The organism is Micromonospora cabrerizensis, assembly GCF_022230955.1.
Taxonomy (GTDB): Bacteria; Actinomycetota; Actinomycetes; order Mycobacteriales; family Micromonosporaceae; genus Micromonospora; species Micromonospora cabrerizensis.
Map to the genome: position 1 here is coordinate 1 of NZ_JAKKFI010000093.1, position 56,510 is coordinate 56,510.

Here is a 56,510-nt window from a genome sequence, read left to right on the forward strand (position 1 = left end):
CCGGGCCGGCCCGGGATCGCTCTCGCCGACCCGGACCCAGGTCACCGCGGTGGTCACCGTGCTCACCCCGGAGGAGTGGATACCGGCCACCGGCTTGTCCAGGGTGCGGGAGCTGATCCGGGGCGCCCAGCCGTTCACCGACATCGGGTAGACCTCGGCGATCGGCGCGTCGGCCGGCAACCGGACCTCGATCTGGTTGGTCTTCGTGCCGGCCCGCTCCTCCGGCACGCTGAACTCCAGGCGTACGGCGTCGCCCTGCCGGGCCTCGGTCGGGGTGGTCGTCACGTCCACCGCGTGTGCCGTGCCGGGCCAGAGCAGCAGCCCGGCGGCGGTCAGCGCGGTCACCGCCGCGATCCGCCGTCGGCGCTCGCCGCCGTGCGTGCTCGCCATCTCGTGCCCCCATCCGTGTCCGCGCGGCCGGCACCGGTTCCGGCCACACCCAGTAGTTCGGCTCCGAGGTGCGAAAGGTTCAACGCGGCCGTGAGGAAGGTGCCGTTCCCGGTCGGGGACAGTGCGACCGATAGCATCGGCAGGAGCCGAGGATCGGCACCGTTTCGTACCACTTGGAGGAGTCACCGTGTCCGCACCCCGTACCCCCGCCGTGGCCGACCCTGTCGTCGTCGCCGCCGGGACCACGGCGGCCGACGCGGTGGCCGCGGCCGGACTGCCCGCGAACGGCCCCAAGGCGATCGTCGTGGTCCGCGACCCGCAGGGTCAGCTGCGCGACCTGGACTGGGCGCCGGCCGAGGAGACCGTCGTCGAGCCGGTCAGCCTGGACTCGCCCGACGGGCTGAACGTGCTGCGTCACTCCACCGCGCACGTGCTCGCCCAGGCCGTGCAGGACATCTTCCCCGAGGCCAAGCTGGGCATCGGCCCGCCCATCGAGAACGGCTTCTACTACGACTTCGACGTCGAGAAGCCGTTCCAGCCCGATGACCTCAGCAAGGTCGAGAAGCGCATGCAGGAGATCATCAAGTCCGGGCAGCGGTTCCGTCGTCGCCGCTTCGACAGCCTGGACGAGGCGCGCTCCGAGCTGGCCGACGAGCCGTTCAAGCTGGAGTTGATCGAGGTCAAGGGCGAGGGCCTGGACACCGACGAGGTCATGGAGGTGGGCGGCGGCGAGCTGACCATCTACGACAACCTCGACGCCAAGGAGGACAAGGTCTGCTGGTCGGACCTGTGCCGGGGCCCGCACCTGCCGACCACCCGCCTGATCGGCGCGTTCAAGCTGATGCGCTCGGCCGCCGCGTACTGGCGCGGGTCGGAGAAGAACCCCCAACTACAGCGGGTGTACGGCACCGCGTGGCCGACCCGCGACGAGCTCAAGGCGTACCTGAAGCTGTTGGAGGAGGCCGCCCGGCGCGACCACCGCAAGCTCGGCGCGGACCTCGACCTGTTCAGCTTCCCCGACGAGATCGGCTCCGGCCTGGCGGTCTTCCACCCCAAGGGCGGCATCATCCGCCGCGAGATGGAGCACTACTCCCGCCAGCGGCACGAGGCGGCGGGGTACGAGTTCGTCAACACCCCGCACATCACCAAGGCGCAGCTGTTCCAGACGTCCGGTCACCTGCCGTACTACGCGGACACCATGTTCCCGCCCATGCAGCTGGAGGGCGCGGACTACTACCTCAAGGCGATGAACTGCCCGATGCACAACCTGATCTTCAGGTCGCGCGGGCGGTCGTACCGGGAGCTGCCGCTGCGGATGTTCGAGTTCGGCACGGTCTACCGGTACGAGAAGTCCGGCGTCGTGCACGGCCTGACCCGGGTCCGTGGCCTGACCCAGGACGACTCGCACATCTACTGCACCCGTGAGCAGATGGCCGGTGAGCTGTCCGCGCTGCTCAGCTTCGTGCTGGACCTGTTGCGCGACTACGGCCTGGACGACTTCTACCTGGAGCTGTCGACCCGGGACGACTCGCCCAAGTTCATCGGGGCCGAGGAGGACTGGGCCGAGGCGACCGAGGCGCTGCGGACCGCCGCCGCGACCTCCGGCCTGGACCTGGTGCCCGACCCGGGCGGCGCGGCCTTCTACGGGCCGAAGATCTCGGTGCAGGCGCGGGACGCGATCGGCCGGACGTGGCAGATGTCCACCATCCAGGTCGACTTCAACCAGCCGGAGCGGTTCGGGTTGGAGTACCAGGCCGCCGACGGCACCCGCCAACGGCCCGTCATGATCCACCGAGCGCTGTTCGGGTCGATCGAGCGGTTCTTCGGGGTGCTCACCGAGCACTACGCGGGCGCTTTCCCGGCCTGGCTGGCGCCGGTGCAGGTGGTGGGCATCCCGATCCGGGAGGACCACACCGACTACCTGCACGGTTTCGTCGCGGCGCTGCGCGCCGAGGGGATCCGGGCGCAGGTGGACGCGGGCGACGACCGGATGCAGAAGAAGATCCGTACGGCGCAGCAGCAGAAGATCCCGTTCATGGTGATCGCCGGGGACGACGACGTGGCCGCCGGCACGGTCTCCTTCCGCTACCGCGACGGCTCCCAGCGCAACGGGGTGCCGGTCGCCGAGGCGGTGACCCACGTGCTGGACGTGGTCAGCTCCCGCACCAACGTCGGCCCCTCGGCCGCCGCGGAGTAACGCGGTCGCGCGGTGCCGCGTGGCGCGGCCCGCTCGCCGCATGATCGCGCTCGATCCAGGATGTAGTGGCCTCCCTACGCCAGGGAGGCCACTACTTCCATGTTCGAGCGCGATCTTCGCCCGGAGGCCGGCGCCCGCAGGTCGGACGCCGGCGCCCGGTGCCCGGGGTTGGGGGTCAGATGCCGCAGTTCGGTGCTGACCAGCCGCCGACCGCCGCCACGTGGGTGTGGTCGTTGTGGTCCGGGTAGCCGGGGCCGAGGATCTGCCCGAAGCCGTGGTAGCGGGCCTGCTGGGCCAGCCGGCAGAACGACGGGGACCCGACCAGGTCGACCCCGTCGCCGTAGAGGTGTCGGCTGTTCGACGCCCCGCCGACCGCGCTGTTGCAGGCGTAGCTGCGGAAGCTGCTGCTGATCGCGATGGAGACGTCGCCGAGGGCGTGCCGCATTGCCTGGAGTTTCCACATCGAGACGAGCGCGTTGAACCGCGCGGTGCTGGCCGAGACCGCGCCTCCGGCCCAGGTGCTGTTGCACTTGTTCAGCTCGGCGTAGCTGAAGTTGGCCGGTGTGCAGTCGTCGTCCTGGAGGGCGTAGAGCCGGTTGAACGTCTGCGGGCCGGCGATCCCGTCCGCGGGCAGTCCGTACGCCTGCTGGAAGCGGATCACCGCGGACCGGGTGGCCGGTCCGTACGCGCCGTCGAGGGTGAGCACGGCGGCGTAGCCGGGGTAGCCGGCGACCCGGATCTGGAGTTGTCGGACGTCCTCGCCGGATGCTCCCTGGGACAGGGTGCGTCCCCAGGTGTAGCAGCCGTCCGCCTGTGCGGCGCCGGCGGTGAGGGTGACGCCGGCCACTGTGGTGGCGGCGGTCAGGGCGAGTGCCGCGAGGAGCCGGCCGAGCCGTCGGATCATGAAGCCCTCCATCAATCCATGGAAGTTCTTGGATGCATGGAATCTTCAGGTTTCGACATTGATCCGTCAAGAACTTGCAGCAACGAGTTTTCCCGACAGCGGGTGTCGCGGCCCGCCCGGGTGGCTCCGTAGGATCGGCTCGTGACAGGGGCGGAACGGCACACGGACAGCGACGGCATGGCGGACGGCCTGGATCGGCTCTGGACGCCGCACCGGATGACCTACATCTCCGGCGAGGACCGCCCGGCCGAGGGCTACGAGAAGCCGACCGGCTGCCCGTTCTGCCTGGCCCCCAAACTGCCGCCGGAGGACAGCCTGGTGGTGGCCCGCGGCGAGCACGTCTTCGTGGTGCTCAACCTCTATCCGTACAACCCGGGGCACCTGCTGGTCTGCCCCTACCGGCACGTCGCCGACTACACCGACCTGGACGTGCCGGAGACCACCGAGCTGGCGTCGTACACCCAGACCGCGATGCGGGTGATCCGCAAGGTGAGCAACGCGCACGGCTTCAACCTGGGCATGAACCAGGGCGGGGTGGCCGGTGCCGGCATCGCCGCCCACCTGCACCAGCACGTGGTGCCGCGCTGGGGCGGCGACGCGAACTTCATGCCGGTGATCGGCCGCACCAAGGTCCTGCCGCAACTGCTCGGCGACACCCGCGACCTGCTGGCCCGCGCCTGGCCGTCCTGACCGCGGCCGGAGCGCGAGGGCCACGCCGGTCCGGCTAGCCGGCGCGCAGCAGCGGGGTCAGCTCCGGCCAGCTCTCCACCCGGTGTACGCGCGGCAGCAGCGCGGCGTGTGCGGCCACCTCCGCCGCGAGCGCGTCGAACGCCCCCTCGACGGCGGGAGTCCGCAGGTGGTGCGCGCCGAAGAAGGACGTGTCGGCGTCCCCGTCGGCCGGCTCGATGAGCACACCGCCGACGTCCACACCCAGCCGTCGCATGGCTCGATCACGCCGCACCACACCCGGGGGTGCGTGCCCGGCGGCGGGCGTCGACGGTGGCGCGGCCCGGCATCCGTCATTCCGCCTCGGGATCTGCTACGCCCCGACCCGGCGAAGGTGGCACGATCGGCCGATGGCAGTCACCACGCGGACGTTGGGACGCAGCGGCATCGAGGTCAGCGCCCTCGGCATGGGGTGCTGGGCGATCGGCGGCCCCTGGGCGGAGGGCGCCCAACCGCTGGGCTGGGGCGCGGTCGACGACGACGAGTCCGTGCGGGCCGTACGCCGGGCGCTGGAGGAGGGCATCACCCTCTTCGACACCGCCGACACGTACGGCGCCGGGCACAGCGAGCGGGTGCTCGGCCGAGCCCTCGCCGGCCGCCGGGACGAGGCCGTGATCGCCACCAAGTGGGGTTACACCTTCGACGAGGCGAGCCGACAGGCCACCGGGGAGGACGCGTCGCCCGCGTACCTGCGCCGGGCCGTCACGGCCTCGCTGCGCCGGCTGGGCACCGACCGGATCGACCTCTACCAGCTGCACCTGGCCGACCTGCCGGTGCCGCGGGCGCAGGCGCTCATCGGCAGCTGCGAGGACCTGGTCGCCGAGGGCCTGATCCGGGCGTACGGGTGGAGCACCGACCGCCCCGACCGGGCCACCGCCTTCGGGCACGCCGCCACCGGTGCCACCGCCGTGCAGCACACCCTGTCGGTGCTGCGGGACGCTCCCGAGCTGCTCGCCGTCTGCGACAAGTACGACCTGGCCAGCGTCAACCGGGGCCCGCTGGGAATGGGGCTGCTCACCGGCAAGTACTCGTCCGGGTCGACCCTGCCCCGCGACGACGTACGCGGGTTGGCTCCCGGCTGGCTGGAGTGGTTCCGTGGTGGTCGGCCCGCGCCGGAGTGGCTGCGCCGGGTCGGCGCGGTCCGCGAGGCGCTCACCGCCGACGGGCGCACCCTCGCCCAGGGTGCGCTGGGCTGGATCTGGGCCCGCAGCGGTCGCACCATCCCGATCCCCGGCTGCCGTACGGTCGCCCAGGTCGAGGAAAACGCCGCCGCCCTGCACCGGGGCCCGTTGCCGGCGGACCAGTTCGTCGAGGTGGAGCGCCAGCTGGCCGCTCTGCGGACCGCCGCCCTCCGCGACGCCGACCGCCCCCACTGGCCCCCGCCCACGCACCCCACCATCCACCCCTGAGCGGGGCATCCGTACCCGTTCGGTCCGTGCTGCCGTTCCGTCCCGGACTCGGGTGACCACCCCACTTGTGAGTGTGGCCTCCTGTAGAGCTGCCCCGTATCTGGGGCGCGGTGGCCTGTTGCAGTGTGGTGGCCTGTGAGGCTGCGGTGTGCCCGGGGCGGCGGCCGCGGCGCGCGGGTAGAGCTGCCCCGCATCTGGGGCGCGGTGGCCTGTTGCAGTGTGGTGGCCTGTGGGGCTGCGGTGTGCCCGGGGCGGCGGCCGCGGCGCGCAGGTAGAGCTGCCCCGTATCTGGGGCGCGGTGGCCTGTTGCAATGTGGTGGCCTGTGAAGCTGCGGTGTGCCCGGGGCGGCGGCCGCGGCGCGCGGGTAGAGCTGCCCCGCATCTGGGGCGCGCTGGCCTGTTGCAGTGTGGTGGCCTGTGAGGCTGCGGTGTGCCCGGGGCGGCGGTCCCGGCGCGCGGGTAGAGCTGCCCCGTATCTGGGGCAGCTCTACAGGGCGCGTGACATGCCATGCCAACCCGCCGCACCGCCCTGTCGATCACGAGTAGTGGTGCCTCGCAGATCGTGGGCTTCGGGCTTCGGGCTCCGGGCGGGGCGTGAGGTCAGGGGGTTTGTTCCTTGCGGATCTGGTCGGCCAGGTGGGTGGGCATGGGGTCGTGCCGGACGAAGTGGCGGCGGAAGGTGCCGGTGCCGGCGGTCATCGAGCGCAGCTCGACGGCGTAGCGCAGCAGCTCGGTGGCCGGCACCTCGGCGCGGACGAGGGTGCGGCCCTCGGTGTCCGGGTCCGGTTCGGTGCCGAGCACCCGGCCGCGCCGGCTGGACAGGTCGCCCAGCACGGGGCCCACCGACCCGTCGGGCACCCGGATGGTGACCTCGTCGATCGGCTCCAGCAGCGCCGGCTGGGCACGGTCGGCGGCGTCGCGCAGGGCCAGCGCGCCGGCGGTCTGGAAGGCCGCGTCGGAGGAGTCGACGCTGTGCGCCTTGCCGTCGACCAGGGTGACCCGCAGGTCCACCACCGGGTGGCCGGCGACCAGGCCTCGGTCGAGCTGGGCGCGGACGCCCTTCTCGACCGAGGGGACGTAGTTGTGCGGCACCGCGCCGCCGACGACCCGGTCGACGAACTCGAAGCCGCTGCCCGGGGGGAGGGGCTCGACCTCGATGTCGCAGACCGCGTACTGGCCGTGGCCGCCGGACTGCTTGACGTGCCGTCCGTGCCCCTTCGCGGTCACGGTCAGCGTCTCGCGCAGCGACACCTTGACCGGCTCGGTGTCCAGTTCGACGCCGCCGGCGCGCAGCCGGTCGAGCACCACGTCGGCGTGTGCCTCACCCATGCACCAGAGCACCAGCTGGTGGGTCTCCGGGTTGCGCTCCAGCCGCAGGGTGGGATCGCCGGCGACCAGGCGGGCGAGGTTGCGGGCCAGGGCGTCCTCGTCGGCGCGGCTGTGGGCGACGACCGCCACCGGCAGCAGCGGTTCCGGCATCTCCCAGGGTGCGATCAGCAGCGGTTCGTCCCGGGCGGAGATGGTGTCGCCGGTCTCGGCGCTGCCCGACTTGGTGATCGCGCAGATGTCGCCGGCCACGCAGAGCGGCACCTCCCGCAGGGTGGCGCCCAGCGGGGTGAAGATGTGCGCGACCCGCTCGTCGGCGTCGTGGTCGGGGTGCCCGCGTTCGGCCATGCCGTGACCGGAGACGTGCACGGTCTGGTCGGGGCGCAGCGTGCCGGAGAAGACCCGGACCAGCGAGACCCGGCCGACGTGGCGGTCGATGGTGGTCTTGACGACCTCCGCGACGAGCGGCCCGGCCGGGTCGCAGGTCAGCGGCGGACGCGGCGAGCCGTCCACGCCGGTCACCGCCGGCAACTCGTGCTCCAGCGGCGACGGGAACGCGGCGGTCAGCACCTCCAACAGCACGTCCAGCCCGACGCCGGTCTCGGCGCAGACCGGCACCACCGGGTAGAAGTGGCCCCGGGCGACGGCCTTCTCCAGGTCGTCGATGAGCACCTCGGTGCTGATCTCCTCGCCGTCGAGGTAGCGGTCCATGAGGGTCTCGTCCTCGCTCTCGGCGATGATCCCCTCGATCAGCTCGTCACGGGACTCGTCGATGGCCCGCTGGTGCTCCGGGTCGGGATCGCGGACGTCGGCGGGAAGCCCGGCGGAGTAGTCGAAGACCCGGCGGGTGATCAGGCCGAGCAGACCCTCGGTGGACACGCCGTCGTCGCCGAGCATCGGCAGGTAGAGCGGCATCACGTTGTCGCCGAAGAGGCGCTGGCAGAGCGCCACCGTCTCGTCGACGTCGGCGCGGGGCTGGTCCAGTCGGGCCACCGCGACCGCGCGGGGCATGTCGACGGCTGCGCACTCCTCCCACAGCGCGACGGTGGCCGCGTCCATGCCGCCCGCCGCGGAGACGACGAAGAGCGCGGCGTCGGCGGCCCGCAGGCCGGCGCGCAGCTCGCCGACGAAGTCCGCGTACCCGGGGGTGTCCAGCAGGTTGACCTTGATGCCGTTGTGCAGCAGCGGGGCGCAGGACAGGCTGACCGAGCGCTGCTGGCGGACGGCTGCGGGGTCGTGGTCGCCGACCGTGGTGCCGTCGACGACGCTGCCGGCCCGGCTGATCGTGCCGGTGGCCGCGAGCAGGGCCTCGACCAGTGTCGTCTTGCCTGCTCCGGAGTGCCCGACGAGCACCACGTTGCGGACGCGCTCGGGCTCGGTCAGCACCGGCGTACCGCCGGTGGAACCCTTCTCATGCTTCTGCGCCATGGGGCGCACCTCCCTCAGCCGGTGGTGGGTGGCGACCGCCGCGCGAGGTGGAAGCGGCCCGGGGCGAGAGCGCGGCGATATCCTCCGGTGGTCTGCTGCACAGTGGGAACGGGACGGGCGGACGGGTGAGCTGGCTCACCTCCCGGCTCGATCTCACACCCCTTGTCGGGTAGGCACAAGCCTCTCGCAGGCGGGTCGGCGGGACCGGCCGTATCGGCGGAGCTGGGCGGACCGTTATCGTGGGGACCGCCATGGCGAAGATCTTCCAAGTGTCGGCCCGCGCGGGGATGACCCGCGTCGTCGAGCCGATTGCCCGCGCCCTTCTGCGCGCCGGCGTCACCCCCAATGCCGTCACCGTCGCGGGCACCGTTGGTGTGCTCGTCGGCGCGCTCGGCCTCGGTGCCCGCGGCCATCTGGTCGCGGGCGCGTTGATCGTCACCCTGTTCGCGCTGACCGACCTGCTCGACGGGACGATGGCCCGGATGAGCGGTGGCTCCACCAGGTTCGGCGCGTTCCTCGACTCGAGCATGGACCGGGTCGCCGACAGCGCCGTCTTCGGCGCGGTCGCGTACTGGCTGGCCACGCAGGGCAACTACTCCGGGGTGGCTGCCGCGTTGGTCTGCCTGGCCGCCGGCAGCCTGGTCTCCTACGTGAAGGCTCGCGCCGAAGGGCTCGGCATGACCTGCAACGTGGGCATCGCCGAGCGCACCGAGCGGCTGCTGATCGTCGGGGTCGGCGGCATCCTCACCGGCCTGAACGTGAAGCCGGCGCTGGAGATCGCGCTCTGGCTGCTCGCCGCGGTCTCGATCTTCACGGTGGGGCAGCGGATGGCGCACGTCTACCGCCAGGCCCAGCAGCTCCAGCCGGACGGTCAGGCGTGAGCGGCGCGGTGGCGACCCGGCGACGGACGACCGCCGGCCGGGCCGCGTGAACCTCACCGAGCTCGGCTACGTCGCCGGCTGGCGGGTGGTCCGCGCGTTACCCCGGCCGCTGGTGGCGGCGGCGTTCCAGGCGGGCGCGGACCGCGCCCACCGCCGCCCGGGCGGGGGTACGGCCCGACTGCGCGCGAACCTGCGCCGGGTGGTCGGGCCGGAGCTGCCCGACGCCGAGCTGGACGACCTCGTCAAGCGGGGGCTCCGCTCGTACGCCCGGTACTGGATGGAGGCGTTCCGGCTGCCCGCGTTGAGTCGGACGCAGATCCTGTCCGGCTTCCGGCTCGACGGCGCCGAGCTGCTCGCCGCCGACGTGGCCGCCGGTCGGGGCGCCGTGGTGGCGCTGCCGCACGCCGGCAACTGGGACGCCGCGGGCGCCTGGGTGGCGGCCACCGGTTGGCCGATCACCACCGTCATGGAGCGACTCAAGCCAGAGGGTGTCTACGAGCGTTTCATCGCCTTCCGGAGCGGTCTGGGGATGGAGATCCTGCCGACCCACGGCGGGCCGCGTCCGGCGTTCGACGTGCTGCTGGACCGGGTACGTGCCGGTGCGGTGGTGCCCCTGCTGGCCGACCGGGACCTCTCCGCACGTGGGGTGGAGGTGGACTTCTTCGGCGGGAAGACCCGGATGCCGGCGGGGCCCGCCCTGCTGGCGCTGCACACCGGAGCGCCGCTGTACGTGGCCTCGATGTGGTACGAGCCGGACGCCGCGTGCGCGTCGCTCGCCGGCCCGCTGCCGGTGCCGGGGCCCGAGGTGGGGCCCCTGGACCAGCGGGTGCGGTCGCTGACCCAGCTGATCGCCGACCGTCTGGCGGCGGGCATCGCCCGGCATCCGGAAGACTGGCACATGTTGCAGCGGATGTGGCTGGACCAGCGGAGGGCGGGGGACGGCACGGAGCTGCCCTCGTCGACCTCCGGTCAGGCCTGAGGGGTGGTGGGCACGGTGGGATGGTGTCCCACGGTCACGGGCAGGGGGCGCTGACGTATGCGGATCGGCATCGTGTGCCCGTACTCCTTCGACGTCCCCGGCGGCGTGCAGAACCACGTCATGGACCTCGCCGAGGCCCTGATCTCGCTCGGCCACGAGGTCAGCGTGCTCGCCCCGGCCGACGAGGATTCGCCGCTGCCGGCGTACGTGGTGTCCGCCGGCCGGGCCGTGCCGCTGCCGTACAACGGCTCGGTGGCCCGGATCGCGTTCGGCCCGGTCTCGACCGCCCGGGTCCGGCGGTGGCTCACCAACGGGGACTTCGACGTGCTGCACGTGCACGAGCCGCTCACGTTGAGCCTGTCGCTGCTGGCGGTGCTCTCCGCCCGCGGCCCGGTGGTGGCCACGTTCCACACCGCGATGACCCGTTCGCGGGTGTTGGCGGCGGCGCAGGGTGTGCTCCAGATCGTGTTGGAGCGGATCACCGCCCGGATCGCGGTCAGCGCGCTGGCCCGCAAGGTGCAGGTCGAGCACATGGACGGCGGTGCGGTGGAGATTCCCAACGGGGTGGCGGTGGCGAAGTTCGCCGACGCCGAGCCGTTGCCGGGCTGGCCGGGTGAGTGCGTCCCGGGCACCGGCGGCACGCTGGGCTTCCTGGGCCGGTTCACCGAGGCACGCAAGGGCTTCCCGGTGCTGCGTGACGCGTTCGTGGCGCTCGCCGCCACCAGGCCGGGGCTACGGCTGCTCGTCGCCGGCCCGGGTGATCCCGACGACCTGTACGACCAGTTCCCGACCGACCTGCACGAGCGCGTCACGTTCCTCGGCCTGGTCACCGAACCGGACAAGGCGCGGATGTTGCGCAGTGTGCACCTGTACGTGGCACCGAACACCGGCGGCGAGTCGTTCGGCATGATCCTGACCGAGGCGTTGGCGGCCGGTACGACAGTTGTCGCCAGCGACCTGGACGCGTTCCGGCGGGTGCTCGACGGCGGGCGCGCGGGCCGGCTCTTTCCCACCGGTGACCCGGTGGGACTGCGCGACGCCCTGGCCGAGTTGCTGGACGACCCGGCGGGGCGGACCGCTCTGACCGCCTGCGGGGACCAGGTGGTGGCGAATTTCGACTGGCCCGTGGTTGCTCGCCGCGTTCTGGAGGTATACGCAGCGGCGATCGAAGCAACCGACGGGCGGGTCATCGACCAGGAATGGGTGGGGCTGGGCTGACCGGTGTGACGGATGATGCGGCGGCGACCGGTTGTCCGGCCTGACCGCACCCACTCGGAGCTGAAACGGAGCAGCACTACGATGCCGCACATGTGGTGGGTGGTGGCCGCGAGCGTGGTCGTGGGGCTGGTCGCGGCGTACCTCATCTGGACCGCCGGCCGGGTCGAGAGGTTGCAGGGCCGTGCGGAGCTGGCAGCCCGGGCTCTCGATGCCCACCTGCTGCGCCGGGCGGCCGCGGCGGCCGTGCTGGCCGAGCGGCGCTTCGGCGTGGAGCTGTACGCGGCGTCGCGGATCGCCCTGGACGCCAGCCCGGACGAGCGGGAGGCGGCGGAGAACGACCTGACCCGGCAGCTCCGTTCCGTCCGGTTGGATCCGGGCGATCCGGACTGTGGGGCGGTCATCGCCGCCAGTCGTCGGCTCGCGCTGTCCCGCCAGGTGCACACCGACCTGGTGCGGGACGCCCGTTCGGCGCGCAGCCGACCGTTGGTGCGGTTGTTGCGGATGGGGCGGGGCCGGGAGTGGCCGCGCTACTTCGACATCGACGACCCGACCCTGGCGGTGCCCGCGGACGTGCCCGCGAACTGACCGGAGGTGGTCGCCGGTGGGGCGGTGACCAGCGCCACAGGGCAGGCCACCGGGGGTCTGATTGGCTGTCGGTGCGGCGTTGACCCGCGCGTAGCATTTTCGCTGCCACCCCCAACAGCCCCTCCAAGGAGCGATGACCCGTGCCCGAAAACGCCGTCTCGAACACCGGTACCGCCCCCGTCGTCGGCACCGCCCGCGTCAAGCGCGGCATGGCCGAGATGCTCAAGGGCGGCGTGATCATGGACGTGGTCAACGCCGAACAGGCCAAGATCGCTGAGGACGCCGGCGCCGTCGCGGTGATGGCCCTGGAGCGGGTGCCCGCCGATATCCGCGCGCAGGGCGGGGTGTCCCGGATGAGCGACCCCGACATGATCGACGGGATCATCGAGGCGGTCTCCATCCCGGTGATGGCCAAGGCCCGCATCGGTCACTTCGTCGAGGCGCGGATCCTCCAGTCGCTCGGCGTCGACTACGTCGACGAGTCCGAGGTGCTGACCCCGGCCGACTACGCGAACCACATCGACAAGTGGGCGTTCACCGTGCCCTTCGTCTGCGGCGCGACCAACCTGGGCGAGGCGCTGCGCCGGATCACCGAGGGCGCGGCCATGATCCGCTCCAAGGGTGAGGCCGGCACCGGCGACGTCTCCAACGCCACCACCCACATGCGGAAGATCCGCCAGGAGATCGCCCGGCTGTCCTCGCTGCCGGCCGACGAGCTGTACGTCGCGGCCAAGGAGCTGCAGGCCCCGTACGAGCTGGTCAAGGAGGTCGCCGAGAGCGGCAAGCTGCCGGTGGTGCTGTTCACCGCGGGCGGGATCGCCACTCCGGCCGACGCGGCGATGATGATGCAGCTCGGCGCGGAGGGCGTCTTCGTCGGCTCCGGCATCTTCAAGGCCGGCAACCCGGCCCAGCGGGCCGCCGCGATCGTCAAGGCCACCACCTTCCACGACGACCCGGACGTGTTGGCGAAGGTCTCCCGCGGTCTCGGCGAGGCGATGGTCGGCATCAACGTCGACGAGATCCCGCAGCCGCACCGCCTGGCCGAGCGCGGCTGGTGAGCGCTCGTTCGGGCGGCGTGCCGCGGAGAGGGACGGTGCGAACGTGACGGCACCCGTGATCGGTGTGCTCGCGCTTCAGGGCGACGTCCGTGAGCACGTGGCGGCGCTGGCCGCGGCGGGCGCGGACGCCCGCCCGGTCCGCCGTCCGGCGGAGCTGGACGTGGTCGACGGCCTGGTCGTTCCCGGCGGGGAGTCCACCACGATGAGCAAGCTCGCCGACATCTTCGAGATGCGCGAGCCGATCGACAAGCGGATCGCCGACGGTATGCCGGCCTACGGCTCCTGCGCGGGCATGATCATGCTGGCGACCGAGGTGCTCGACGGCCGACCGGACCAGCGGGGCTTCGCCGGCATCGACATGACCGTCCGGCGCAACGCGTTCGGTCGGCAGGTCGACTCGTTCGAGGCGCCGGTGGAGATCACCGGGGTGTCGGGGGATCCGTTCCACGCGGTGTTCATCCGCGCGCCCTGGGTCGAGCGGGTCGGTGCCGGCGTCCAGGTGATCGGAACGGTGACCGGTGGCCCGGCCGCCGACCGGATCGTGGCCGTCCGGCAGGGCAACCTGCTGGCCACCTCGTTCCACCCGGAGCTGACCGGTGACCTGCGCGTGCACGCGTACTTCGTGGACCTGGTGCGGGCTGCCTGAGCGGTCCGGCCATGCTGCCCGGGCATGTTCTCCGCCCCCGCGTGGTTGTCCTTCGGGTGGCCTGGGCGCCCCGGCGGCACCCCGAGCCGGTGCCGGATGTGACACGCCCGGGTGTGACCTCGGTAAGATTGCCGCGGTTCGGCAGGGCCGTCGCCCGGCGCGGCATTTCCCGCGGAGCCGACCGGCCGCCGGACCGCCGGATGCGGCGCGTAATTCGGTGCGGCAGTCGATGCAGGCGTGGAATGACAGACGGAGGTAGAAGATGTCCGGCCACTCAAAGTGGGCGACGACCAAGCACAAGAAGGCCGTCATCGACGCCAAGCGCGGCAAGATGTTCGCCAAGCTGATCAAGAACGTCGAGGTGGCCGCGCGGATCGGTGGCGGCGACCCCACCGGCAACCCGACGCTCTTCGACGCGATCCAGAAGGCGAAGAAGAGCTCGGTGCCGAACGACAACATCGACCGCGCCGTCAAGCGCGGCTCCGGCCTGGAGGCCGGCGGCGCCGACTGGCAGACGATCATGTATGAGGGGTACGGCCCGAACGGCGTGGCCATGCTCATCGAGTGCCTCACCGACAACCGCAACCGGGCGGCCACCGAGGTTCGTACCGCGCTGACCCGCAACGGCGGCTCGCTCGCCGACGCCGGCTCGGTGTCGTACATGTTCTCCCGCAAGGGCGTGGTGATCGTGCCCAAGGAGGGCACCAGCGAGGACGACGTGATGATGGCCGTCCTCGACGCCGGCGCCGAGGAGGTCAACGATCTCGGTGAGGCGTACGAGGTGGTCTCCGAGCCGACCGACCTGGTCCCGGTGCGGACGGCGCTGCAGGACGCCGGCATCGAGTACGAGTCGGCGGAGTCCTCCCTGATCCCCAGCATGAACATCCCGCTGGACGAAGAGGGCGCCCGCAAGATCTTCAAGCTGATCGACGTGCTGGAAGACTGCGACGACGTGCAGAACGTCTACGCGAACTTCGACATCAGCGACGACGTGATGGCGGCGGTCGACGCCTGAGGGGCAGCGCCCGCTCGCCGGTGTGCCGCGCCCGACTCGGGCCTTTGTCGACCCGGAGTCACGGGGGTCGGGGTGTCCCTCGCGCTGGGGCACCCGACCCCCGCACGGTCGGGCTGACCAGGCGACGGCGTCGAACGTGGAGGTGGGAGAGTGGCGGCAGACCGGTTCGCGCCCGGTGACACGGTGGTGCGCCGAGAGGTGCTGCGGGGCGAGGTGTGGTTCGGCTGCCCGACGATCTGCGTCGAGGACTCGCCCGACCTGCTCGCCCTCTACCTCCCGCCGGGGGCCGAGTTCGGCTTCCCGGACACCGGTGTCTTTCCCTGTGGACGGCACCCGTGGGAGACCGCCGGGCACCGCTCCTGGTCGGGGCACGGCAAGCTGATGCTGCAACGCCCCGGCGAGGCGCACTCGGTCGACGTGTTCTGGACGGGGCCGGGGCGCGACTTCGCCGGCTGGTACTTCAACCTCCAGGACCCGGTGCGGCGTACGCCGATCGGGGTGGACACCCTCGACCACGAGCTGGACCTGTGGTGGGGCGCGGACGCCGACCGGTACGCCTGGAAGGACGTGGAGATGTTCGCCCAGCGCCTCGTCGAGGGGCGCTACCCCGGGATGGCCGACGCGATCCAGGCCGAGGGTGACCGGATCGCGGCGCTGCTCGACGCGGGCGAGCGTTGGTGGGACCCGGCGTGGGCACGATGGCAGCCTGACCCGGCCTGGTCGGCACCACCGCTACCCGCCGGCTGGGACCAGGTGCCGCCCGCCCGCTGAGCAGCCCGCCGAGCCGCCGGGTGTCAGCGTGCCGGCAGCGCGTCGATGAGGAACACCTGGTCCGGACCGTTCGTGCACGGCTCGACCAGCGCCTCGGCCGACACCTCGGTGTCGTCGTCCCGAAGCCCCACGCAGAGGTCCGTACGGGTGGGTCGGATGCGGTACGAGGTCGGCACGGACCCGGTCGGCTCGAAGCGGAACAGCTGGGACGGGTTGCTCTGGGCGCACTTCGACACGGGTTCGAGCATGTTCCGGCCCGGGTCCTCGCCCCGGACGGTGAGGCAGCCGGGCCCGTGCTCCGGGTGGTTCCACTTGATGAAGTACAGCCCGCCGGCAGCCGGCTCCACATAGGTGTCCGGCGGGGTGGCCTCGGCGCAGGAGATCTGGACCGCCACCTGACTCCCGTACTCGCCGGTGCGGTCTCGCCCCTCGGAGACGCAGAGTTGCGGGCTGCGGGCGGGGCGGATCTGGCTGAGGAGCGCGTCCGGCCCGATGGTCGGGCTGGCGCTGGCCTCCGGCGAGGCCGACGGATTTCCAGCTGCCGACGACTCTCGCTGCTCGTCGTCGGGTCGCTGCATCCAGACGCCCACGCCCAGCGCGGCCAGCAGGACGCCGACGAGCAGCACCAGCGGCACCGGCCGGGCGAACCAGCGCGCTCGGGCGGCGCTCGCGCCTCCCACCCTCGTGGCGTCGGATGGTCGGAGGTCGGGGACGGTGCTGTCGTCGGCGGGCCGGTCGTCGGGGGCGGTGTCGTCGACGGTCTGGTGGTCGCCTGTGGTGCTGTGGTCGGGTGTGGTGCCGTCGGCTGGCTGGCGGTCCGGCGCGGGCGACGTCGGCGCGTAGGTGCCCACCGCGAGCCGGTGCCGCGCCCGCAGCCACGTCTCCACCTGATCCTCCGCGCCGCAGGCCCGGACGAACGCGGCCACCACCTCGGGGCGCGGCAGGGTGGATCGGCGCAGAATGTCGGCGGCGGTGCTGCGGGCCAGCACGTCGCCGGTCGCCGCCGCGCGCTGCTCCAACTGTCGGTACGTGAGTCGCGACCGGTCCTTGAGCCGGCGCAGCAGGTCGACGAACTCGGCTGGGTCGGTCGCCTCGTCCGGTCGGAGCTCCCCCGTGGTCATCGCACGATTGTCCAGAAACCGACGGCGTGGCGGCAAGTTGGCCCAGGGTGACTGTCCGGGATGGCCGGACAAGATCCGGACAAGCCGCCCTGAGCTGCCCGGACATTGCACCGCGCTGACCAGGGCATTGTTCTCTCCGACGGGCTTATCTACCGTCGGTTCTCGATGGCCGCACCGTTGTTCGGTGTGCGGCCAGGGGGTTTCGGCGGGCGCCGAAGCGGGCCCGAGGACATCAACGACACGGGGAGATCTGATGGATGACGCTGCCTGGGATCAGCTGACGCAGGTGGCTACGGCGGGGGAGTACGTCGCGCTGCTCCGGGACGTGCGTCGGCGTTCCGGTCTGACCTACCGGGAGATCGCCAGACTGGCCTCGGCGGCGGGGCACTGGCTACCGCCGAGCACTCTCGCCACGATGCTGGGTCGGACCACCCTGCCCCGGGAACGCACCGTCGTGGCCCTGCTGGTGGCCTGCGGCACGACAGCGGCCGATGTGGAGCGGTGGGTCGAGGCGCGCCGGGACATCGAGGCCCGCCTCGGCGAGCGGGATCGATGGGAGAACCACGTGATCTCGCCCGCCTCGTCGCCACCCGCCGCCCCCCAGCTGGCCGTGGACGGCGAACCGGCCGCGAACGGCGAGTCGGCCGCGTACGGCGAACCGGGCACGAACGGCGAGCCGGCCGCGCACAGCGGACCGACCGCGCACAGCCGAACGGCCGCGCACGGCGAACCGGTCGTGAACGGCCGACCGGTCGCGCACGGCGGACCGGCCGGGAGCGTCGTCGTCCCGGTCCGGCCGGCGCTGCCGCGAGCCACCGCCCCCTGGCCGACCCGCCGTTGGCTTCGGCTCGCGGTGCTCGCCGTGCTCGGCGTGCTGATGGTCGGGGCGTCCGGGGTGCTGCTTCCCGGTGCCGCGGCCACCGTCGACAGCTCGCCGTCCGACGGCTGCCCCCTGGTCCTGCGCCAGGGCATGTACGGCCCGTGTGTGCTGGACCTCCAGGAGCGTCTGGTGGCGGGCGGACTGAACGTGCGCGTGGACGGCTGGTTCGGCCCGGACACCACCGGCCGGCTGATCGTCTTCCAGGCGTTCGGTGGTCTGCCGGTCAACGGCACGGCGGACCGGCGGGTGCTCGACGAGCTGTCGGGCGCGACGAAGGTGCCGCCCACCTGGACGGAGGACCGGATCGGCAAGGAGCTGCGGCGGGTCTTCCCGGAGGACCCGGGTGCGGCGGTGCAGCTGGCGCGTTGCCTGTCCGGGTTGGACCCGTACCGCGTGGAGATCGCCGGGGACGGGTCGCGGCGCTGGGGGCTGTTCCAGTTCAGCGACACGGAGTTGTCCCGGCTGGGCGTCGATCGACGGGCGGCGTTGGAACCGGGTTGGAGCATCGGAGCGGCCCGGCACGTCTGGTCGAGTACCGGCGATCTCAGCCACTGGCGCTGCGATCCGTCGTCGTGACACGTGCTGCTCCCCGTCCGGCACCGAGACCGGACGGGGAGCACCACCCCCGTTCCACCGGGTGACAACGCCGGGCCGCAGTCGGTGGGCCGTTCGTGTGGTCATCGAGAGCCCCTCCCGCCCGGGACCGGCGACGACCAGGTCACTGCCGGAAGATGGACTGACCGTAGGGGCGTTCGCGCCGTTCGCACCCACCGAACAGGGGTCGGCACGGTGTCGAACACCGGCGGGCGCCGACGTCCGAGCAGGACACCGGCGCCCGCCTGGGCGAAGCGTCGGCTCAGCCGATCGTCTCCCGCTCCCGCCAGGCGGTACGCAGGGAGGTCCGGCCGTTGGTGCGCAGCAGCGACCCCTCGTACACGCGTGCACCGGCCAGCAGGAAGGCACCGGCGGCGAGCAGCAGGATGACCAGCGAGACGAACGGTTCCCAACCGGCCGCGTCACCGGTGAACAGCCGCAGTGGCATGGCCGTGGGTGACGAGAACGGCAGGTAGGACAGCACCCGCATCGCGGTGTCGTTGTCGTTCAGGAAGATCACCGCGAAGAAGGGCAGCATCACGGCGAGCTGCACCGGCGTAGAGACGGCACCGATGTCCTCCTGCCGGTTGGCCAGCGCGCCGGCCGCCGCCCACATCGCCGCGAGCAGCACGAAACCGAGCAGGAAGAACGGCACGAACCAGCCGATCGCTGGGGCGAGCAGGCTGAACAGCCCGCCGCTGTCGCCGATCTGCAGCCCGATCACCGCCACCACCGCGATCAACGCGATCTGCGCGAACGCCAGGATGGCGCCGGCCACCACCTTGCCGGCCAACAGGGCCCGGACCGGTACGGCGGCGACCAGGATCTCCACGATCCGGGTCTGCTTCTCCTCGATGACGCTCTGCGCGATCTGCAGACCGAACGTCTGTGAGGTGATGAAGAAGACGAACGCGAAGACGAACGGCACCAGGAACGCCACCACGGGGTCGACCGCGTCCGGGTCGAGCAGGTGGACGGTCGGCTGGGTGCTCAGGGCGTTCACCACGTCGTCGGGGGCGTCGTCCATGGCCAGGACGGCCGGTCCGGCGACCACTGCGGCGTCCACGTCGTCGTCGCGGACAGCCTGCTCGGCGGCCCGGTCGTCGGGGACCACCCGGACCTCCAGGCCGGCCGCGCGCAGCGGGCCGGCCGCGCTCTCGGTCACCGCGACGGTGGACGGCCCACCGGAGAGCAACGGCGGCAGGATGGTGCCGGCCGCCGCGATCAGCAGGAAGAAGAGCGTGCCGAACAGGAAGGTGCGGTCGCGGAGCTTGACGCGGATCTCGCGTTCGGCGACCAGCCGGGCGGCCTGGGTGACGTTCACTGGGTGACCTCTCGGAAGATCTCGGTGAGCGAGGGGCTGACCGGTCGGAAGGCGCGGACCGGGCCGCGGGCGAGGGCCGCCTGGAGGACGGGCTGGTCGTCGGTGCCGGCCGGCAGGTCGAAGACCGCTCGGGGGCCGTCCAGCTCGACCAGGGTCACCCCGGGGTGGTCGCGTACCCAGCCGGCGTCGCCGTCCACCACCAGCTCGTAGCGGGGCACGGTGTACGAGTCGCGCAGCTGCTGCCGGCTGCCGGCGGCCCGGATCACCCCGTCCCCGATGATCACCAGGTCGTCGCAGAGGCGCTCCACGACGTCGAGCTGGTGGCTGGAGAAGAGCACCGGCGCCCCGGCCGAGGCCCGCTCCCGCAGCACGGTGACGATGTTCTCCACGGCCAGCGGGTCGAGGCCGGAGAACGGCTCGTCGAGCACCAGCACCTCGGGGTCGTGCACCAGCGCGGCCGCGATCTGCGCACGTTGCTGGTTGCCCAGCGACAGCGTCTCCAGGAGGTCGTCCCCGCGTTCACCGAGCCCGACGCGTTCCAGCAGCGCGTCGGTGGCACGCCGTGCCGCGGCGGCGTCCAGGCCGTGCAGCCGCCCGAGGTAGGCGACCTGCTCGCGGGTGGTCATCTTCGGGTAGAGGCCGCGCTCCTCCGGCATGTAACCGAAGCGCCGGCGGTCCTGCCGGGTCAGGGGCGTGCCGCCCCAGCTCACCTCGCCGGCGTCGGCGGAGAGCACACCCAGGATGATCCGCATGGTGGTGGTCTTGCCGGCGCCGTTGGCGCCCACGAAGCCGGTCATCCGGCCGGCGGCCACCTCGAAGGACACGTTCTTGAGTACCTGCCGGTCGCCGAAACTGCGGTCGACGCCGTCGAGGCGAAGCGTTCTGGTCACGTACCCACGCTAGATCGAATGCGGCGCCACGCCGTCCGTCCGACGGCTGACCGGGTGGGTCCGCCCTGCGGCGGACGATGGTCACCCGCCGGGCCGGACCACCCCGTTCTCGTACGCGAACACCACCGCCTGGACCCGGTCGCGCAGGCCCAGTTTGGCCAGCACCCGGCTCACGTGCGTCTTCACCGTCGCCTCGCCCAGGTGGATGCTCGCGGCGATCTCCGCGTTGCTCGACCCGCCGGCGAGCAGCACCAGCACCTCCCGTTCGCGTGGGGTCAGCCCGGCCAGCGCGGCGTCGGCGTCCGGGCCCCGGTGGGCGGTGCCCGCCGGGTCACCGGGACGGGCGAACGTGGAGATCACCCGCCGGGTGATCTCCGGGGCGAGCAGGCCGTCGCCCCTGGCCAGCACGCGAATCGCCTCGATCAGCTCCTCCGGGGTGCCGTTCTTGAGGAGGAAGCCGCTGGCCCCGGCCCGCAGCGCGGCGAAGAGATAGTCGTCGCGGTCGAAGGTCGTGAGGATCAGCACCGCCGGCCCAGCGGGCCCGTCGGCGGTGATCTGCCGGGTGGCCTCCAGGCCGTCCATCCCGGGCATCTCCACGTCCATGAGTACGACGTCCGGGCGGGTGGCTCGGGTCATGGCGACGGCCCGTTCGCCGTCGGCGGCCTCGCCGACCACCTCGATGTCGTCCTCCACCTCGAGGATGACCCGGAAGCCGGTGCGGACGAGGTGCTGGTCGTCGGCGAGCAGCACCCGGACGGTCGGAACCTCGGCCGACGTCGCGCCGGCTGGTGCGGCGCTCATGCCGAGAGCGTCGTGTCGACGGCCGGCTGCCGCTCGTCGCCCGGCGTTCGCTGCGCGCCGACCGGCGGGTCCGCCGGTGCCGGCAGTGGGAAACGGGCGCGTACCCGCCAACCGCCACCCGAGCGCGGCCCGGCCTCCAGGTCGCCGTCGTGTGCGGTGACCCGTTCCTGCATTCCGATCAGGCCCAGCCCCAGGGTGTCGGCCCCGCGCCCGGCCCGTCCGTCGTCGGTCACGTCGACCTCCACCTCGCGCGCCAGGTACCGGACCCGCACGTCCACCACGTTCGCCCCGGCGTGCTTCAGGGTGTTCGTCACCGCCTCCTGTGTCACCCGGTAGGCGGCCTGCGAGACCGACTCGGGCAACGCGACCGCGTCGCCGTACACCCCGAGGGTTGCCGTCAGGCCGGCGGCTCGGGCCCGCTCGACCAGCTCGCCGATCCGTTCGACGCCGCCGGCCGCCGGCGGCTCGGCGTCGGCGCTGGCGGAGGCCCGCAGCACGCCGAGCATCCGACGCAGCTCGTCGACGGCGGTGCGGGCGCTCTGCTCGATGGCGGTGAGTGCCGTGCGGGCCTTGCCCGGGTCGCGGTCGAACACCCGGCGGCAGGCGGACGCCTGCACCCCCATCACCGACACGTGGTGGGCGACCACGTCGTGCAACTCCCGGGCGATCCGGACCCGTTCGCCGAGCACCGCCCGTTCCCGGGCCTCGGCCTGCGACCGGCGCAGGTCCTCGGCCTGGGTCCGCAGCTCGTGCTCGCGGCGCGCGGCCACCCAGGCCGTCTCGCCGAAGAAGTACGCGAAACCGAAGACCAGCACGTTGACCAGGACGCCGGTGACCATCGCGGCGAGCACCGGTGGCACCGGCCCGACGGCGTCGGCGAAGGCGCCGGGCGGGATGTGGTCGATGGTCACCGCGTAGTAGATCCCCAACCAGGCGAACATCGTGGCGATCACGCCGATCCGCAGCCGGCGGGACCGTTGCCGGTCCTGTCCCCAGGCGCCCACCGTGTAGAGGGCGCAGAACAGGGCCCACGCGGAGAACTGGGTCTCCGGGGCAGACCGCGCCTGCGCGGCGATGAACGCCACCGAGATGATCAGCAGGGTCGCGGCCGGCCAGCGCCGTCGCCAGACCAGCGGCAGGGTCACCGCGACGGTCCAGAACAGCTGCTCCGGCCCGGACGGCGGCGGACCCAGCATGAACGCTCCGGTGCTGCGGGCCAGGGTGAGGCTCACCAGGGCCAGCGCGGTCACCCCGAGGCCGAGCCAGAGGTCCACGCGGCGCTGCTCGGCCGTCGGGCCGGGGCGACGCCAGTCCTCTCGCGATGCCGTGGTCATCCAGGAACGATGCCACGGCACCCCCGGTGCCCGTCTACCGGGCGGGCCGGCGCCGGCCCGGTAGCACCGACGGGCGGCGGCCCGACGCGGGGTACGCGTCGGGCCGCCGTGTCACGTGTCGCTCACGCCGTCTGGCGGCGCGTCTTCAGGCCGGTGTCGATCAGGTCCCAGACCACGATCGCGGCCGTGCCCACCGCGATGGCGAGCCCGAGGAGGTTGCGGTTGTCCGCCTCGGCCAGCCAGCTCAGTCGCTCGCCCAGTGCCGGGTTGAGCAGCCGGTCGGAGAGCGCCAGCCACACCAGCGGCACCGAGAACGCGAGGTTGAGCAGCGCCTTGGTGCCGAACAGCGCCCAGTTCCAACTCCCGACCCGGTACTTGACGATCTCGAACACCAGGCTGCCGAGCAGGACGACGATCAGCGCCGGCAGCCAGAACGACCAGAGCGTCGGGTCGAGGACCGGAATGTTGTCGCCGTCGGTGTCGTGGACCCAGGACCGGTAGTGCTGAAACGGCAGGTAGGCGATGGTGACCACCAGCATGACCACCGACGCGATGGTGTCGGCGAGGGAGATGTCGCGGTGTGCCGGGACGTCGGGCAGCTGGTCGACCGTCCAGTCCGGAAGGTCCACGTTCTGTTGGGAGCGTTCGATGATCGCAAAGGTCAGGGTGAGCCAGAACCCGATGTGCACGGCCACGTGCAGGGCGACGACGATGCCGGACCCGATGGCGCCGAAGCCCTGGCCCTCGGCGACGTCGACGACGGCGACGATGGTGCCGACGAGCGCCGGGATGAAGCTGAGCAGCAGCTTCAGCAGCCGCAGCCAGACCAGGTAGTAGGTCGGGCCGATGAGCTGGAGCCGGCGGTCGGCGTACCGGGCGGCCAGCACGTCGGGGTTGCCCAACTCGGTGAGCACCGCCCGCTCGGCGGTGGTGGCGTCCTGCCCTCCATCGGTCCGACCCTCGATCATGTCGTCGATGGAGGCCCGCAGCTCGCTGGCGATCTCGTCCCGACGCTGGGCGGGCACCGAACGCAGGGTGGCGGCGAGGTAGCGGTCGGTCAGGGTGTTCATCGGTCCACTCCTTGGATCAGCCCGGTGATGGAGGTCTGTACGGCGGCGAGATCGTCGAGGAGTCGGGTCAGCATCGACTCGCCCTCGTCGCTGGTCCGGTAGAACTTGCGCGGCCGGCTCTCCTCGGTGTTCCACTCGCTGGTCAGCAGCCCCTGGTCCTCCAGGCGGCGCAGCAGCGGGTAGAGCGTGTTGGCGTCGACCGGAAAGCCGTGGTCGGTGAGCCGTTGCAGCAGTGCGTAGCCGTAGTCCGGTCGGCGCAACGCGACCAGGCTGGCCACCACGACGGTGCCTCGACGCAACTCCTGTAGGTGCGTCCGTAGAACGTCCTCGCTAACCATGTGTCACACCATACTGTGTGCCACACAGTGTTGTCTACAGAGACATCATCGTGCCGCCCACAGACCCATGGGGTGGGTGGCCGCGCCGGGCAGCACTCGGGGCGCCCGCCACGGACCGGACGCCCCGAGATTCCGACACGGATCAGCAGGTCGAGCCCTGCCGGAAGTTCCGCTCGACGAAGCTGGCCGGCCCGACCTGGAAGTAGCCCACGCCCGGCCGGATCGGGTGCCCGGTGAACAGCTCGACCCTCGAACCGACCCGCACGAGGTACGCCTCGGCGTCCCCCGCGTCGTTGCGGATCAGCGAACCCCGCCGGCCGTAGATGGCCTCCAACTCGGCGAAGGACATGCCGACCGTCGCTCCGGCGGGGGACCGCGGCGGCGCGGTGGCCGTACCGACCTCCACCAGCCGGCCGTCGCGGAAGGCCAGGATGAGCACGCCGGCCCAGGAACCGGTCACGCCGGTGTGCACCACCCCGCCACAGGCCGGCGCCGTCCAGCCGATGCGACCGGCCGCGGTGAGCGCCGCCAGGCTGGCACCGATCCGGTACGCCCCGGCACCGCCGACGCCGAGCACCTGCGGGTGGCTGTGCCCGGTGACCGCGGCGGTGGCGAGCGGTCCGCGCGCCGATGCCGGTGTGCTGCCGCCGGACACCGGAGCCGCCGACGCCGGACCGGCGCCGACCAGTGGAACGAGAGTGCCGAGCGCCAGCGCGGCAGTGGTGAGGAGGATCGAGGGTCGGTTCATCGTGCGCTCCTTCGGTGATGGTCTCTGCCCTGTTAGTCACCGCGCCCGGCCCAACGGTTCGTCGGCTTTCCGACCGGCCCGGTCTACTGTGCAGAGAGACGCCGACCGACCGTGCTGGCCGGGGGTGACGCGGTGACGGCTCCGCAACGGATCGGGCCCTACGCCATCGAGCGGCTGCTGGGTGTCGGGTCGTTCGCGACCGTCTGGCTGGGCTACGACCCACTGCTCGACGGGTACGTGGCGATCAAGGTGCTGGCCGAGAACTGGAGCCACGACCTGCGGGTCCGGGAACGCTTCCGCGACGAGGCCCGGCTGCTGCGCCGACTGGAGCACGAGCGGCTGGTCCGCGTGCACGCCGTCGGTGAGTTGCCCGACGGACGCCCGTACGCCGTGCTGGCCTGGGCGAACGGGGGCAGCCTGCGCGACCGGCTGGCTCTTGGTGAGATTTGCGTGCCGGCGGCGCTGCGCCTGTTCGGTGAGATCTGCGCGGGTGTGAGCGTGCTGCACCGGCACGGCGTCGTGCACCGCGACCTCACTCCCGGCAACATCCTGTTCCACTCTGCCGGCGCGGAACCCACCGGGAACGCCTCCGCCGCCGAGCCCACCGGGGCGGCCACAGGTGCCGAACGGGTGCTGATCGCCGACCTCGGTCTCGCCAAGGCGCTCGCCGCCGCGTCCGGCCTCACCGCCCGGGCCGGCACCCCCGGCTACATGGCACCGGAGCAGGACGACCCGGGCGCGGTGATCGACACCCGCGCCGACGTGTACGGGCTCGGACGGCTCGGGATCCGGCTGCTGGCCGCCGATCCCCACGGCCTCGGGCCCGACCGACCCAGACCGGCCGGCACCCTGCGACTGCGCGACGGCGTGCCGGCGCGGGTGGCGGCGGTGCTCGTCCGGGCCACCGCACACCGGCCGGCCGACCGGCATCCGGACGCCGCAGCCCTGCACGCCGCGCTCGACCGGGCCACCGATCCCGTCCGGCAGTCGTCGCCGGTGGCCCGTCGCCCGTACCGGTTGCTGCTGGCCGGGGCGGCCGTCGCCGCCGTCACCGTGGTGGGCGCCGAGCCCGGCGGCGCCGGGGCCGATCGGGACACCCACACCGCCGGTCCGCTGACCGTGTCGCTGCCCGAGGGCTGGTCGGCCACCGGCGCGACCTGGGCCGGTCAGTACGACGCCGACGGCGAGGCGGAACCGGCGCTGGTGATGTCGCCGCAGCCCCGCCGCTGGGCCGCCGACCCCGAGGTGCCCGGCGCGTTCGTCGGAGTCTCCGCCAGCACGGCGGCGCGCACCACGCCGGCCGGCTTCCTGGCCGAGCGCACACACGGGGACTGTGTCTCCGCGCCGGCGCGCACCACCCGGCAGGCGGGCGTCGAGTGGACCGTGGTGGCGTACCGCTGCGACCGGGGCCGGCCGCGGATCGTCGAGTCGGCCGGGCTGCCCGCCAACCGCGCCGGCCTGGTGTACGTGCAGATCGTGCCACCGGCGAACGCTGCGCCCGACTTCGTGGACACGTTGCTCGGCGGCGTGCGGGTGCGGTGACGGGCCGCCGCCGTGCGCGCGAACCTGCCCGGTGACGTCGACCGCGACCCGGCGACTAGCGGACCACCACCGTGATGACGTGCTCCCGGTCCTCCTGGGGGATCGTGACGTCGACGGTGCCGGGGCGGACGAACCGGATGTCCACCACGCCGGCCTCGTAGTGCTGCGAGACCAGCTCCGGGCGGTCCACGGTGACCAGGCCGGGGCCGATGCCCTGGATCCGCAGCACCGCGCCGGTGGCGAAGCAGAGGGACCGCAGCAGCGCAAGCTCGGTCTCGGCCAGCGGCAGGTCGTAGCGCACGGCGCCCTGGCAGCTCGTGGTCGGCCCCGTCGACGTGGCGGCCGGGTGCTGCGGCGTACCCCTGGTGGTCGGTGCGGGCGGTGCCGCGATCGGACGCCTGCTGGTCGGCGGCGGTCGGGACGGCGACGCGGCGGGCGCGGGGACCGCCGAGGGGGTCGGCGCCGGTCGGGACTCCGCGGGTGGTTGCACGGGCAGCGGCGCGACCGCGTCGGCGCCGCAGGCCGCGACCGTCACGGCGGCCACGGCGGCGACGACACCGGCGCGGAGCCGGCGGACCGCGCGGCGGCGTGCGGCGGGGCTCATGTGGCGCCGAGTCGTTGCCGGACCTGCCGCCGGGCCAGGTGCAGCCGGGACTTCACCGTGCCCACCGGTACGTCGAGCAGCGCCGCGATCTCGGGATAGCTCAGCCCGAGCACGTCGCGCAGGGCCACCACCTCGGCGAGGTCGGGGCGGACCGCGTCGAAGGCGTCGAGCAGGTCGAGGCGGGTGCCCGCGACCACGCTGGTCCGTCGCGGGTCGGCCTGCTCGGGGACGGGTACGCCGCCGGCCTCCACCCGCCAGCGGCGGCGCAGCGTGCGGTACGTCGAGCGGGCCCGGTTGGCGGCCAGCCGGTGCAGCCAGGTGCGGAACGAGGAGCGCCCCTCGAACCGGGTGATGCCGTTGGCCAGCGCCAGCAGGGTGTCCTGGCAGGCCTCCTCGGCGTCCTCCCGGTTGGGCAGGAACCGTGCGCACAGCCGCAGCACCTCGGGGCGTACCGCCAGCAGCAGGGCGTCCAGTGCCGCCGGGTCGCCGTGCGCGGCGGACCGGGCCAGGGCGTCGACGTCGTCCGCGTCGGGCATGCCGGGTGTCCAATGCTCGCCGGTGCCGATCCCCGAGCGTACGACCGGTGACGCCGTCACGCCCCGGTTCGGTCCGGCACCCGACCCGCTACTCGAACCGGGACACGTCTCCGGCGCCCCGGCGCAGGATCTCCGGCTCCGGACCGGACAGGTCGATCACGGTCGTCGGCTCCTTGCCGCAGTCGCCGGCGTCGAGCACCGCGTCGAGCTGGTGGTCGAGCCGCTCCTTGATCTCCCACCCCTGGGTCATCGGCTCGTCGTCGCCGGGCAGGAGCAGGGTGCTCGACACCAGCGGCTCGGCCAGCTCGGCCAGCAGCGCCTGGGTGACGGTGTGCCGGGGTACGCGGACACCGACGGTGCGCTTCTTCGGGTGCAACATCCGGCGCGGCACTTCGCGGGTGGCCGGCAGGATGAACGTGTAGCTGCCCGGGGTGGACGCCTTCACCAGCCGGAAGACCGAGTTGCTGATCTGGACGAACTGGCCCAGCTGCGCGAAGTCCCGGCAGACCAGCGTGAAGTGGTGCCGGTCGTCGAGGTGGCGGATCTGACGGATCCGGTCCAGCCCGTCCTGGTTGCCCAGCTGGATGCCCAGCGCGTAACAGGAGTCCGTCGGGTAGGCGACCAGCCCACCACCGCGGATCAGGTCGGCGACCTGGCCGATGATCCGGGGCTGGGGGTTCTCCGGGTGCACGTCGTAGTACCTCGCCATGCTGCTGAGCCTAGGCTTGTTCTCCCGGCGGGGAGACGCGGGCCACCACCCTCGGCGCGGACGGTGGAGCCGCCGAGATCACCTCGGTAGGGTAGGTCCCGGTCGGCTCCGACCAACAAGATCCACACCGCCGGGGGGCGCCAGGCATGGCCGATTCGTTCGCGCATCTGCACGTGCACACGGAATACTCGATGCTCGACGGAGCGGCCCGCCTCAAGGACCTGTTCGCCGAGGCCAAGCGGCTCGGTATGTCCGCCGTGGCGATCACCGACCACGGCAACATGCACGGCGCGAACGACTTCTACAACCAGGCGATGGCCGCCGGGATCACCCCAATCCTGGGCGTCGAGGCGTACGTGGCACCGGAGTCGCGCTACCACAAGGCGCGGGTCAAGTGGGGTCGGCCGGAGCAGAAGAGCGACGACATCTCCGGTAACGGCGCGATCACCCACAAGACGATGTGGGCGAAGAACGCGCGGGGCCTGAAGAACCTGTTCACCCTCAACTCGCGCGCGTCCATGGAGGGGCACTACGTCAAGTGGCCCCGGATGGACATGGAGCTGATCGCCGAGCACGCCGAGGGGATCATGGCCACCACCGGCTGCCCGTCCGGCGCGGTGCAGACCCGGCTGCGGCTGGGCCAGTTCGACGAGGCGCTCAAGGTCGCCGCGAGCTACCAGGACATCTTCGGCAAGGACAACTACTTCCTGGAGATCATGGATCACGGCCTCTCCATCGAGAGCCGGGTCCGTGAGGGGCTCACCGAGATCGCCCGCAAACTGGACATCCCGCCGGTGGTCACGAACGACTCGCACTACACCCACGAGGCGCAGGCCACCGCCCACGACGTGCTGCTCTGTGTGCAGACCGGCAGCAACATCGACGACCCGAACCGGTTCCGGTTCGAGGGTGGCGGCTACTTCATCAAGAGCGCCGACCAGATGCGCGCGGTGGACTCGTCGGAGCTGTGGCAGGAGGGCTGCCGCAACACCCTGCTGGTGGCCGAGAAGGTCGACCCGGCCGGGATGTTCGAGTTCCACAACCTGATGCCCCGCTTCCCGGTGCCCGAGGGGGAGACCGAGGAGTCCTGGTTCCGCAAGGAGACGTTCGCCGGCCTGGCCCGTCGCTACCCGAACGGCATCCCGGAGGGGCATGTCGTCCAGGCCGAGTACGAGCTGGGCGTCATCAACCAGATGGGCTTCCCGTCGTACTTCCTCGTGGTCGCCGACTTCATCCAGTGGGCCAAGAGCCAGGGCATCTCGGTGGGTCCGGGTCGTGGGTCCGCCGCCGGCTCGCTCGTCGCGTACGCGCTGGGCATCACCGACCTCGACCCGATCCAGCACGGTCTGATCTTCGAGCGGTTCCTCAACCCCGAGCGCGTCTCGATGCCGGATGTCGACATCGACTTCGACGAGCGTCGGCGCGGTGAGGTGATCAAGTACGTCACCGACAAGTGGGGTGAGGACAAGGTCGCCCAGATCGCCACCTTCGGCACGATCAAGGCGAAGGCCGCGATCAAGGACTCGGCCCGGGTCCTCGGCTTCCCGTACGCGGTCGGCGACCGGATCACCAAGGCGATGCCGCCGGCCGTGATGGGCAAGGACATCCCACTCACCGGCATCTTCGACACCAAGCACCCCCGCTACGCAGAGGCCGGCGAGATCCGCGGCCTGTACGACTCCGACCCGGACGTCCGCAAGGTGATCGACACGGCCAAGGGCATCGAGGGGCTGATCCGGCAGACCGGTGTGCACGCCGCCGGCGTCATCATGTCCGCCGAGCCGATCATCGAGCACATCCCGTTGACCCGCCGGGACGCCGACGGGGCGATCATCACGCAGTTCGACTACCCGACCTGCGAGTCGCTCGGGCTGCTGAAGATGGACTTCCTCGGCCTGCGCAACCTGACGATCATCGACGACGCGGTCAAGAACATCGAGCTCAACCACGGCCTGAAGCTCGACCTGCTGGGGTTGCCGCTGGACGACCCGGCGGCCTACGAGCTGCTGGCGCGCGGCGACACCCTGGGCGTGTTCCAGCTCGACGGTGGGCCGATGCGTTCGCTGCTGCGGCTGATGAAGCCGGACAACTTCGAGGACATCTCCGCCGTCCTGGCGCTGTACCGGCCCGGCCCGATGGGCGTCGACTCGCACACCAACTACGCGCTGCGCAAGAACAAGCTCCAGGAGATCACGCCGATCCACCCGGAGTTGGAGGAGCCGCTTCGGGAGATCCTGGAGCCCACCCACGGCCTGATCGTCTACCAGGAGCAGGTGCAGCGCGCCGCGCAGATCCTCGCCGGCTACACCCTCGGTCAGGCGGACCTGCTGCGCCGGGCCATGGGTAAGAAGAAGAAGGAGATCCTCGACAAGGAGTTCATCCCCTTCCGGGACGGCTGCCGCGAGCGCGGCTACTCCGACGAGGCGATCCAGGCGGTGTGGGACGTCCTGGTGCCCTTCGCCGGTTACGCCTTCAACAAGGCGCACTCCGCCGCGTACGGTCTGGTCTCCTACTGGACGGCGTACCTGAAGGCGCACTACCCGGCCGAGTACATGGCCGGGCTGCTGACCAGTGTCGGCGACGACAAGGACAAGATGGCGCTCTACCTGGCCGAGTGTCGCCGGATGCGCATCCAGGTGCTACCACCGGACGTGAACACCTCGGCCGGGCCGTTCACCCCGGTCGGCAAGGACATCCGCTTCGGCCTCGCCGCCGTGCGCAACGTCGGCGCGAACGTGGTCGCCTCGATCATGCGGTGCCGGGAGGAGAAGGGCGACTACGCCGACTTCTACGACTTCCTGTCCAAGGTGGACGCGGTCGTCTGCAACAAGAAGACGATCGAATCCCTGATCAAGGCTGGCGCGTTCGACTCGCTGAACCACCCCCGCAAGGGTCTGCTCGCGGTGCACGCGGACGCCATCGACGCGTACGCCGATGTCAAGCGCAAGGAGGCGGTCGGCCAGTACGACCTCTTCGGCGCCGGCTTCGGTGACGCCGACACCGGCAGCACGACGGTGATGCCGGTCATCGGTGACAGCGAGTGGGACAAGCGCGACAAGTTGGCCTTCGAGCGCGAGATGCTCGGCCTGTACGTCTCCGACCACCCGCTGTTCGGCCTGGAGCACATCCTCGGCGCGGCGGCCGACACCACCATCGCGTCCCTGGCCGAGGACGGCGCGGTGCCCGACGGGGCGGTGGTCACCCTCGCCGGCATCCTGTCCGGGGTGCAGCGCCGGGTCACCAAGCAGGGCCGTGCCTGGGCCTCGGCCACCCTGGAGGACCTGGCCGGTGGGGTCGAGACGCTGTTCTTCCCCAACACCTACGAGGTGATCGGGCAGTACATCGCCGAGGACGCCATCGTGGTCGTCAAGGGTCGGGTGGACCGCCGCGACGACACCCCACGGATCATGGCGATGGACATGTCCATGCCGGACGTCAGCACCAGCGCCACCAACAAGCCCGTCACCCTCACCATCCCGGTGCACCGCTGCACACCGCCACTGGTGGAGAAACTGAAGGAAACCCTGGTGCTGCACCCCGGCGACACCGAGGTGCACGTCAAACTCCAGAACGGTGGTCGCACCACCACCCTGCGGCTCGGCCCGTTCCGGGTGGCGGCGACGACCGCGCTGATGGGTGACCTGAAGAGCGTCCTCGGCCCGGCCAACGTGAGCTGACCGGGTCAGCGGTCCGGCCGGCGTGCGCCGGCCGGACCACCACGCTCAACCCCGGTCGGGGGCGCTGATCTCCCGCAACTGGCCGTCGGCCAGCCGCAACCAGCGCTGCACGCCGATCTCGGCGAGGAACCGTTCGTCGTGGCTGACCACCACGAACGCCCCCTGGTACGCGGACAGCGCACTCTCCAACTGGGCGACGCTGACCAGGTCCAGGTTGTTGGTCGGCTCGTCGAGCAGCAGCAGTTGCGGCGCCGGCTCGGCGCAGAGCACACAGGCGAGGGTCGCGCGCAGCCGCTCACCGCCGGAGAGCACCCCGACGGGCAGGTTCACCCGGGAACCCCGGAAGAGGAACCGGGCGAGCAGGTTCATCCGCTGCGCGTCCGGCAGGCTCGGCGCGTACGCGGCGAAGTTCTCCGCCACCGTGCGGTCGAGGTCCAGCAGGTCCAGCCGCTGCGACAGGTACGCGATCCGCCCGTCGCCGCGCTTCAGCTCGCCGCCGGCCGGTTCGAGATCACCGTTGACGAGGCGCAGCAGGGTCGACTTGCCCACGCCGTTCGCCCCGGTGAGCGCTATCCGCTCCGGCCCCCGGATCACCAGGTCGGCGCCGTCACCGCCGAACAGCTCCCGGTCGTCGAAGCGGGCCCGCATCCCCTGCCCGGAGAAGACCGTGCGTCCGCCCGGGACGGTGGTGTCCGGCAGGTCCACGGTAATCTTGTCCTCGTCGCGTACCGCCCGGCCGGCCTCGTCGAGGCGCGCCTGGGCCGAACCGACGCGGTTGGAGTGGGTCTCCTGCGCCCGGCCCGCCGACTCCTGCGCGCTGCGCTTCAGCCCACCGGCCACGATCCGCGCCAGGCCGGCGTTCTTCAGGTTCTTCGAGGCGTTGCTGGCTCGCCGGTCGGCCCGCTCCCGGGCCTGCTGCATCTCCCGCTTCTCCCGCTTGACCTCCTGCTCGGCGTTGCGCAGGTTGCTCTCGGCCACCTCCCGCGCGGCCTGCACCGCCTCGGTGTACGCGGTGAAGTTGCCCCCGTACCAGCGGATCTCGCCGCGGTCCAGCTCGGCGATGCGGTCCATCCGGTCCAGCAGCTCCCGGTCGTGGCTGACCAGCAGCAGGCAGCCGGACCAGTCGGTGAGCACGTCGTAGAGCTTGTGCCGAGCCTCCAGGTCCAGGTTGTTGGTCGGCTCGTCGAGCAGCAGCACGTCCGGGCGGCGCAGCAGTTGCGCCGCCAGACCGAGGGAGATCACCTGGCCGCCGCTGAGGGTGTGCAGCCGCCGGTCGAGTGACAGCTCACCGAGGCCGAGGCGGTCCAGCTCGGCGCGGCTGCGCTCCTCGATGTCCCAGTCGTCGCCGATCGTGGCGAAGTGCGCCTCGCTGGCGTCACCGGCCTCGATGGCGTGCAGGGCCGCGATCCGCTCGGCGACACCGAGCACCTGCGCCACGGTCAGGTCGCCGACCAGCGGCAGGGTCTGCGGGAGATAACCGAGCAGGCCGTCGACGGTGACGCTGCCGCCACTGGGCCGCAGCTCCCCGGCGATCAGCCGCAGCAGGGTGCTCTTGCCGGCACCGTTGGGCGCGACCAGGCCGGTGCGCCCTCCGGGGACGGTGAAGGACAACTCCGAGAAGACCGGGGTGTCGTCCGGCCAGGAGAAGGACAGATTCGAGCAGACGATGAACGCATCAGACATGCGAATGACCTCAAAGGGTGGGTGGGCGCGCCTAGGCCGCCCGACGACAACGGGAACCGGTGGAACGACGGCATGGCCTCGGCGGCTGCGCCTACGCGCGCCGAACCGATGGCCGAACACATCCGGTCTCACCCGGAGATGTCGTCGTCACCCGCCATGTCTGGTCTCCCTGGTCGTGCCACTAACCCAACTCGGCCAAGTCTAACAACGGATCTTCGTCCCGCCACCGCAATAGGGTGCGGCGCTCGGTGTATAGGTCAGGCTATAGTTGGCCCATGTCTCATGAGCCGCCACGTCGCTGGGCGATCAGGACAACAACGGATGTCCGCGACTGGTTGCGATCCATGCGAGAGACCGACCTGGCGACGTACCGCTCCGTCAACGTGGCGATCGACATGCTCGCGGAGACCGGTCCGGGACTGGGCCGTCCGCTGGTCGACACCCTGAGGGGTTCGACCATCAGCAATCTCAAGGAACTGCGACCGAGATCTGGAAGAGACGTCGCCGTTCGCATGCTGTTCGTCTTCGATCCATGGTCCCAGGCCGTGCTCCTGGTGGCCGGTAACAAGGCGGGAGATTGGAATCGGTGGTACGACAGGGCGATTCCAGTGGCTGAGATTGCGTATGAGAGCTGGCTTGCCTTCGAGAGGAAACGGAGGGAGAGCTGATGAGCGACTTCCATGACTGGAACGACATCCGGGCTGAGCTGCACGATGGGGCCGATGAAGCGCTCGACGTAGAACGTGCACGTACCGAGGCGTGGATCAGCGCGTTCCATCTTGCCGAAGAGCGGAAGCGGCTGGGCCTGACCCAGCGGCAGGTGGCCGAGCTGATGGGTGTCACGCCCGGCAGGGTCAGCCAGATCGAGAACGGTGATCTGGAGGCCAACGAGGTCGCGACGTTGAGCCGATATGCACGAGCGCTCGGCGCCCGTATGCGGATCATCTTCGACTACGGCGACGACCTTCGTCAGATCGCCTGAGGGCGCGTCTCGGAGGCTGCCGGCGACAGTAGGCGTCGATCATGGAGTGGTGGTGGGAGCAATGTCCCCTGATGCTCCATGTGCGAGGCACCACAACTCCATGATCGACGCTAGGAGAGCGTGGGGGCGCTCACCGGGGGCGGTATTCGACCTCGGGGCGGCCGGGGGTGCCGTAGCGAGGGCTGCGGGCAGCCCGGTCCACGGTCACCAGATACTCCAGGTAGCGGCGGGCGGTCACCCGGGAGATGCCGGTCAGCCCGCTCACCTCGGTCGCGGACAGCCCCGCCTGGGCGCCGGTCCCGTCGGTGAGGGCGGCGCGTACCCGGTTGAGGGTCTGCGCGTCGAGCCCCTTGGGCAGGCTGTGCCCGGCGGTGCCGCGCAGGGTGGCGAACATCCGGTCCACGTCGTGCTGGGCGGCCACCTCACCGTCGGCAAGGGCCTGCGCGCGGTAGTCCGCGTACCGCTCCAGCTTGTCGCGGAACGCGGCGAACGTGAACGGTTTGAGCAGGTAGTGGGTCACCCCGAGGGACACCGCGGTGCGCACCACCGCCAGGTCCCGCGCGGAGGTCACCGCGAGCACGTCGACGCTGCTGCCGGCCGCGCGCAGCGCCCGGCAGACGTCCAGGCCGTGCAGGTCGGGCAGCCGAAAATCCAGGAGTACGAGGTCGACGTCGCCGCTGTCGTTGGCGCGCAGGGCAGCCATCGCCGCCCGCGCCGTGTGCGCCACGCCGACCACCACGAAGCCAGGAACCCGTTCGGTGTACGCGGAGTGCGCCTCGGCCAGCAGCGGCTCGTCCTCGACGACCAGCACCCGGATGTCGGTCACGACCGCTCACCTCCGCCGGGCAGTCGGACGGTGAACAGGCTGCCGCCGTCGTCCGAGCGGGTCACCTCGGCGCTGCCGCCGTGCCGCCGGACCACCTGCCCGACCAGCGCCAGACCGAGGCCCCGGCCGGTGCTCTTGGTGGACCAGCCGCGCCGGAACGCGTCTGACACCCGCTCCGGGGCCAGCCCGGGGCCGCTGTCGGCGACCCGGATCACCAGCTCGTCGTCGATGGCGCCGACGAAGACCCGCACCCGGCGGGGCGCGGGCGTGCCGGCCACCGCCTCCAGGGCGTTGTCGACCAGGTTGCCGACCACGGTGAGCAGGTCGCCGGTCGGCAGAGGGCTGTCGTCGAGGCGGCAGTCCGGCTCGATGATGAGGTCCACCCCGCGCTCGCCGGCCTGCGCGGACTTGCCGAGCAGCAGCGCGGCCAACGCCGGCTCGGTCACCGCGCCGACCACCCGGTCGGTGAGCTGCTGGGCGAGCGCCAGGTCCCGGGTGCCGAGCCGGACGGCCTCGTCGGCACGGCCCAACTCCACCAGGGTCAGCACGGTGTGCAGCCGGTTGGCCGACTCGTGGGTCTGCGCCTGCAACGCCTCGGTGAGCGCGCGCACCGAATCCAGCTCACTGGCCAGCGTGCGCAGCTCGGTCTGGTCGCGCAGGGTCAGCACGGTGCCGAGCACCGCGCCCTCGAAGCGGGTGGTCCGCTGGTTGGCCACGAGCACCCGGTCACCGGCGACGATCGGCTCGTCGCGGGCGTCGCGCCCGGAGCCGAGCAGCTCGGCCGCCGCCGGCGGCAGGTCGATCCCGGCGACCGGCTGGTCGATCACCGTTGCGTCCGCGTCGAGCCCCAACAGCCGGCGGCCCTCGTCGTTGACCAGCGCCACCCGCCGGTCGGTGGTCAGCACGACGAGACCCTCGCGGACGGAGTGCAGAACCGCGTCGTAGTACTCGTACATCCGGGTCATCTGCGCAGGCCCCAGCCCGTGCGTCTGGCGGCGCAGTCGGCGGCTGAGCAGCCAGGAGCCGGTCGCCGCGAGCGCCAGAGCCGGTGCTGCGACACCGAACAGCACCGGCAACTGGCCGAGCAGCTTACGGTCGATCGCGCGGGTGGTGATGCCCACCGAGACCAGACCGACGATGCGCCGCTGCTCGTCGTACACCGGAACCACCGCACGCACCGACTCGCCGAGCGTCCCGACGTTGGTGGTGGTGAACGCGCGGCCCGCCAGCGCGGGCCCGATGTCGCCGACGAACGGCTCGCCGATCCGCTCCCGGGTGGGGTGCGAGAAACGGGTGCGGTCGGGGGCCATCACCACCACGAAGTCGGTGCCCGTCGCCTCCCGGGTCGATTCGGCGTACGGCTGGAGGATGCTGGCCGGGTCGGCGGTCGTGAGGGCCGCGCGGACGTCGGGGGAGCCGGCCACGGTCTGTGCCACCGCGAGCACCTCCTCCTGCGCGGCCTGGCGGGAGTCGCTGCGGGCCAGCCAGACGGCGCCCGCCGCCCCGGCCAGCACGAGCAGCGTCACCACCACCGCCTGGAGGGCGAAGAGCTGCCCCGCGATGCTCCACTGGCGTCGGGCCACCCTCCACCACCTCCTCGTCGCGCCGCTGCCGTTGTCGCGTTCGCGGTGAACAGAATGACCGCAAGGCTGTCAACGGGTGAGACACGCTTCACATTGTCGACATGGACACCACCGCATCCACCACCTCACCGGCACCCCCGGTCCGCCGGGACCGTACCCGTTACCTGTACATCGCTGTCATCGTGGCCGTGCTCGCCGGCATCGTGGTTGGGCTGGTCGCCCCCGATTTCGGCAAGGAACTCAAGCCGATCGGCACCGGCTTCGTCAACCTGATCAAGATGATGATCAGCCCGGTCATCTTCTGCACCATCGTGCTCGGCGTCGGGTCCGTCCGGCAGGCCGCGAAGGTCGGGAAGGTCGGTGGCCTCGCCCTCGGCTACTTCCTCACCATGTCGACCGTGGCGCTCGCCATCGGCCTGGTCGTCGGCAACCTCATCCACCCCGGCTCCGGCCTGAACCTGGGCGCGGACCTCGCCGGCGCGGGCAAGGCCGCGGCCGGTGACGAGGCCGCCGGTACGACGGAGTTCCTGCTCGGGATCATCCCGACCACGATGTTGTCCGCGCTCACCGAGGGCGAGGTGCTCCAGACGCTGCTGGTGGCCCTGCTGGTCGGCTTCGCCGTGCAGGCCATGGGCCGGCGCGGTGAGCCGGTGCTCGGCGCGATCGCCGTCATCCAGCGCGTCGTCTTCAAGGTCCTCGCGATGATCATGTGGCTGGCGCCGCTCGGCGCGTTCGGTGCCATGGCCGCCGTGGTCGGCGCGACCGGCGTGGACGCGCTCAAGAGCCTCGCCCAGATCATGCTGGGCTTCTACGCGACCTGTCTGATCTTCGTGCTGGTGATCCTCGGCGCGCTGCTCTGGTTCGTGGCCCGGATCTCGATCTTCTCGCTGCTGCGGTACCTCGGCCGGGAGTTCCTGCTGATCCTGTCGACCTCGTCGTCGGAGTCGGCGCTGCCGCGGCTGATCGCGAAGATGGAGCACTTCGGGGTGAGCAAGCCGGTCGTGGGCATCACGGTGCCGACCGGGTACTCGTTCAACCTGGACGGGACGGCGATCTACCTGACGATGGCGTCGCTGTTCATCGCCGAGGCGATGGGCAACCCGCTCTCCATCGGCGAGCAGGTGTCGCTGCTGCTGTTCATGATCATCGCTTCGAAGGGTGCGGCGGGCGTGACCGGCGCGGGCATCGCGACCCTGGCCGGTGGGCTCCAGTCGCACCGTCCGGACCTGGTCGACGGTGTCGGGCTGATCGTGGGCATCGACCGGTTCATGTCCGAGGCCCGGGCGCTGACCAACTTCGCGGGCAACGCCGTGGCGACGGTGCTGGTGGGGACCTGGACCGGTGAGTTCGACCGGGAGCGGGCCGTCGGTGTGCTCAAGGGAGAAGACCCGTTCGACGAGGCCACGATGCTCGATGACCACGACGACGCCGACGAGGCGGCACGGCGTTCCGACGAGCAGACGCCGGCCACGGCGGGAGCGCCGGCCTGAGCCACGGCAGCGACATAACCCGGGGGTGCGCCGTCCATGCGCAGCGCACCCCCCAAAGGGGAAGGAGCGCCTCGTCACCCCGGTCGCGGCCGCTGCCGGAATGCCGTGCTCGCCACGCCGACCGACCCGGGTGATGAGTTGTGGCGTCCCCGCCCGTCATACCTACGACAGGACATGACGAGGCGGAAGGATGACGTGATGAGTGCGGACACGCGGCTGAAGGAGCTGGGCGTGAGCGGTCTGGGTGAGGTCGACGAGCCGGCGTTCTCGGGGCTGGCGCAGCGGCACCGGCGGGAGCTGCACGTGCACTGCTACCGGATGCTCGGGTCGTTCGAGGACGCCGAGGACGCCGTGCAGGAGACCTTCCTTCGTGCCTGGCGGCGGCGGGAGACCTTCGAGGGGCGGTCGACGTTCCGGGCCTGGTTGTACCGGATCGCCACCAATGCCTCCCTGGACCTGCTTGCCAAGCGTCGGCCGGAGCCCGCGACCGGCGGCGAGGTGCTGTGGTTGCAGCCCTACCCGGACCGGCTGCTCGACGAGCTGCCCGCTGGTGACGCGGACGAGCCGGAGACCGTCGCCGTGGCGCGGGAGACGATCGAGCTGGCGTACGTGGTAGCGGTCCAGCACCTCGCGCCGCGCCCGCGGGCGGTGCTGATCCTGCGCGACGTGCTCGGCTGGCCGGCGAAGGAGGTCGCGGATCTCCTCGGCGACTCCGTCAACTCGGTGAACAGCGCGTTGCAGCGGGCCCGCGCCGGCATGCGGGAGCACCTGCCCGCCGAGCGGCAGGACTGGGCCGGCGGCGAGGAGGACGCCGGGACGCGCGAGCTGGTGCGCCGCTTCACCGACGCCAGCGTGGCCACCGACATCGACACGCTCGCTGGCATGCTGCGGGACGACGTCCGCTGCTCGATGCCGCCCACGCCGGGCCTGCACGTCGGCCGGGACGCGGTGGTGAACGACTGGGTGCAGGACGGATTCGTCGGCATGGTGGGCCTGCGCGGGATCCCCACCTCGGTCAACCGGCAGCCGGCGGTCGCCTTCTACCTGTGGCGGAAGCAGGAGGGCGCGTACCTCCCGCTGACGCTCGACGTCCTGCGCGTCACCGGCGGAGCGATCACCGAGATCCTCACGTTCCACGACGACCAGTTCCCGCGGCTCGGGCTGCCGGAGCGACTGCCGGCGGACGGCACGGAGTAGTCCCGATGTGGACGCTCACGCTGCGCGGAGGCGCGCGTGTCGCCGTGGTCCCGACGCAGTGGCGCGACGCGTTCGGCGTCGTCACCCACGGGCGGGTGCAGCTGGAGCTGCGCGACGGCGAGCCCGGGCCGGTCCTCGGCCGCGACGCCGGGTTCTGGCTCCGTGGCACCGGCGTCCGCGCGCTGCGCAACCCCGGCCGTCGTACGGCGAGGGTGCGCGTCGTCACGCCCAGGGCCGCGACGCCCACCTGCCCGTCGACACCCGCCGTATCCCCGTTACCGAATGATGGAGGAACGACCATGACCAGCACCAATGGCACCGGGGTCGTCACCGGCCCGGCACCGGGCCGGACCACCCACCGATTCCGTGGGCTCGTCGGCACCGGTCTCGTCGCCGCGCTCGCAGCGGTGGTGGCGACCACCCTCGCCGCTGCGCTCGCCCAGGCCGTCGGCGTCGACTTCGAGGTCCCCGACGGTGGCGAGACGATCCCGTTGTCCGGGTTCGCCGTGGTGACCGGCTTCTTCTCGGTGGTCGGCGTCGTCATCGCCGCCGCTTTCCTCCGGTGGAGCGCTCGCCCCTCCGATCGGTTCGTGTGGACGGCGGTGTCGCTGACCGTGGTCTCGTTGGTCCCGCCCCTCATCTCCGGGGCGAACGCCGCCACCATCGCCGCCCTCCTCGGGCTGCACCTGGTGCCTGCGGCGGTGATGATCCCCACCCTGGCGCGGAGCCTGCGCACCCGCACCGGCTGATCGGTCTCGTCAGCGATGCCGACCGGGTGCCGAGGGGTCGCTGCGGAAGGCTTGCGGAGACATGCCGAAGGCCGCGGTGAAGACCCTGCTGAAGTGGGCCTGGGAGGGGAAGCCCCACCGGGCGGCGACGCTGTGGATGGGCCGCGCGCGTTGCAGGGGATCGCGCAGGTCGCGCGCGCACCGGTCCAGGCGCCTCATGCGGATCATCTCGGCGACGGTCTGCTCCTCGGCCTCGAACGCCCGGTGCAGGCTGCGGAGCGAGACGTGGTGCGCGGCCGCCACGGTGCCGGGGGAGAGGTTCGGGTCGCCGAGGTGCTCGTCGATGAACGCCTTGACCTGCACGCGCAGGCTGTGCCCGCGTACCTCGGTCGGTAGGGCTTCGGTGAGGTCCAGGCGCTGGGCCAGCGTCGCGGAGATGAGGTCCCGGGCGACGGTGCCCAGGAGCGGAACGTCGCGCTCCTGGTACTGCTCCGGGTGGGTCAGCACCTGGTGTACGAAGTTGCTGAGCAGCGCGCCCATCCCCTCGGCGGCGGAGATGTTCGTGGCGAGGAGTTGCGCGATCTTGTTGGGATGCAGCGGTACGAGGCCGTGCGGCACGAGGATCGTCAGGGTGGTCAACAGACCCTCGTGCCGCGACCGCCCCTGATGCGACGACTGGTGCGGTCGCGACGTGTCGACGACGGCGAACTGCCCCGGCGTGAAGAGGTTCGTCCGCCGCTCCTGTTCCACCCCGCCGTGCCCGGACAGCGGCAGCGCGAACTCGTACATCTCGGGGTCGCTGCGGCGGATGAACGTGCTGGTGCGCTGCATGTCCAGGGAGGGGTACTGCCAGGACGACAGCACGATCTCACCGAGACTGATGACCTCGGCGCGGGCCTGGAAGTTCGCCGCGTGGGCACTGTGGATCCGCATCGGGACCGACTCACGCGCCACCAGGTCGTGCCAGTAACCGAATCGCTCGCTCTCGGGCACTGAGGTCGTGTCCGCCGAGCCTACGGTGAGCACTGGCTGCCTCGATTTCTGTCGGTGACGCGGCGACGGCGGTGCTGCCGACCGGAATTACAAGATCACCTTAACCCTGGCTCAGGTTCGGCGCGTCGTCGTCGTCCTCGCCTCATGTTCGCAGGACGCCCAGACACCGGGCCATCACCCGGAAGGGAATGGCCTGGCCCCTGGTCTGGTCGACGGTGCCCACCAGGTGCAGGTCGAGCTGCGGGCAATGGAAGAGCCACGTGCCGGTGACTCCGGAATGGCCGACGAGCGTCACCGGGCGGCGCCCCGGTGACACGAGCCGACCGGCCGTGAAGAACATGGTGCCCAGCCCGTACCGGAGGACGGGGATGTTGCGCAGCCGGTTGCGCCGCTCGCTGAGCATCTCCCGTGAGCGGGCGTCACGGAAGAGCGCACCGCCGAGGAGCGCTCGCTGAAAGGTGAGGAGATCGGCGGTGGTGCTGAACAGGTCGTTGCAGGATTCGATCATCGAGGGCACCTCCACGCGGCGCTGCTTCGCGTAGAGCGGCGAGGGCGGTGGGGACCCCGGATCCGGCGGGCGATCCCCGGGGAGCCAGGTGTGCGTCAGGTCGAGCGGGCCGCGGATCCGTTGGGTCAGCAGGTCGGCGAACGACCGACCGGTCACCGTCTCCAGAATGCGGATGAGCAGCTGGAAGCCGGTGTCGGAGTAGCGGGCCTTCTGCCGTACGGCGGTGAGGTCCTGTGGCGCGAAGTGCGGGCGCTGCTGCTCGCGCGTGGTCCGCATGGTGTCCTCGAAGGTCCAGGCCAGATCCTGGCCGGTGGCCAGGCGCTCATTCAGGCTGGGGCCCTCCCGACGCCTCTCGAAGTGGTCGGGCAGGCCGGACGTGTGACTCGCGAGGTGGCGCACGGTGATCGCCGACGTCCGGTCGATTCCTCCACGAACATGCAGGCCGGTGGTCGTCTTTGCCGGCAGGTAGCTGCCGATCGGCGCGGACAGGTCGAGTTCACCGCGCTCGTGCGCCTGCAACACCAGCGTGATGATGAACCGCTTGGTGACGCTGGCGATGAAGAACGGGGTGTCGGGACGCACCGGTTGATCGCGGGCGTCGGCAGGCCCGCAGGCAGCCGACCAGCGCAGCTTCCCGTCGCCGCTGGCGACGGCGAGGTTGGCGTGGTGTACGCCGCGTCGCGCGACCAGATTCCCGAGCAGGCCCCTCAGCCGCGCGTCGACATCAGCGGGAGCGTGATTGTCGTGGGCAGGGATGGTGGTCAGTGGCGATCTCATATGGACGCTCCTTGTCTCCCTGCTTCCCGATCCAAACATGTCTACTAGACATGTCTACGAGAGGCAACGGCTTAGACTCGGCCCATGGCCCACGTGATCCTCGGTCTGCTCCTGATCACCCCGCAGAGCTTCTACGACCTCATCAAGGGATTCGAGGCCGGCGTCGCGCTCTTCTACAGCGCCAGCTCCGGCAGCATCAAACGGGCGCTGGACACCCTGCTCACCCGAGGGCTCATCGAGATCGCCAGCACCGAAGCCGGCGGCCGGGGGCGGAAGGTCTACCGCGTCACCGACGCGGGTCGCCAGGAGTTCCACGCGTGGATGACGGGAGAGCTGACCGGGGCCGATCTGGAAACCGCGGCGCTGTCCCGGCTCTACTTCCTCGGTCTGCTGGAGCCGGACGAACGCGTACCGGCGCTGCGTCGCGTCACGGATCGCATCGAGAACGACCTCGCCAGACTCTCGACCCTCGACAAGCACCTCAGAGACCAGGAAGTCCCCGAGGAACACCGCGACATCGCCACCCACCAACGCGCCACGCTCGACTACGGCATCGCCGCACACCGCTTCACGCTCGACTGGTTCCGCGACCACCTGAACCGACACGAGCGCCGGAGCCATCCCGCGTTATGAACGCTCCACCTGCGATGAGGGGGACGTGAGCCAGGCGAGTGGCTGTCCCGCGAGCGCGGCGTCGGCGAGGCGCTGCGCGGAAGCGGTCTTGAGGGCAGCGCGTGAACTGTCGATCCAGCGCTGGACGTTGTCGAAGCCCTGATGGCGGTACTCGACGGCTTGGACGAGACACTCCAGTTTGTCGGCGTCGCGGGCGACGACGGCCTCCAGCGTCTCCTGGGCTTCGTATTCGGTGACGGCGGCAGTGATGGTGTCGGCGACGGCTGGTGGGCAGGCGGCGACCTGGTCGGCGGTGACGGCCGTGTTGGGCGCTGCGGTGAGGTAACGCCTGGCGATGTGCGGGATGTCGGTGATCCGGGTTTCCTGAGTGTCGTGCAGGACGCACATCATCGACACCCGGGCGGGGTCGGCGCCCTCCATGGCGGCGAGCATCATCCCGACGAGCGCAGTGCGAAACGAGTGTTCGGCGATCGACTCGGGGTGCTTGACGCCGGCGAACCACCAGCCGGTACGGGCGGCGCGTTTGAGGACACCTGCTTCGAAGATGAAGGTCATGGCGCCCGTGACGTCGCCGTGATCGTCGCTCATCTGCCCGCCCCTGTGCCGGTGATTCCATCAGTGCGCAGGCTGTAGACGATAGACGTCAGTTCGCGCCGGGACTGCACCGAGATTGAGTCACCGTCGAGGAGAACGGTGCTGCGCTCAACAAGTGTTCGTCCGACGGCGGGAGCGTCGAGCGCGAGTTGGCGTCGGGCGGTAAGTAGCGCCCAGATGTTGTGGATGTTGAGGTCCGTGAAGGGGCGGCGGCCATCGTCAAGGCGCTCGACCAGGTGTCGGAGAAGTCGGGTGCCTCGCCAGTCGGAGAGGGCGGCGGGCATGAAGTAGTCGTCACGCTGGCGACAGGGGAATTCGCCGACCCAGTAGGCCGAGTAGTTGAGGGCCGCTCGTTCGCAGGCATCGTCCGGGTGGGCACGGGCAAGAAAGTCTCGTAGTGGTTCGGGATCGCCCTGGTTGGCAAGAGAGGTTGCCACCGAGCGGGCATCGGGCCACAGCGGCGTCCAGGTGTGGAAGGTGGCTGCGGGGCCAACCCTCCTCGCGGCACCGCTCCGGGTGAGCCAGGCGGCCGAGGTGCCGGTCGGGTCCGTGCCGGCGAGGAAACACGCTTGCCGATGCAGCAGCACATCCGGCTCCCGCAGACCTGCGGCGCGGTCGGCGAGGATTTGAAGGTGCGTGAAGAAGGCGTCGCGTTCGCCGGCGGACAGGAGCGGGCCGGGGGCCACCGGGCCTCGACGGCGGCCGTCGAACGCGAGATGTCGCAGGAACGTGGGCGTTTGTCCGAGCACAGCCCAGAGGACGAGGTCGGTCAGGCGCTGGTTGAGCACCGACGAGCCCAGCGGCTGTTGGGTTACGGCCGCCCTTCCTACGTGAGTGTCGAGCACGGCGGCGAGGATGAAGTCGGCCTCGGCCGCGTCGTCGAGGGCGTCCAACAGGATGGCGTTCGCGCCGAGACGGGCCAGCTTCTGACGGATCGTGATCACTTGGCCGAACGCGACTGCGGCGAAGGGCCGACGCCCGGACTCCCAGCTCTGGACCGTCGCCCTGTCGACGCCCAATTCGACAGCCAAGTGCTCCTGGGTCGTCGGAATGGACTCACGGATCAGCTTCAGGAGGTATCCCGTCACACCGCCTCGTCGGCAGTGAAAGGCCCCTCGAATTGCCATGCCGCAACCCCTACGTTGACCCGTGGTCGACGTTCCGCCCTCGGGCGTCGAAGCCGTCGGACGTGACGTGGCCTGCTCACTCGTACTGCTGGTGAGTGCTGCCGGCGCCGCCGTGATCGTAGCGTCGTAGTCACCGAACGCTCCATAACCGCCCGCTTCCCAGCGGGTCGGTCATGTCGTGCTGCCAGCGGAGGGGGACAGCGATGGGGAACAGGCGGCCACCGTCAGGGCAACGAGTCTCCTACGACCAGTACCTGATCGCTGTCGCGATGACCCTGGCCCGCCGGCACCAGCCGGGGTGGTCATGGCGCCGGTGGCGTTGGGCTTGCCGGTGTGGTGCCGACCTCCCGTGCCGGGCCCGGCACCGCATTCCGATCAACCGGGGGCACTGGCCGAGGGAGGAGGGGCAGTGAACAACGACCAGGTGCGTCTGTGTACCACCGGTCGGGCACGGTCGTCGCGGCTGGCGCCGTACCCCAGCTGGCAGGTGCGGTGGCCAACCAGCCGGCAGGTGTGGTCGCGGCTGGCGTCGCTGTTCGTAGTTCTGCGATGAGCACACATGGCCCGGTGTTGCCGATCTGGAGTTGCGGTGGCTGTGGTGCCCCGTGGCCGTGTCGTATTCGGCAGCGCGAGTTGCGGGAGGAGTTTGGCGATGCCCCGGTGTCACTTGCCCTGTACATGGGTGCGCAACTGGTCCGGGCGTCGGCGGACCTGACCTGGGCGCCGGCCGGCGCTCTGCACCGACGCTTTCTCGGTTGGGTGCGGTGAGCATCCTGCGGTTGGGCGACGGAAGGTTCCACCACAGCGACGGGTCGCACACGTGAATCCCACCCGACCCGGGGTATGAATCACGCGCCCCAGTTCACGTCAGCGTCGGCGTGCTCGCCACATCGTGTGTTCCCGGGAGATCGCCGTCTCCGTGTCGTTCACGAACTGCGACAGGTCGGCTTCCGAGCTGATCCGGGTGGCGAGCGACCCCATGGCGGCCAGCTCCTGACTCGCCAGGGCGTACGCGGTCGCCACCGCGCCGTGTTGCCGGGTCTGTGTCCATGCCGCGCCGGCCGCGACTGCCGCGGCGGCCACGCCGAGCAGGTCGACGTCGGTCAGGCCGGCGGCCCTCGACACGGCCAGGGTCACCCCCACGATCTCCAGGACGAGCATGGTGACCGACCAGCGTGTCGCCCGCGAGCGGTTCGACAACGACCGCTCGGCGTACCAGGCTCGCTGGCCCTCCAGGCGGCCGGCCAGGTACGCGGCTAGGCGGTCCTCAGGGGAGGCGGAGCGGAGGGTTCGCATCCCTTCGGTGATCTGTTGCCCGGTCATCGCCGGGGCGGCCAGCCCGGCCGCTGACATGTCCCGGGTCAGACCCAGCAGACGACCGGTGAATTCCGCGGTGTTGTCCGAGTCGGTCCGCGACCGGGGGAATGGTTCGGCCGCTGTGGCGAATCGCCAGGTGAGCGACTTGACGGATTCGGAGAGGGCTCTTCCGACGTACCACCGCTCGTTGGGACGGTTGGTGAGCAGGAAGACCTCGACGATCGAGGTGGCGGCGAAGGCGCCGGCCGCGAGCGCCGGGCCGAGGGTGAAGTCGTCGAGTTTCCAGGTGGCGACGCCCGCGACGGCGGCCAGCAGGAGCAGGGACAACCGCAGGGCGATCAGGGTGGTGAACACTCGTTGGCCGCGCTGCGACTCGTGGGACACGGCGCGCTGAAACGGGGGAAGGTCCTCGGAGTTCAGCATGGCGTTGGCCTCTCGACAGATCATTCACTGTAGAGGGTGCCGCCCACCCTGACCGTCCGGAGATCGACGCGTGTCGCCGTCGTCGCGGCCCTGCCGACCCTACGGCGTGGTCTTGTCGCAGGCGACGCCGATGCCGAGGTCGACGCGGTCGTCGCGGCCGTTCGACGTCACGATGACGGGTACGCAGGCAGCCCGCGCGACCCAGGTGCCACCGACGAACGCCAGCCACTGGGCATGCCCACCTTCTGGTGCGCAGGCGTGCACGGTGGCGGTCGCGGCCGGCGTGGTGGCGGCACCCCATCCGACCCGGGCCCTGCCCTCCCATCCGGGTGCCACCCGGAGATCCACGACCCGGCCCGCGCGGACGACCAGCCCCCACTTGGCGAAGAGCCGCGCCGCGGGGTCGGCCTCGCCGGACTCCTGCGTCGACAGCACGGCCGCGTCGGGCACCGCCACGTCCTCCCCGACCAGCCGGTAGCCCGCCGGCGGTGCCGACATCTCCGTGACCGACGGCATGCAGGGTGACCCGCCACCGCTCGGGCTCGTCGATGCCGTCGTGCCGCCGGGTGGCGGCGTGCCGGGTCCGGGCGAGTCGGTCGCGGGCGTGCAGGCGGTCGACACGGCACCCAGACACACCAGGCCCCACCGTGCGATCGCCCCGGGCAACGGGCGGACCGGGGCGGGCGGGGTGCGGGTGGCTGTCGGGTTCGCACTCATTCGACATTCATAACTTGTTGTCGCCATCCGTGGGCGCTGACGGTGGGCCCTGTGATGGTTACGGTCGTGGATGTTGTGGTTCCCCGACCGTTCGAGGAGTGATCGCATGGCCCCCTCTCCGTCCCGGCTGTTCTCGGAGATAACGACGCCCGATCGACCGGCCGAGACCACAGTGGTCATGCGACGGGCGGTGGTGCTCGGTGGCAGCATGGCCGGGCTGATGGCGGCCCGGGTGTTGAGCGACCACGCCGAGGAGGTGCTGATCATCGAACGGGACCCGTCCGACGTCGATGCCGGGCCTCGGCCGGGTGTGCCCCAGGGCAGCCAGGTGCACGCCCTGCTGCCCGCCGGTCAGGTCCAGTTGGAACGCTGGTTCCCCGGCATCGTCGACGAGGCGCTCGCGCTCGGTGCCCCGCCGCCGCCGAGCGACCCGGGCACGGCGAAGATCTTCGTGAACGGCGAGCTGGGCCTGCCGCCGGCAGCGACCGGCACCGGGCCGGCATTGATCACCACGCGTCCGTTCCTGGAGGCGTTGGTCCGGCGGCGGACCCTCGCCGTCGACAACATCCGGATGGCGTACGGGCGGGCCGAGGGTCTGCTCTTCGACGAGCGGCGGGTCACCGGCGCGCGATACGTGCCCGAGGGCGGCGACGAGGCGGTCGTCGAAGCGGCGGACCTGGTGGTCGACGCGATGGGGCGGTCCAGCCGGCTCAGCGACTGGCTGGCCGAGCACGGGTGGCCCCGCCCGCCGATGCAGCGGATGCCGATCAAGCTCAACTACGCGACGGCGCTCTTCACGCGCGACGAAAGGGTCAGCGACGCCTGGGTCGCGGTCTTCCACACCATGGCCGGCAAGGGTCGTACCGCGCGGATCGGTGGCATCAACTCGGTCGAGGGGGACCGGTGGATCATGCTGGTGGCCGGCTACGACGAGGACCGGCCCAGCCGCGACGTCGCCGACTTCACCGCCCGTTGTCGGGAGCACTACCCGCAGATGTTCGGTGACATCGCCGAGCGCGGGGAGATGCTGGGCGGGGTGGTCACGTACCACCAGGCGGACAGCCGCCGTCGTGACTTCCACAAGCTCGACCGCCTGCCCGCCGGGTTGGTCGCGGCCGGCGACGCCGTCGCGTCCTTCAACCCGGTGTACGGCCAGGGCATGACCTCCGCGACGCTGCACGCCTCCTGCCTGTCGGCGTACCTGCGCTCGGGCCCCAAGCCGCACGACGAGCCCGCGCGGGCGTACTTCGACCGGGTACGGGTGGTCGTCGACGCCGCCTGGCAGATCTCCACCACCGCCGACATCGAGCTGCCGCACGTCGACGGGCCGTACCCGCCCGGGTACAAGGTCACCAAGTGGTTCGGTGACCTGCTCTTCCGCACGTCGCTGACCGATCCGGTGCTCAACGCGCGCCTGGGTCGGGTCACCACCATGCTGGATCACCCGGCGGCCCTGAGCCGCCCCAGCACCCTGCTGCGGGCGCTGCGGCTCGGCCTGTTCCGGAGTTCTCGGCGCTGATTTCGTCGCGAAAGCCGCCGACGCCGGAAAGCCCGGGGAAGAATGGTGGACCGGGGAGGGGTGCCGCGACGAGCCGGGGGAGCAGGCGTGCTGGCAACCAGCCTCCTCGGCCGGCTTCGCCGCCGTGACCCGGGGTACGCCATCCTGCGACGCGCGGCCCGACTGACGCTCGTCGCGTCCGTCGTCTTCTACGGATGCCGCTACGGCGCGGGCAGTCCGACTCTCGCCACGTACGGCCTGTTCGGCACGATCGCCGCCGGGGCGTTCGCGCAGCTGCCCGGTCCGGCGCCGCAGCGGGCGCGGATCCTCGTCCTGTCGCTGCCGGGGGTCTGGGCGCTGATCGTCGCGGGCTCGCTGCTGGCGTGGAGCACCTGGGCGGCCGCCGGCGGAATGCTGGTCATCGGGTTCGTCGTGGCGTTCGCCGGGGTGGGCAACCCGCGCCTGGTGGGGTTGGCCAGCGCGTTCCAGCTCTTCTACATCCTGGCGTCCTTCCCGCCGTACCAGCCGGGCACCCTGCCGCAACGCCTCGGCGGGGTCACGTTCGCCATCGTGCTGCTCGCCGCCGCCGAGGTGGTCCTCTGGCCCGATCCGGTGCCGGTCTCCTACCGGCAGCGTCTCGCCGAAGCGGCGGACGGCGTCGCGGCGCTCCTCGACACCGCCGCCGACGGGCTGACCCACCCGGGCACCGATCCGGGTGACCGGGACGCACGGCGGGAACGGGCGTACGACGTGGTGGCCGCCATCGAGTTGGGCCGCAATCCACCGGAGTGGGCCCCCACCGCGGCGGGCGTTCAGGACCGGGCGCTGCGGATCTGCGCGGCCGCGCTGCGGGAGATGCTCGTCGAGGCGGACCGGCTGGTGGCGGATGCCCCGCCGGAGCCGATCCCGGACCTGGCGGCGGCGGGTCTGCTGCGCTCCGGCGCGGACATCACCCGCGCCGCAGGTCGCAGCCTGTCGCCGGGTGCCCCGGCGGTGCGACTCGACGGCCTGGACACCGCGGTCGGACGGGCCGAGACGGCGTACCCCCTGGGAGACGGCGACGGCCGCGACGCGTCGGACGTGTCCCGGTTGTGCCGGGACGCGAGCGCGCTGGCCCTCGCCGACCAGGTGCGGGTCTTCGCCGTCGGCACCCGGGTGGCCACCGGAGCGCGGCTGCACGGCGAGGACGCGACCTCGGGGCTCTTCGAGTACGCGCGACACAGCCCGTGGACGCTGTACCGGTGGCAGTTCCGCTCCCACCTGGCACCCCGCTCGGCCCACCTGCACAGCTCGATACGGCTGGCGGTGGCGCTCGCCGTCGCGCGGGTCGCCGCCGGGGTGTTGCAGTTGACCCACGGCTTCTGGGTGCTGCTGGCCACCCTCACGGTCCTGCGGACCTCGGCCTCGGACACCCGCACCGCGCTGCGGCCGGCCGTACTGGGCACGATCATCGGTGCGGTCGTCAGCGGCGGGCTGATGCTCGTCGTCGACGAGCCGATCGTGTACGCCATCGTCCTGCCGGTCACCCTGATGCTGGCCTTCGGCGTCGGCCGCCTGCTCGGGCCGGTGTGGCAGCAGGCGCTGTTCACCCTGCTGCTGACGGTCGTCTTCGCCCAGCTCAGCCCGGAGGGGTGGCGGCTCGCCGAGGCCCGTCTCGTCGACGTGCTGCTCGGCGCGGTGATCGGTGTGCTCGTCGGCGTGGCGATCTGGCCGCGTGGCGCGGCCCACGACCTGCGGCACAACGCCACCCGCTACCTGGCCGCCAGCGCCGACGCGGTCGAGCAGACCGTCCAGGCGATGCTCGGTGACGCTCCGTCCCCGGACCGCGCCCTCGACCGGGTGCGACGCCGGATGATCCTGATCGACTCGTCGTACTGCCAGTACCACTTCGAGCGGCACGACCCGCACCGCCAGCACGTGAACTGGGCCGCGATCCTCAGTGCCGGGCACCACGTCGTGCCCGGCGCCGAGTCGCTGCTGCGGCGCAACCCGCCCGGCTGCCTCGCCGGCTGGCCCGAGGCCGCGACGCTGCTGCGGGACTCCGCCGCGCGCCTACGCTCGGCGTACGACGACGTCGCTCGCGAGGTGGCGCACGACCGTGCCCCGAATCCGATGGTCGACCCGACCGGCTGCGCCGACGAACTGGACCGGGTTCGTCCGCTGCTCAGCGGGAAGGACTCACGCTCGGTCCGGCACCTGGTCGAGGTCGACCGGTGGCTCACCGGCCTCGCGGCCAGCCTCGCCCGAATCGGTCCGCCCGCCACTGCGGCGGTCAGTCCGAACGACGGTGGTACTCCGACCGTAGGAGAGACCCGGCAGCGCCCGCGCTGAGGTCCTCCCAGATCGCTTCCCGGTCAAACTCGCCGTCCAGGGATAGCCGACATGCTCGGCCAACGAGAACCGCTGCTCGGCCTCGGCGGGACCGATCAGCCGGTACGCCTCGTAGTCCCACTCCATGGATGGCAGCCTATCTTCGGACGGCAGGCCGCCGGTCGCCGATTGGCCGTGCCCCTTCCCGGCCGCGCCGCCTAGCGTCGAGGACATGGAGATCGAGCAGGCGCAGAAGCTGTGGCAGCCGGAACCCGGCTGGCTGAACACCGCCTCCTACGGGTTGCCGCCCGAGCCGGCGTGGACGGCGTTGCAGGAGGCCCTCGCGGCCTGGCGGGTCGGCAGCACGTCGTGGGAGGGCTGGGGCGAGTCGGTGCAGCGCTCCCGTACCGCGGTCGCGGGTCTGATCAACGTGCCGGACAGCGACGTGGCGGTCGGTGCCGCCGTCTCCCAGATCCTCGCGCCCGTCGCGGCAGCGCTGCCGGCCGGGGCCACGGTGGTGGTGCCGGACGTCGAGTTCACCTCGAACCTGTTCCCCTGGCTGGTCCAGGAGGCGCGCGGCGTCAGCGTCCGCACGGTGCCCGTGGACGGGCTGGTCGACGCGATCGACGCCGACACCGACCTGGTGGCGTTCAGTCTGGTTCAGTCGGCCGACGGGGCTGTGGCCGCGTACGACGAGATCGTGGCGGCGGCCCGCGCGCACGACGCGTTGGTGGTGGTGGACGCGACCCAGGCGTGCGGCTGGCTGCCGTTCGACGGGAGCCGGGCCGACGTGGTGGCGGTGGGTGGCTACAAGTGGCTGATGAATCCGCGGGGCACCGCGTACGCCTATCTGGCCCCGGCGTTGCGCGAGCGGCTGCGCCCGGACGCCGCCGGCTGGTACGCGGGCCGCGACCCGCACGCCTCCTACTACGGCCCGCCGCTGCGGCTGGCCGACGACGCGCGCCGGTTCGACATCTCGCCGGCCTGGTTCAGCTGGGTCGGCGCGGCGCCCGCCCTGGAGCTGGTCGCGGAGATCGGCGTGTCGGTGATCCAGGAGCACAACGTGGCGCTGGCCAACCGGTTCCTGGCCGGGCTGGGCCGGCCACCGGGCCAGAGCGCCATCGTCAGCGTCGACGTGCCCGACGCGGAGCGGCGCCTCGCGGCGGCCGGCATCCGGGCGGCGGTCCGCGCCGGCCGGGTCCGTGCCTCGTTCCACGTCTACTCCACCGAGGCCGACGTGGACGCGGCCCTGGCGGCGTTGACCGGCTGACCCCGGTGCGGAGGGCGGCCGAGCACGGCCCGGCCGCCCTCCGTGCCGTCAGGAGCAGCGCTCGAAGGTCGCAGCGGCGTAGGAGAGCGGCTGCCACTCCAGATTGATGCCGATGCTCATGTCCCACCGACCGTCAGCGAGTCGGCCGAAGTGGACGATCTCGCTGCCGGCGCCGTCGTAGTAGTACCAACCCTCGCCCTCGTACACACCGAGCCGGGTGGCCGCCCTGGCCAGGGTCTTCGGGCCGACGACGCCGTCGGCGACGAGACCTCGGGCGGTCTGCCACTTCTTCGTGGCGGCCGTCGTCATCGGCCCGAACCGGCAGTCGACGCCCGAGTAGGCGAGGTAACCGTCCGCCCACAGGATCATCTGCCACATGGCGACCACGTTGCTGTACGAGCGGGTCGACGCGGAGATCGGACCCTCGTCGTTCCAGTCGTCGGTCCAGGTGCCGGAACCCGCGACGTAACCCTGGCTGACGCTCGCGGACGCCGGTACGGCCGCGACGGCGCCGGCGACGGACGTGGCCACGACCGTCGCCAGCGCAGCAGCCTTGATTCGTAGGTGCATGAGCGTTCCCCCTCTGATCCCTGGGTAGGTGTCATTGGGGTAGATGGCCGGCAGACCTACTTTGTTCACGACCGGCGGACACCAGATGGTCAGGCCAGGTGGCCACCGATCTTCGTGAAACCGCGCAGCAGGTCCCGGGAGATGATCAGTCGCTGCATCTCGTCGGTGCCCTCGAAGATCCGGTAGAGCCGGACCTGCCGGTACCAGCGCTCGATGGGCAGCTCACGGGTGTAGCCCATGCCGCCGTGGATCTGGAGCACCCGGTCGACCACCCGGTTGACCATGCCGGCGCCGTAGAGCTTGCCCATCGACGACGCGTGCCGGGGGTCCAGGCCCTGGTCGACCGTCCACGCCGAGCGCAGCACCAGCCAGCGGGCCGCCTCCAGCTCGGTCTCCGAGTCGGCGATCATCCACTGGATGGCCTGGTTGGTGCCGATCTTCGCGCCGAAGGTCTCTCGGGTGTTGGCGTAGTCGATGGCCATCTGCAGGACCCGCTCGGCGATGCCGATGGCGTGGGACGGGATGGTGTAGCGGCCCTTGCCGATCCACTCCATGCCCAGCGTGAAGCCCTGCCCGATCTCGCCGAGGATGTTGCGGTGTGGCACGCGGACGCCGTCGAAGATGAGCGACGCGGGGCCGCCCTCGCCCATGGTCTGGATGAACTCCGAGCGCCAGCCCATCGACCGGTCGACCAGGAACGCGGTGGCCCCGCCGTTGCGGGCGCCCTTCTCCCGGTCGGTCACCGCGACCACGATGGCGAAGTCGGCGTCGTGGCCACCGGTGATGAAGGTCTTCTCGCCGTCCAGGACCCAGTCGTCGCCGTCACGGCGGGCGGAGAGCCGGATGTTGGCTGCGTCGGAGCCGGCACCCGGCTCGGTGATCGCGAAGCAGGAGCGCCGCTCGCCCTCGATGGTCGGGATGAGGAACTCCTGCTTCTGCTCCTCGGTGGCGTGGAACAGGATGTTGTCCGCCTCGCCGCCGAAGCGGAACGGCACGAAGGTGTGGCCCAGCTCCGTCCAGATCAACGACTGGAGCACCGCCGGCAGGTTCATCCCGCCGTACTCTTCGGGGGTGGCCAGGCCCCAGAAACCGAACTTGCGCGCCTTGAGTTGCAGCTCGCGCACCTCGGAGTGGTCCAGGCCCGGCTGGTGCGCCCTCTCCCGGCGGAGCACCTCCGCTTCCAGGGGCATCACCTCGCGGCGGATGAACGATCGGACGGTGTCCCGCACCGCCCGCTCCTCGTCGGTCAGCGAAAAGTCCACGTGGTCCTCCTGGCGTCGGCGCAGCCGGTCACCATTAAACTAGCGGTGCAAGTTTTGCCGCGTCCAGACCTGACGGCCCGAGACCCGCGAGGAGCGCAGTGCCCCGACCCCGCCAGCCCCGGCTGACCCGGCAGCTGATCGTCGAGACAGCCACCGCGCTCATCGACGCCGAGGGCCTGCCAGCCTTCTCCACCCGGCGGCTCGCCGCCGAGTTGGGCGTACGCGGGCCGTCGCTCTACAACCACTTCGCCACGAAGGACGAGATCCTCGACGCGGTCGCCGACACGGTCACCGGCGCCGTCGACACCAGCGGCTTCGCCAGCCGGGACTGGGCGGCCGCGCTGCTCGACTGGGCCTGGTCGTACCGGCGGGCGCTCACCGCCCACCCGAACATCGTGCCGTACCTGGCGCAGGGGCCGGGCCGTCGACCGGCCGCGCTGGCCATGGCCGACGCGGTCTACGGCGGATTGGTCCGCGCCGGTTGGCCGCCCGCGCGGGCCACCCACATCGGTGCCGCCCTGCGCTACTTCGTGGCCGGGTCGGCGCTCGGATCGTTCGCCCGTGGTTTCGTCGAGGACCCGGAGCTGTACGCCGCGCACTACCCGCACCTGCGTCAGGCGCACCGGCTCGCCGAGCACCAGCAGAGCGTGGACGAGGGTGCCTTCGCTCTGGGCCTCGACGCCCTGCTGCACGGCCTGGCCGCCGAGTACGCCCGTACCGTCGCCACGGTGGAGTCCGGGCGGCCCAACGGGTAGCGTCCAAACTCCCAGCGCTAGTTACATCGCCCGTCGCGACCCCCATCGACCACCCCCCCGAAGGGACGACATGGACCTCGCCGCCCCGCCGTCGCCGCTGTCCGACGCCCTGCGCCTCCGACGCCACCTGCACCTGGGCGGCGAATGGTCGTCTCCCGCCGGCACCGACCTGATCGACGTGGAAAACCCGAGCACCGGCGAGCTGATCGGGCACGTGCCGGCCGGCACCCCGGCCGACGTGGACCGCGCCGTGGCCGCGGCCCGCGCCGCCTTCCCCGGCTGGTCGGCCACCTCTCCCGCCGAGCGTTCCGGCCACCTCGACCGGCTGCACACCGCGCTCGCCGCACGCGCCGACGACCTCGCCCGCACCATCGCCGTCGAGCTGGGCTCGCCGCTCAAGCTCGCCACCCGGGTGCAGGTCGGCCTGCCGTTGACCGTGCTGCGCGACCACGTCACGCTCGCCGCCCGCGCACCGGTCGACGAGACGATCGGCAACTCCCTCGTCGTCCGCGAGCCGGTCGGCGTGGTCGGCGCGATCACCCCGTGGAACTACCCGCTGCACCAGGTGATGGCAAAACTGGCGCCCGCGCTCGCCGCCGGTTGCACGGTGGTGCTCAAGCCCAGCGAGTTGACCCCGTTGACCGCGTACCTGCTCTTCGACGCGGTCACCGAGGCGGGCCTGCCGCCGGGGGTGCTCAACCTGGTCCCCGGCACCGGGCCGGTGGTCGGCGAGGCCCTGGCCGGGCACCCCGACGTCGACCTCGTCTCGTTCACCGGCTCCACCGTCACCGGCGCGCGGATCATGCGGCTGGCCGCCGACCGGATCGCCCGGGTCGCGCTGGAACTGGGCGGCAAGTCCGCCAACGTGATCCTCCCCGACGCCGACCTGGCCACCGCGGTCAAGGTGGGCGTCGGCAACGCCCTGCTCAACTCCGGGCAGACCTGCACCGCGTGGACCCGGATGCTGGTGCACCGCGACCGGTACGACGAAGCACTCGACCTCATCGCCACGGCGGTGGCCGGCTACCGGCTCGGCGACCCGTTCGACCCGGCCACCCGCCTCGGCCCGCTGGTCTCCGCCGCCCAGGCCGAGCGGGTCCGCGGCCACATCGACCGGGCACTCGCCGACGGCGCCCGACTGGTCGCCGGTGGACCCGACGCCCCGGTGCCGTCCGCGGGGCACTTCGTCGCCCCGACCGTCTTCGCCGACGTGCACCCCGACAGCGCGCTCGCCCAGGAGGAGGTCTTCGGCCCGGTGCTCGCCGTCCTCCCGTTCGCCGACACCGACGAGGCGGTCGCCATCGCCAACAACTCGAAGTACGGGCTGGCCGGCGCGGTCTGGTCCACCGACACCGAGGCCGCGCTCGCGGTGGCCCGCCGGCTGCGCACCGGGGCGGTCGACATCAACGGCGCCTCGTTCAACCCGCTCGCCCCGTTCGGCGGCTACAAGCAGTCGGGCCTGGGCCGGGAGCTGGGCGTGCACGGCCTCGCCGAGTTCTGCGAGCTGAAGGCGATCCAGCGATGAGCGCCCCCGAGTCGTTCCCGGCCGCGCCGGGCGGTGCCGAG

General features: G+C 71.6%; 52 protein-coding genes (1 of these 52 running past the window's edge). 26 read left to right on the top strand and 26 right to left on the bottom strand.

The window, feature by feature from the left end:
- Positions 1-390, bottom strand: a 390-nt coding sequence (locus LADH09A_RS25045) for a DUF1775 domain-containing protein (RefSeq protein ID WP_238647947.1), incomplete at its 3' end; no start/stop codon positions are given.
- 187 nt (positions 391-577) lie between these two features.
- On the opposite strand from LADH09A_RS25045, the gene thrS reads away from it, so the two are divergent.
- Positions 578-2,587 (top strand): threonine--tRNA ligase, encoded by a 2,010-nt coding sequence (thrS, locus tag LADH09A_RS25050; RefSeq protein WP_238647948.1) that lies wholly within the window; start codon positions 578-580, stop codon positions 2,585-2,587.
- 175 nt (positions 2,588-2,762) lie between these two features.
- Here the strand turns inward: thrS and LADH09A_RS25055 are convergent, their stop codons facing one another.
- Entirely contained in the window at positions 2,763-3,491 is a 729-nt protein-coding gene (locus LADH09A_RS25055; protein ID WP_238647949.1) for a D-Ala-D-Ala carboxypeptidase family metallohydrolase, read from the bottom strand.
- Between the two features lie 177 nt (positions 3,492-3,668).
- Here LADH09A_RS25055 and LADH09A_RS25060 point away from each other — a divergent pair, with 177 nt between their 5' ends.
- Positions 3,669-4,181, top strand: a complete 513-nt coding sequence (locus LADH09A_RS25060) for an HIT family protein (protein WP_238648015.1) — start codon at positions 3,669-3,671, stop codon at positions 4,179-4,181.
- 34 nt (positions 4,182-4,215) lie between these two features.
- On the opposite strand, the gene LADH09A_RS25065 is transcribed toward LADH09A_RS25060, so the two are convergent.
- Positions 4,216-4,434, bottom strand: coding sequence for a hypothetical protein (locus LADH09A_RS25065; RefSeq protein ID WP_238647950.1), 219 nt, complete (start codon positions 4,432-4,434; stop codon positions 4,216-4,218).
- A 133-nt stretch (positions 4,435-4,567) separates the two neighbouring features.
- Between LADH09A_RS25065 and LADH09A_RS25070 the strand changes: the two genes are divergently transcribed.
- The gene (locus LADH09A_RS25070) at positions 4,568-5,626 is read left to right on the top strand and encodes an aldo/keto reductase (RefSeq protein WP_238647952.1); all 1,059 of its coding nucleotides are present in this window, start codon (positions 4,568-4,570) and stop codon (positions 5,624-5,626) included.
- Between the two features lie 600 nt (positions 5,627-6,226).
- On the opposite strand, the gene LADH09A_RS25075 is transcribed toward LADH09A_RS25070, so the two are convergent.
- Positions 6,227-8,380 carry an elongation factor G-like protein EF-G2 gene (locus LADH09A_RS25075; protein ID WP_238647953.1) on the bottom strand — a complete coding sequence of 718 codons (2,154 nt, stop codon included), beginning with the start codon at positions 8,378-8,380 and terminating at the stop codon, positions 6,227-6,229.
- A 251-nt stretch (positions 8,381-8,631) separates the two neighbouring features.
- Between LADH09A_RS25075 and pgsA the strand changes: the two genes are divergently transcribed.
- The 8 genes from pgsA (at position 8,632) to LADH09A_RS25115 (ending at position 15,533) form a co-directional block, all read left to right on the top strand.
- Entirely contained in the window at positions 8,632-9,261 is a 630-nt protein-coding gene (gene pgsA, locus LADH09A_RS25080) for a phosphatidylinositol phosphate synthase (RefSeq protein WP_238647955.1), read from the top strand.
- A gap of 46 nt (positions 9,262-9,307) precedes the next feature.
- Positions 9,308-10,240 (top strand): phosphatidylinositol mannoside acyltransferase, encoded by a 933-nt coding sequence (locus LADH09A_RS25085; protein WP_238647956.1) that lies wholly within the window; start codon positions 9,308-9,310, stop codon positions 10,238-10,240.
- Positions 10,241-10,297: 57 nt separating this feature from the next.
- Positions 10,298-11,458: a glycosyltransferase family 4 protein gene (locus LADH09A_RS25090; RefSeq protein ID WP_238647957.1), complete on the top strand. Its 1,161-nt coding sequence runs from the start codon at positions 10,298-10,300 to the stop codon at positions 11,456-11,458.
- An 81-nt stretch (positions 11,459-11,539) separates the two neighbouring features.
- Positions 11,540-12,043 (top strand): hypothetical protein, encoded by a 504-nt coding sequence (locus tag LADH09A_RS25095; RefSeq protein WP_238647958.1) that lies wholly within the window; start codon positions 11,540-11,542, stop codon positions 12,041-12,043.
- Between the two features lie 140 nt (positions 12,044-12,183).
- Positions 12,184-13,101, top strand: coding sequence for a pyridoxal 5'-phosphate synthase lyase subunit PdxS (gene pdxS / locus LADH09A_RS25100; protein WP_308194685.1), 918 nt, complete (start codon positions 12,184-12,186; stop codon positions 13,099-13,101).
- Between the two features lie 43 nt (positions 13,102-13,144).
- The gene (pdxT, locus tag LADH09A_RS25105) at positions 13,145-13,747 is read left to right on the top strand and encodes a pyridoxal 5'-phosphate synthase glutaminase subunit PdxT (protein ID WP_238647959.1); all 603 of its coding nucleotides are present in this window, start codon (positions 13,145-13,147) and stop codon (positions 13,745-13,747) included.
- Positions 13,748-14,009: 262 nt separating this feature from the next.
- Positions 14,010-14,762, top strand: a complete 753-nt coding sequence (locus LADH09A_RS25110; protein WP_088947365.1) for a YebC/PmpR family DNA-binding transcriptional regulator — start codon at positions 14,010-14,012, stop codon at positions 14,760-14,762.
- 150 nt (positions 14,763-14,912) lie between these two features.
- Positions 14,913-15,533 carry a ribonuclease FAU-1 family protein gene (locus tag LADH09A_RS25115; RefSeq protein ID WP_238647960.1) on the top strand — a complete coding sequence of 207 codons (621 nt, stop codon included), beginning with the start codon at positions 14,913-14,915 and terminating at the stop codon, positions 15,531-15,533.
- Positions 15,534-15,556: 23 nt separating this feature from the next.
- Here the strand turns inward: LADH09A_RS25115 and LADH09A_RS25120 are convergent, their stop codons facing one another.
- Positions 15,557-16,654: an RICIN domain-containing protein gene (locus LADH09A_RS25120; RefSeq protein WP_238647961.1), complete on the bottom strand. Its 1,098-nt coding sequence runs from the start codon at positions 16,652-16,654 to the stop codon at positions 15,557-15,559.
- A 253-nt stretch (positions 16,655-16,907) separates the two neighbouring features.
- On the opposite strand from LADH09A_RS25120, the gene LADH09A_RS25125 reads away from it, so the two are divergent.
- Positions 16,908-18,110 (top strand): helix-turn-helix domain-containing protein, encoded by a 1,203-nt coding sequence (locus tag LADH09A_RS25125; protein WP_238647962.1) that lies wholly within the window; start codon positions 16,908-16,910, stop codon positions 18,108-18,110.
- 280 nt (positions 18,111-18,390) lie between these two features.
- Here LADH09A_RS25125 and LADH09A_RS25130 read toward each other — a convergent pair whose 3' ends face one another.
- The 7 genes from LADH09A_RS25130 to LADH09A_RS25160 all read right to left on the bottom strand — a co-directional run bounded on the left by LADH09A_RS25130 (position 18,391) and on the right by LADH09A_RS25160 (position 24,633).
- Positions 18,391-19,452: an ABC transporter permease gene (locus LADH09A_RS25130; protein WP_238647963.1), complete on the bottom strand. Its 1,062-nt coding sequence runs from the start codon at positions 19,450-19,452 to the stop codon at positions 18,391-18,393.
- The gene (locus LADH09A_RS25135) at positions 19,449-20,342 is read right to left on the bottom strand and encodes an ABC transporter ATP-binding protein (RefSeq protein ID WP_238647964.1); all 894 of its coding nucleotides are present in this window, start codon (positions 20,340-20,342) and stop codon (positions 19,449-19,451) included. Before LADH09A_RS25135 ends, LADH09A_RS25130 begins: the two co-directional genes overlap by 4 nt.
- A gap of 81 nt (positions 20,343-20,423) precedes the next feature.
- Positions 20,424-21,143, bottom strand: coding sequence for a response regulator (locus LADH09A_RS25140; RefSeq protein WP_238647965.1), 720 nt, complete (start codon positions 21,141-21,143; stop codon positions 20,424-20,426).
- A complete protein-coding gene (locus LADH09A_RS25145) occupies positions 21,140-22,477 on the bottom strand; it encodes a sensor histidine kinase (protein WP_238647966.1) in 1,338 nt (445 codons plus the stop codon). The genes LADH09A_RS25140 and LADH09A_RS25145 overlap by 4 nt, the downstream gene beginning before the upstream one ends.
- 122 nt (positions 22,478-22,599) lie before the next feature.
- Positions 22,600-23,547, bottom strand: a complete 948-nt coding sequence (locus LADH09A_RS25150) for a permease prefix domain 1-containing protein (protein WP_238647967.1) — start codon at positions 23,545-23,547, stop codon at positions 22,600-22,602.
- Positions 23,544-23,885, bottom strand: a complete 342-nt coding sequence (locus LADH09A_RS25155) for a PadR family transcriptional regulator (protein ID WP_179783199.1) — start codon at positions 23,883-23,885, stop codon at positions 23,544-23,546. The genes LADH09A_RS25150 and LADH09A_RS25155 overlap by 4 nt, the downstream gene beginning before the upstream one ends.
- A 142-nt stretch (positions 23,886-24,027) precedes the next feature.
- Positions 24,028-24,633 (bottom strand): hypothetical protein, encoded by a 606-nt coding sequence (locus LADH09A_RS25160; RefSeq protein ID WP_238647968.1) that lies wholly within the window; start codon positions 24,631-24,633, stop codon positions 24,028-24,030.
- Between the two features lie 132 nt (positions 24,634-24,765).
- On the opposite strand from LADH09A_RS25160, the gene LADH09A_RS25165 reads away from it, so the two are divergent.
- Complete coding sequence (locus LADH09A_RS25165; RefSeq protein WP_238647969.1) at positions 24,766-26,175, top strand: serine/threonine-protein kinase; 1,410 nt, start codon at positions 24,766-24,768, stop codon at positions 26,173-26,175.
- Between the two features lie 55 nt (positions 26,176-26,230).
- On the opposite strand, the gene LADH09A_RS25170 is transcribed toward LADH09A_RS25165, so the two are convergent.
- The 3 genes from LADH09A_RS25170 to LADH09A_RS25180 all read right to left on the bottom strand — a co-directional run bounded on the left by LADH09A_RS25170 (position 26,231) and on the right by LADH09A_RS25180 (position 28,024).
- Complete coding sequence (locus LADH09A_RS25170) at positions 26,231-26,779, bottom strand: hypothetical protein (protein ID WP_238647971.1); 549 nt, start codon at positions 26,777-26,779, stop codon at positions 26,231-26,233.
- A complete protein-coding gene (locus tag LADH09A_RS25175; protein WP_238647972.1) occupies positions 26,776-27,315 on the bottom strand; it encodes an RNA polymerase sigma factor in 540 nt (179 codons plus the stop codon). The genes LADH09A_RS25170 and LADH09A_RS25175 overlap by 4 nt, the downstream gene beginning before the upstream one ends.
- Before the next feature lie 88 nt (positions 27,316-27,403).
- Complete coding sequence (locus LADH09A_RS25180; protein WP_238647974.1) at positions 27,404-28,024, bottom strand: L-threonylcarbamoyladenylate synthase; 621 nt, start codon at positions 28,022-28,024, stop codon at positions 27,404-27,406.
- A 146-nt stretch (positions 28,025-28,170) separates the two neighbouring features.
- Between LADH09A_RS25180 and dnaE the strand changes: the two genes are divergently transcribed.
- Positions 28,171-31,701, top strand: a complete 3,531-nt coding sequence (gene dnaE, locus LADH09A_RS25185; RefSeq protein WP_238647975.1) for a DNA polymerase III subunit alpha — start codon at positions 28,171-28,173, stop codon at positions 31,699-31,701.
- A 45-nt stretch (positions 31,702-31,746) separates the two neighbouring features.
- On the opposite strand, the gene abc-f is transcribed toward dnaE, so the two are convergent.
- Entirely contained in the window at positions 31,747-33,384 is a 1,638-nt protein-coding gene (abc-f, locus tag LADH09A_RS25190) for a ribosomal protection-like ABC-F family protein (RefSeq protein WP_238647976.1), read from the bottom strand.
- Positions 33,385-33,659: 275 nt separating this feature from the next.
- On the opposite strand from abc-f, the gene LADH09A_RS25195 reads away from it, so the two are divergent.
- Together LADH09A_RS25195 and LADH09A_RS25200 are read left to right on the top strand one after the other, a co-directional pair.
- Complete coding sequence (locus tag LADH09A_RS25195; RefSeq protein ID WP_238647977.1) at positions 33,660-34,052, top strand: type II toxin-antitoxin system RelE/ParE family toxin; 393 nt, start codon at positions 33,660-33,662, stop codon at positions 34,050-34,052.
- Positions 34,052-34,366: a transcriptional regulator gene (locus tag LADH09A_RS25200; RefSeq protein WP_238647978.1), complete on the top strand. Its 315-nt coding sequence runs from the start codon at positions 34,052-34,054 to the stop codon at positions 34,364-34,366. Before LADH09A_RS25195 ends, LADH09A_RS25200 begins: the two co-directional genes overlap by 1 nt.
- Before the next feature lie 130 nt (positions 34,367-34,496).
- Here LADH09A_RS25200 and LADH09A_RS25205 read toward each other — a convergent pair whose 3' ends face one another.
- Together LADH09A_RS25205 and LADH09A_RS25210 are read right to left on the bottom strand one after the other, a co-directional pair.
- Positions 34,497-35,192: a response regulator gene (locus LADH09A_RS25205; protein WP_238647979.1), complete on the bottom strand. Its 696-nt coding sequence runs from the start codon at positions 35,190-35,192 to the stop codon at positions 34,497-34,499.
- Positions 35,189-36,775 carry an ATP-binding protein gene (locus tag LADH09A_RS25210; RefSeq protein ID WP_238647980.1) on the bottom strand — a complete coding sequence of 529 codons (1,587 nt, stop codon included), beginning with the start codon at positions 36,773-36,775 and terminating at the stop codon, positions 35,189-35,191. The genes LADH09A_RS25205 and LADH09A_RS25210 overlap by 4 nt, the downstream gene beginning before the upstream one ends.
- Positions 36,776-36,876: 101 nt before the next feature.
- On the opposite strand from LADH09A_RS25210, the gene LADH09A_RS25215 reads away from it, so the two are divergent.
- From LADH09A_RS25215 to LADH09A_RS25225, 3 genes are all read left to right on the top strand, one after another.
- Positions 36,877-38,265 (top strand): cation:dicarboxylate symporter family transporter, encoded by a 1,389-nt coding sequence (locus LADH09A_RS25215; protein WP_238647981.1) that lies wholly within the window; start codon positions 36,877-36,879, stop codon positions 38,263-38,265.
- 198 nt (positions 38,266-38,463) lie between these two features.
- Entirely contained in the window at positions 38,464-39,462 is a 999-nt protein-coding gene (locus LADH09A_RS25220) for an RNA polymerase subunit sigma-70 (protein ID WP_238647982.1), read from the top strand.
- A 5-nt stretch (positions 39,463-39,467) separates the two neighbouring features.
- Entirely contained in the window at positions 39,468-40,211 is a 744-nt protein-coding gene (locus LADH09A_RS25225; RefSeq protein WP_238647983.1) for a DUF6069 family protein, read from the top strand.
- 9 nt (positions 40,212-40,220) lie between these two features.
- Here the strand turns inward: LADH09A_RS25225 and LADH09A_RS25230 are convergent, their stop codons facing one another.
- Both LADH09A_RS25230 and LADH09A_RS25235 read right to left on the bottom strand, forming a co-directional pair.
- Complete coding sequence (locus LADH09A_RS25230; protein WP_238647984.1) at positions 40,221-41,183, bottom strand: AraC-like ligand-binding domain-containing protein; 963 nt, start codon at positions 41,181-41,183, stop codon at positions 40,221-40,223.
- 142 nt (positions 41,184-41,325) lie between these two features.
- Positions 41,326-42,468, bottom strand: a complete 1,143-nt coding sequence (locus LADH09A_RS25235; protein WP_238647985.1) for a serine hydrolase domain-containing protein — start codon at positions 42,466-42,468, stop codon at positions 41,326-41,328.
- Between the two features lie 84 nt (positions 42,469-42,552).
- Between LADH09A_RS25235 and LADH09A_RS25240 the strand changes: the two genes are divergently transcribed.
- Positions 42,553-43,101 (top strand): PadR family transcriptional regulator, encoded by a 549-nt coding sequence (locus LADH09A_RS25240; RefSeq protein ID WP_238647987.1) that lies wholly within the window; start codon positions 42,553-42,555, stop codon positions 43,099-43,101.
- Here LADH09A_RS25240 and LADH09A_RS25245 read toward each other — a convergent pair.
- The 4 genes from LADH09A_RS25245 to LADH09A_RS25260 form a co-directional block, all read right to left on the bottom strand.
- Positions 43,096-43,689, bottom strand: coding sequence for an HD domain-containing protein (locus LADH09A_RS25245; protein WP_238647988.1), 594 nt, complete (start codon positions 43,687-43,689; stop codon positions 43,096-43,098). The two genes, LADH09A_RS25240 and LADH09A_RS25245, sit on opposite strands and share 6 nt — an antisense overlap.
- Positions 43,686-44,822 carry a helix-turn-helix domain-containing protein gene (locus LADH09A_RS25250; RefSeq protein WP_238647989.1) on the bottom strand — a complete coding sequence of 379 codons (1,137 nt, stop codon included), beginning with the start codon at positions 44,820-44,822 and terminating at the stop codon, positions 43,686-43,688. Before LADH09A_RS25250 ends, LADH09A_RS25245 begins: the two co-directional genes overlap by 4 nt.
- Positions 44,823-45,689: 867 nt before the next feature.
- Positions 45,690-46,586 (bottom strand): DUF4231 domain-containing protein, encoded by an 897-nt coding sequence (locus LADH09A_RS25255; RefSeq protein WP_238647990.1) that lies wholly within the window; start codon positions 46,584-46,586, stop codon positions 45,690-45,692.
- A 75-nt stretch (positions 46,587-46,661) separates the two neighbouring features.
- Positions 46,662-47,078, bottom strand: coding sequence for a hypothetical protein (locus LADH09A_RS25260; protein WP_238647991.1), 417 nt, complete (start codon positions 47,076-47,078; stop codon positions 46,662-46,664).
- 307 nt (positions 47,079-47,385) lie between these two features.
- Here LADH09A_RS25260 and LADH09A_RS25265 point away from each other — a divergent pair, with 307 nt between their 5' ends.
- From LADH09A_RS25265 to LADH09A_RS25275, 3 genes are all read left to right on the top strand, one after another.
- The gene (locus LADH09A_RS25265) at positions 47,386-48,798 is read left to right on the top strand and encodes an FAD-dependent oxidoreductase (RefSeq protein ID WP_238647992.1); all 1,413 of its coding nucleotides are present in this window, start codon (positions 47,386-47,388) and stop codon (positions 48,796-48,798) included.
- An 87-nt stretch (positions 48,799-48,885) separates the two neighbouring features.
- Positions 48,886-51,108, top strand: coding sequence for an FUSC family protein (locus LADH09A_RS25270; protein WP_238647993.1), 2,223 nt, complete (start codon positions 48,886-48,888; stop codon positions 51,106-51,108).
- A 211-nt stretch (positions 51,109-51,319) separates the two neighbouring features.
- Entirely contained in the window at positions 51,320-52,357 is a 1,038-nt protein-coding gene (locus LADH09A_RS25275) for an aminotransferase class V-fold PLP-dependent enzyme (protein WP_238647994.1), read from the top strand.
- Positions 52,358-52,405: 48 nt separating this feature from the next.
- Here LADH09A_RS25275 and LADH09A_RS25280 read toward each other — a convergent pair whose 3' ends face one another.
- Entirely contained in the window at positions 52,406-52,927 is a 522-nt protein-coding gene (locus tag LADH09A_RS25280; RefSeq protein WP_238647996.1) for a peptidoglycan-binding domain-containing protein, read from the bottom strand.
- An 89-nt stretch (positions 52,928-53,016) separates the two neighbouring features.
- Positions 53,017-54,189, bottom strand: coding sequence for an acyl-CoA dehydrogenase family protein (locus LADH09A_RS25285; protein WP_238647997.1), 1,173 nt, complete (start codon positions 54,187-54,189; stop codon positions 53,017-53,019).
- A gap of 98 nt (positions 54,190-54,287) precedes the next feature.
- Between LADH09A_RS25285 and LADH09A_RS25290 the strand changes: the two genes are divergently transcribed.
- The 3 genes from LADH09A_RS25290 to LADH09A_RS25300 all read left to right on the top strand — a co-directional run.
- Positions 54,288-54,944 carry a TetR/AcrR family transcriptional regulator gene (locus LADH09A_RS25290; protein WP_238647998.1) on the top strand — a complete coding sequence of 219 codons (657 nt, stop codon included), beginning with the start codon at positions 54,288-54,290 and terminating at the stop codon, positions 54,942-54,944.
- A 70-nt stretch (positions 54,945-55,014) separates the two neighbouring features.
- On the top strand, positions 55,015-56,469 hold the full coding sequence (locus tag LADH09A_RS25295; RefSeq protein WP_238647999.1) for an aldehyde dehydrogenase family protein: 1,455 nt from the start codon (positions 55,015-55,017) through the stop codon (positions 56,467-56,469).
- Positions 56,466-56,510 carry the beginning of an alcohol dehydrogenase catalytic domain-containing protein gene (locus LADH09A_RS25300; protein ID WP_238648000.1) on the top strand. 1,128 nt of this gene lie beyond the right edge of the window, so 45 of the gene's 1,173 nt are visible here — the first part of the coding sequence; the start codon lies at positions 56,466-56,468; its stop codon lies beyond the right edge, outside the window. Before LADH09A_RS25295 ends, LADH09A_RS25300 begins: the two co-directional genes overlap by 4 nt.

Coding starts and splice junctions, on each gene's coding strand:
- LADH09A_RS25055 (WP_238647949.1), bottom strand. CDS start 3,491: ATGATCCGACGGCTCGGCCGGCTCCTCGCGGCACTCGCCCTGACCGCC.
- LADH09A_RS25060 (WP_238648015.1), top strand. CDS start 3,669: ATGGCGGACGGCCTGGATCGGCTCTGGACGCCGCACCGGATGACCTAC.
- LADH09A_RS25065 (WP_238647950.1), bottom strand. CDS start 4,434: ATGCGACGGCTGGGTGTGGACGTCGGCGGTGTGCTCATCGAGCCGGCC.
- LADH09A_RS25070 (WP_238647952.1), top strand. CDS start 4,568: ATGGCAGTCACCACGCGGACGTTGGGACGCAGCGGCATCGAGGTCAGC.
- LADH09A_RS25075 (WP_238647953.1), bottom strand. CDS start 8,380: ATGGCGCAGAAGCATGAGAAGGGTTCCACCGGCGGTACGCCGGTGCTG.
- pgsA (WP_238647955.1), top strand. CDS start 8,632: ATGGCGAAGATCTTCCAAGTGTCGGCCCGCGCGGGGATGACCCGCGTC.
- LADH09A_RS25090 (WP_238647957.1), top strand. CDS start 10,298: ATGCGGATCGGCATCGTGTGCCCGTACTCCTTCGACGTCCCCGGCGGC.
- LADH09A_RS25095 (WP_238647958.1), top strand. CDS start 11,540: ATGCCGCACATGTGGTGGGTGGTGGCCGCGAGCGTGGTCGTGGGGCTG.
- LADH09A_RS25110 (WP_088947365.1), top strand. CDS start 14,010: ATGTCCGGCCACTCAAAGTGGGCGACGACCAAGCACAAGAAGGCCGTC.
- LADH09A_RS25120 (WP_238647961.1), bottom strand. CDS start 16,654: ATGACCACGGGGGAGCTCCGACCGGACGAGGCGACCGACCCAGCCGAG.
- LADH09A_RS25125 (WP_238647962.1), top strand. CDS start 16,908: ATGGATGACGCTGCCTGGGATCAGCTGACGCAGGTGGCTACGGCGGGG.
- LADH09A_RS25140 (WP_238647965.1), bottom strand. CDS start 21,143: ATGAGCGCCGCACCAGCCGGCGCGACGTCGGCCGAGGTTCCGACCGTC.
- LADH09A_RS25145 (WP_238647966.1), bottom strand. CDS start 22,477: ATGACCACGGCATCGCGAGAGGACTGGCGTCGCCCCGGCCCGACGGCC.
- LADH09A_RS25150 (WP_238647967.1), bottom strand. CDS start 23,547: ATGAACACCCTGACCGACCGCTACCTCGCCGCCACCCTGCGTTCGGTG.
- LADH09A_RS25155 (WP_179783199.1), bottom strand. CDS start 23,885: ATGGTTAGCGAGGACGTTCTACGGACGCACCTACAGGAGTTGCGTCGA.
- LADH09A_RS25160 (WP_238647968.1), bottom strand. CDS start 24,633: ATGAACCGACCCTCGATCCTCCTCACCACTGCCGCGCTGGCGCTCGGC.
- LADH09A_RS25170 (WP_238647971.1), bottom strand. CDS start 26,779: ATGAGCCCCGCCGCACGCCGCCGCGCGGTCCGCCGGCTCCGCGCCGGT.
- LADH09A_RS25175 (WP_238647972.1), bottom strand. CDS start 27,315: ATGCCCGACGCGGACGACGTCGACGCCCTGGCCCGGTCCGCCGCGCAC.
- LADH09A_RS25180 (WP_238647974.1), bottom strand. CDS start 28,024: ATGGCGAGGTACTACGACGTGCACCCGGAGAACCCCCAGCCCCGGATC.
- dnaE (WP_238647975.1), top strand. CDS start 28,171: ATGGCCGATTCGTTCGCGCATCTGCACGTGCACACGGAATACTCGATG.
- abc-f (WP_238647976.1), bottom strand. CDS start 33,384: ATGTCTGATGCGTTCATCGTCTGCTCGAATCTGTCCTTCTCCTGGCCG.
- LADH09A_RS25195 (WP_238647977.1), top strand. CDS start 33,660: ATGTCTCATGAGCCGCCACGTCGCTGGGCGATCAGGACAACAACGGAT.
- LADH09A_RS25200 (WP_238647978.1), top strand. CDS start 34,052: ATGAGCGACTTCCATGACTGGAACGACATCCGGGCTGAGCTGCACGAT.
- LADH09A_RS25215 (WP_238647981.1), top strand. CDS start 36,877: ATGGACACCACCGCATCCACCACCTCACCGGCACCCCCGGTCCGCCGG.
- LADH09A_RS25220 (WP_238647982.1), top strand. CDS start 38,464: ATGAGTGCGGACACGCGGCTGAAGGAGCTGGGCGTGAGCGGTCTGGGT.
- LADH09A_RS25225 (WP_238647983.1), top strand. CDS start 39,468: ATGTGGACGCTCACGCTGCGCGGAGGCGCGCGTGTCGCCGTGGTCCCG.
- LADH09A_RS25235 (WP_238647985.1), bottom strand. CDS start 42,468: ATGAGATCGCCACTGACCACCATCCCTGCCCACGACAATCACGCTCCC.
- LADH09A_RS25240 (WP_238647987.1), top strand. CDS start 42,553: ATGGCCCACGTGATCCTCGGTCTGCTCCTGATCACCCCGCAGAGCTTC.
- LADH09A_RS25245 (WP_238647988.1), bottom strand. CDS start 43,689: ATGAGCGACGATCACGGCGACGTCACGGGCGCCATGACCTTCATCTTC.
- LADH09A_RS25250 (WP_238647989.1), bottom strand. CDS start 44,822: ATGGCAATTCGAGGGGCCTTTCACTGCCGACGAGGCGGTGTGACGGGA.
- LADH09A_RS25255 (WP_238647990.1), bottom strand. CDS start 46,586: ATGATCTGTCGAGAGGCCAACGCCATGCTGAACTCCGAGGACCTTCCC.
- LADH09A_RS25260 (WP_238647991.1), bottom strand. CDS start 47,078: ATGCCGTCGGTCACGGAGATGTCGGCACCGCCGGCGGGCTACCGGCTG.
- LADH09A_RS25265 (WP_238647992.1), top strand. CDS start 47,386: ATGGCCCCCTCTCCGTCCCGGCTGTTCTCGGAGATAACGACGCCCGAT.
- LADH09A_RS25275 (WP_238647994.1), top strand. CDS start 51,320: ATGGAGATCGAGCAGGCGCAGAAGCTGTGGCAGCCGGAACCCGGCTGG.
- LADH09A_RS25280 (WP_238647996.1), bottom strand. CDS start 52,927: ATGCACCTACGAATCAAGGCTGCTGCGCTGGCGACGGTCGTGGCCACG.
- LADH09A_RS25295 (WP_238647999.1), top strand. CDS start 55,015: ATGGACCTCGCCGCCCCGCCGTCGCCGCTGTCCGACGCCCTGCGCCTC.